The organism is Kocuria rosea subsp. polaris (assembly GCF_001483755.1).
GTDB lineage: Bacteria > Actinomycetota > Actinomycetes > Actinomycetales > Micrococcaceae > Kocuria > Kocuria cellulosilytica.
This window is the reverse complement of record NZ_LQBK01000010.1, coordinates 1-56,447: the sequence shown is the minus strand read 5'-3', so window position 1 is coordinate 56,447 and position 56,447 is coordinate 1. Positions and strand designations below refer to the sequence as shown.

Genomic DNA, 56,447 nt, shown 5'->3' with positions numbered 1-56,447 from the left:
GGCGCCCGAGCGCCCGTCGATGCCGATGAGGTACGGGCGGCGGGTGGGGGAGGGGAGCAGCCGCGCCAGGTTGGTGCCGGCGGGGTTGGCCGCGGCGAGCGACGGATTCAGCTCGAGCTCGATGTCGATCACGCGCGGCCGGCGTCCTGCGCGGAGCCCCGGCCGGCGCCGAGCTCCCGGGCGACGGCGCGGACGACGCCCGGCACGGCGGCGGCGATCATGCCGTAGGTGGTCTCGAAGTCCTCCGGGCCCCCGTACCAGGGGTCGTAGATCCCCAGCTCCTCGGGCTCGAGGGCCTCGGCGTCGGGGTCGAACTCGCGCAGCAGGCGCACCTTGGCCGCGGCGGCCTCGTCCGGTGCGAGCTCCCGCAGGCGCCGCCAGTGCACGACGTCGAGGGCGAGCACGAGGTCGCGGTCGTCGAAGCGGACGGGGTCGAAGACCCGGGCCTCGTGCCGGGAGGCGTCGAGTCCCTCGCGGCGCATGAGCTCGCCGGCGCGGGGATCCACGGGGTTGCCCAGCTCCTCGTCGCTGACGCCCGCCGAGTCGATCCGCACGCGCTCGGCCAGTCCTGCGGCCTCGAAGGCGCGGCGCAGGGCGAGCTCCGCCATGGGCGAGCGGCAGATGTTGCCCGTGCACACGGCCACGATCGAATACATAGCGGGCAGTCTAAGCCGTCCGGTCCCGGCACGAGAAGTGCGGCCGCCGCCCGGAGGCTGCGGCCGCACGTCTCGTGCCGTGAGGTCAGGTCCGGTCGCGGTCCTGCCGGAGGGGAAGATCCTCGTCCGGGTCCAGGTGCGAGCGGTCCGGGTCCTGGCGCGAACCGTCCGGGTTCAGGACCGATCCGTCGGGGGCCGAGCGCGATCCGGTCTCCGCGGCGAGGTCGATCTCCCGGCCGTGCTCGTCGACGCGCCGGTACCAGTCGGTCACGGCCGGGTCGTGCGAGTCGAACGTCTCGCCCGCGGCGCGGGCGCCCGGGGCGTGCTCCACCTGGAGGGCGAAGTCGTCGCCGTGCTCCTCGATGCCGTGGATCACGGCCTTGCGCACGGCCGTGAGGGCGAACGCGTGCCGGATCGTGGCCGGGTCGCTGCGCAGGTCCTTGTAGAAGGAGACCATCAGGAGGGCGACGATGACCGCGAACGGCAGGGCCGAGACGGTGACCAGGTTCTGCATGCCGGTCAGGGCGTCGTCGCCGCCCACGAGCATCATGACCGTCGCGATGCCGCCGAGGCACAGGCCCCAGAACACCACGATGAAGCGGCTGGGCTCGGGCCGCCCGCGCTGGGACAGGGTGCCCATGACGATGGACGCGGAGTCCGCGCTGGTCACGAAGAAGATGCCGATGATGACCATGGCGAGCACCGACGTGATTGCGCCGAAGGGCAGGGCGTCGAGCATCCCGAACAGCACGGCCTCCTGCCCGCCGGCGGCCGCGAGGTCGGTCCCTGTGCGCTGCAGGTACATGGCGGTGCCGCCGATGACCACGAACCAGAGCACGCACATCGAGGAGGGCACGATGAGCACCACGGTCACGAACTGGCGCAGCGTGCGGCCGCGGGAGATCTTGGCGATGAACATCCCGACGAACGGGGACCAGGACAGCCACCACGCCCAGTAGAAGACGGTCCAGCCGCCGGCGAAGGCGGTCGAGTCCTCGCCCCAGCCGCCGGTCTGCCCGGTCATCCACAGGTACTCCTGCAGGTACGTGCTGAACACGGCGGGAACGAGGTCCAGGATCAGGACGGTGGGCCCGGCCACGAACACGAACAGGGCCAGCAGGAAGGCCAGCAGCAGGTTCGTGTTGGAGAGGTAGCGGATGCCGCGGGCCACGCCGGAGACGGCGGAGACCACGAAGGCGGCCGTGAGCACGGCGATGACGGCGATGAGGCCCCCGTTGCCGAGCGGGCCCCAGCCGGCCACGATCTCGAGGCCCCGGGAGATCTGCAGTGCGCCGATCCCCAGGGAGGCGGCGGTGCCGAAGAGGGTCGCGAAGATGGCGAACACGTCGATGAGCCGGCCCAGGCCGCCCTCGGCGCGCTGCTGGCCGATCAGCGGCACGAAGATCCGGCTGATCAGCGGGGGGCGCCCGCGGCGGTAGGCGCCGTAGGCGACGGCGGAGCCGACCACGGCGTACATGGCCCAGGGGTTGAGGCCCCAGTGGAAGGCCGTCTGGACGAGGGCGTAGACGGTCATCTCCTCGGAACCGGGCTCCGCCCCGAAGCCGGGGACGCCCGCGCCGAAGTGGCTCATGGGCTCGGAGGCGCCGTAGAACATCAGGCCGATGCCCATGCCGGCGGCGAAGAGCATGGCGAGCCACGAGAAGAAGGAGTACTCGGGCTTCTCGTCGTCCATGCCCAGCGGGATGCGGCCGGTGCGGCTGAAGCCGACGACGAGCATGAACAGCACGGCGGCCGTGGACAGCGCGGTGAAGAACCAGCCGGCGTTGCCGGTGACCCATCCCAGGGCCGCGGTGGAGGCGGCGGTCAGGGACTCGGTGGAGAGCACGCCCCACGCGATGAACCCCACGATCAGCGCGGCGGTGACGAGGAAGACCACCTTGTCCGTGCCGTAGTGCAGCTTCTGGTCCTCCACGGCGATGCCGGGGACGAGGGCGGGGTGGATGCCGTGGGGGTAGTTGATCTCCCGCAGCACCTCGCGCGGCTTCGGCCGGTGGGAGGACCCGTTCGGGTTCGGTGGTTGCGGCGAATGGGGTGGTGTGGTGCTCACGGAGGCTCCTGCGGTGTCGGGGGCGTGCGGTGTCGTGTCGAAGTGCGTGCGTGGGCGTGCGGGGCGGACCCGGTGATCTCGATGGGCGCCCGGCGGTCCGGGCGCAACAGTCCAGTCTACCGGAGAGCTCCCACGGCAGCAGAGCGGTGAGCGCGTTCTCACACCCGGCACCGCAGATAGGTTGAGTCGATAGGACTCAACTTGGCTTGACATCGGCGGCTCACGTGGCAGACTTGAGCCAGGAAAACTCAAGACCTGAGACCTCCGGGACCCAACGGGGCCACCACGGCCCGCCCGGTTCAGCTCGACCCGAAGGAGAACACGTCCATGTCTCGTGCAGTAGGAATCGACCTCGGCACCACCAACTCCGTGGTGTCCGTGCTGGAGGGCGGCGAGCCCACCGTCATCGCCAACGCCGAGGGCAACCGGACCACGCCGTCCGTCGTCGCCTTCTCGAAGGACGGAGAGACCCTGGTCGGCGACATCGCCAAGCGCCAGGCCGTCACCAACGTGGACCGCACCATCGCCTCGGTGAAGCGCCACATGGGCACCGGGTGGTCCACGGACATCGACGACAAGAAGTACACGGCGCAGGAGATCTCTGCGCGCATCCTCATGAAGCTCAAGACCGACGCCGAGTCCTACCTGGGCGACAAGGTCACCGACGCCGTGATCACCGTCCCGGCGTACTTCAACGACGCCGAGCGCCAGGCCACCAAGGAGGCCGGTGAGATCGCCGGCATGAACGTGCTGCGCATCGTCAACGAGCCCACCGCCGCGGCGCTCGCCTACGGCCTGGAGAAGGGCAAGGAGGACGAGCTCATCCTCGTCTTCGACCTCGGCGGCGGCACCTTCGACGTCTCCCTGCTGGAGGTCGGCAAGGACGAGGACGACTTCTCCACCATCCAGGTCCGCGCGACCGCCGGCGACAACCGGCTGGGCGGCGACGACTGGGACCAGCGCGTGGTCGACTGGCTGCTGGCGCAGGTGAAGTCGAAGACCGGTGCGGACCTGTCCAAGGACAAGATCGCCCTGCAGCGCCTGAAGGAGACCGCGGAGCAGGCCAAGAAGGAGCTGTCCTCCGCGACCAGCACCAACATCTCCCTGCAGTACCTGTCCGTGACCCCCGAGGGTCCCGTGCACCTGGACGAGCGCCTCACTCGCGCCAAGTTCGAGGAGCTCACCCGGGACCTGCTCGAGCGCACCGAGAAGCCGTTCAAGGACGTCATCACCGAGGCCGGCATCTCCGTGTCCGACATCGACCACGTGGTGCTGGTGGGCGGCTCGACCCGCATGCCCGCCGTCGCGGAGACCGTCCAGCGCCTGGCCGGCAAGGAGCCCAACAAGGGCGTGAACCCGGACGAGGTCGTCGCCGTCGGCGCCGCCATCCAGGCCGGCGTGCTCAAGGGCGACCGCAAGGACGTGCTGCTGATCGACGTGACCCCGCTGTCGCTGGGCATCGAGACCAAGGGCGGCGTGATGACCAAGCTCATCGAGCGCAACACGGCCATCCCCACCAAGCGGTCCGAGACCTTCACCACCGCCGAGGACAACCAGCCGTCCGTGTCCATCCAGGTCTTCCAGGGCGAGCGCCAGTTCACCCGGGACAACAAGAACCTGGGCACCTTCGAGCTGACCGGCATCGCCCCCGCCCCGCGCGGGATGCCGCAGATCGAGGTGACCTTCGACATCGACGCCAACGGCATCGTGCACGTCTCCGCGAAGGACAAGGGCACCGGCACCGAGCAGTCGATGACCATCACGGGCGGGTCCTCCCTCTCCAAGGAGGACATCGACCGCATGGTCAAGGACGCCGAGGCCAACGCCGAGGCGGACCGGGTGCGCCGTGAGGCGGCCGACCTGCGCAATAACGCGGAGCAGCAGGCCTACTCCGTCGACAAGCTCCTGAAGGACAACGACGAGAAGCTGCCCGCGGACGTCAAGTCCGAGGTGCAGGCGGACGTCGACGCCCTGAAGCAGGCGCTCGAGGGCGAGGACGACGACGCCGTGAAGTCGGCCTACGACAAGCTGCAGCAGTCCCAGACCAAGCTCGGCGAGGCCCTCTACGCGCAGTCGCAGGCCGAGGGTGCCGAGGGCGCCCCGGGTGCGGGCGCGGCCGGTGCCACCGGTGACGAGGACATCGTCGACGCCGAGGTCGTCGACGACGAGGACGAGAAGAAGTGAGCATGCCCGACCCCACGCCAGGACCTGACGAGAACGCGGCGGAGAACGGCCCCGGGAACGTCCCCGGGGACCCCGCAGCGCAGCCCGAGGAGCACCGCGCGCAGGATCCCGGGACCCGCCCCCAGGAGGAGGCCGGGCCCGAGGGCCTGACGGTGGACGACATCCTCTCGACGCCCCAGTCGACCGACGCCGAGTCCGGGGACGCCGCGGCGCCGGGCGCCGCAGGGGAGGACTCCCCGTCGGCCGCCCTCGCCGAGGAGCGGCTCGAGGAGCTGCGCCGGCTGCAGGCCGAGTTCGTGAACTACAAGCACCGCACGGCGCGCGAGAAGGAGCAGCTGCGGACCTTCGTCACGGGCGACCTCCTGCAGACGCTGCTGCCGGTGTTCGACGACATCGACGCGGCCCGGCAGGCGGGGGACCTCACCGACGGCCCGTTCGCGGCGATCGCGAACAAGCTCGAGGAGACGCTCGTGCGGCAGGGGCTCGTGCGGATCGGGGAGGTCGGGGAGAAGTTCGACCCGAACGTCCACGAGGCGGTGCTGCAGCAGCCCACGAGCGAGGTCGAGCCCGACCAGGTCTCGATGGTGCTGCGCTCCGGCTTCCGGATCGGTGAGCGCGTGGTGCGGCCCGCCCAGGTCGCCGTCGCGGTCGCCGAGTGAGGCCGGTCCCGGCCTGATCCGAGCGACGGCAGGGGAGGCCCGCCCCGCGGGCCTCCCCTGACCCGTCCACCCGTCCCCGGCGCCGCGGCACCGGGGACCACCCCAGCACCACCACCGGGCCCTGCTCGACAGGACCCCGACCGGCCCCACAGAAAGGAGGCGTCATGGCCAGCCAGGACTGGATCGACAAGGACTTCTACAGCATTCTCGGCGTCTCCAAGGACGCGTCCGCAGCCGACGTCAAGAAGGCCTACCGCAAGCTCGCCCGCGAGTACCACCCGGACCAGAACCCGGGCGACGCGGAGGCCGAGCAGCGGTTCAAGGACATCACGGAGGCGAACTCCGTGCTCTCCGACCCCGAGGAGCGCAAGCAGTACGACGCGATCCGCGCGATGGGCTCCGGCGCGCGCTTCACCGCGGGCGGCGCCGGCGGCGCGGGCGGCTCGGCGAACTTCGAGGACCTCTTCGGTGACATCTTCGGCGGAGGCGGCGGAGGGCGCCGCCGGCGCACGACCTACTCCACCGGCGGCGCGGGGGGCCCGGGCGGGTTCGAGGACCTGTTCGCGCAGTTCGGCGGTCAGACCGGCTACGGCGCGCCCGGCGGCTACGGCGGGTACCAGGCCCCGCCGGCGCGCGGGGAGGACATCCGGACGGAGACGACCATCCCGTTCCGCTCCTCCGTGCACGGCACCACGATCAAGCTGCGCCGCGGCAACGGCCAGGAGACCACGGTGCGGATCCCCGCCGGCGTGCGGGACGGGCAGAAGCTCAAGCTCGCCGGCAAGGGCCACTCCGGGCCCGGCGGGGCCGGGGACCTCTACGTCACCGTCCACGTGACGCCGCACCCGTTCTTCCGGCGGGTCGAGGGCACGGACGACGTCGAGGTCACCGTGCCGATCTCGTTCCCCGAGGCGGCTCTGGGCGCCACGATCGAGGTGCCCGTGCTGGACGGCGGCACCGTGCGGCTGAAGGTGCCGGCGGGCACGTCCTCGGGCCGGCGCTTCCGCGTCAAGGGGCGCGGGTTCAGCACGGCCAAGGGCTCGGGCAACCTGATCGTGACGGTCGAGGTGCACGTGCCGGCCGAGCTCGACGAGCAGGCGCAGGAGGCCGTCCGGGCGTTCGCCGAGGCGACCGCGGCCCAGGACCCCCGGGCCGGCCTGGCCGTGAAGGCGCGGGTGTGAGATGGCACTGGACGCAGACCAGCCGCTGTTCGTGATCTCCGTGGCCGCGGAGATCGCGGAGATGCACCCGCAGACGCTGCGCCAGTACGACCGGCTCGGCCTCGTCAGGCCGTCCCGCGCCCCGGGCCGGGCCCGGCGCTACTCCCAGCGTGACATCGAGAAGCTGCAGCAGATCCAGGTGCTGTCCCAGGAGGGCGTGTCCCTCGAGGGCATCCGGCGCATCCTCCAGCTGGAGAACCAGGTCGCGGCCCTGCGCGCGAGGGTGGCGGAGCTGTCCCAGGAGCTCGAGGACGCCCGGGAGCGGGCCGAGGAGTCCTCGCGGATCTTCGCTGCCGGTGTCGGCGGGGACGTGGTGCGCATGGCCCGCGGCGCCCGTCCCCGCGCCCGCAAGATCTCGCAGGCCGTGGTGCTGTACCGGCCCCCGCGCCAGCAGGAGCGCTGACCGGCCGGTTACCGCGCCGGCCGGATCCCGGAACGGCCGGACCCGGACCGGTGCGCGTCAGCGCAGGTGCTTCTCGAAGCCCACGTCGTACACGCCACCCGGATAGACCTGCGCGGTCCCGGGCAGCAGGACGTAGCCGCTGCGGCGGTAGAGGGCGAACGCCTCGGGCTGGCGGCTGCCGGTGGTGAGGTAGATGCGCCGATACCCCGCCGCGGCGGCGAGCCGCTCGAGCTCGCCCAGGACCCGCCGGGAGATCCCGCGCCGGCGGTGCGCCGGAGCGGTCCACACCCGCTTGAGCTCGGCGGTGGCGTCGTCGTGCCGGCGGAACGCGCCCCCGCCCACTGTCACGCCGTCCTCGAGGAGGAGCAGGAGCGCCCCGGTGGGGGCGGTGAAGTCGTCCACCGGGTGGTGCGCCATCTCCTCCGCCCCGATCTCGGGGCCGTAGCGCACCACGTACTCGAGGTGCAGTCCCTCGAGCAGCGGCCGCGTGCGGGGATCACCCGGGCGCACCACGACGAAGCCGTCCCGCTCCGGGCCGGAGGCTGCGCTCACTCCGTCCGGCGGTAGACGAGGTCGCGCGGGACTCGGCCCGCCTCCCGCGCCTTGCGCTCGAAGCTCGTGAGGATCCGGCCTTCCCAGCGGGGGGCCCAGCCCGTGTCCGGGTGCTCGTCGTCGGCGATCGGGCCCGGGTGGACGTTCTCGAAGTGCGGGGACGCGTCGAGGACCTCGCGCATCACCAGCGCGTACTCCTGCCAGTCCGTGGCGAGCCGCCACAGCCCGCCCGGCGCGAGCACCCGGGCGGCGAGCTCGGCGAACGCGGGGGAGACCAGGCGCCGCTTGTGGTGGCGGGTCTTGTGCCAGGGGTCCGGGAAGAACACCCACAGCTCGTCGACCGAGGCCGGGGCGAGCAGGTGCTCCAGGACCTCGGGCGCGTTGGCCTGCACCACGCGAACGTTGTCCACGCCGGCCTGGCCCGCCTTGAGCAGCAGGTCCGCGATCCCGGGCTTGTACACCTCGACGGCGAGGAAGTTCCGCGCGGGATCCTGGGCGGCGGCGTGCACGACGGCCTCGCCGAGCCCCGAGCCGACCTCCACGACCAGCGGCGCCTCGCGTCCGAAGGCCGCGGTCGCGTCGAACTCGTGGTCGGGGTGCACGGAGGTGTCCGTGCGCACGCGCGGGACGTCGATCACCCGGGTGGGCGCCCAGTCGTCCCAGGCCTTCTGGCGGCGGGCGGTGAGGCGGTCGCCGCGGCGCACGAAGGAGTACGGCCGGCGGTGGAACTCCTCGGGAACGGGGCCCTGCACGGGGCCCTCAGCGGGGGAAGGGGTCTGCTCGCTCATCGCCCACCATCCTAGGCGCAGGGCGGGTGGTCGCGGACCCGTCGGTGGCTGGCCTGGTGGTCGCGGACCCGTCGGGCGTGGACCCACTGGGTGCCGGCTCGTCAGGCGTGGACCCGCCGGGCGCCGGCCGGCCGGCTGCAGTCCCGCCGGGTGCAGGCCCACCATGTGCAGTCCCGGTGGGCACCGGCCCGCCGCCCACGGCGGGCGGCTCGGACCAGCGGCGGGGCGGCGCCTCCCACGCCGCGAACCGCGCCAGCAGCTCGTCCGCGTCCTGGGCGACCACGGCCGCGTCCCGGTACTCGGGGTGCACGAGGCCGGCCGCGGACATCGAGGCCACCGCGTCCAGCAGGGGTCGCCAGTAGCCGGCCACGTCGAGGAAGCCGACCGGCTTCGCGTGCACCCCCAGCTGCAGCCACGTCCAGGCCTCGAAGATCTCCTCGAGGGTGCCCAGGCCGCCGGGCAGGGCCACGAACCCGTCCGCGAGAGCGGCCATCTCGGCCTTGCGCTCGTGCATCGTCCCGACGATGCGCAGCTCGGTCAGCCCCGGGTGGGCGGTCTCGTCGTCGACCAGGGACTGCGGCATGACCCCGACCACCTCGCCCCCGGCGGCCAGGGCGGCGTCGGCGACGACGCCCATCAGCCCCACGTGGCCGCCGCCGTAGACGACGCCCACGCCGCGGCGGGCGAGAGCGGTGGCGAAGGCCCGGGCGGCCTCGGGGAACAGGGGGTCGGAGCCGAGGGAGGCCCCGGTGTACACGGCGAGTCTCATGAGGACATTGTCGCCGCTCGTGGCCGCCGTCAGCTCCCCGCGCGGGGCGTCGATAGCATGAGTCCCGCCCAGCACCCGTGCCGAAGGACCCGCCGTGAGCTCACCGCCGCCCGACCACCCCGTGCGCTCCCGCTTGCGCCTCTCCGGCGGCAGGGACCGGGTGGTGCTGGTGGCGGCGCTGGGGATCCTCAGCGCGGTGAGCCCGATGGCCACGGACATGTACCTGGCCTCGATGCCGGCCATGGCGGAGCACTTCGGGGCGTCGGCCTCCGCGGTGCAGCTGACGCTGACCACCTACATGGTCGGCATGGCCGTGGGGCAGTTCCTGCTCGGCCCGGTGTCCGACGTGCTCGGGCGGCACCGGCTCATGGTGGCCGGCAACGCGCTGTTCCTGCTCAGCTCCGTCGCCGTGGTCCTGGCCCCGAGCATCGGGGTGGTGCTGGTCCTGCGGGCGGTCCAGGGCCTCGCCGGGGCGGCGGGCGTGGTGATCGCCCGCGCCGTGGTCTCGGACATCGCCACGGGGCGCGGGGCCGCCAAGCTGTTCTCGATCCTCGCGACCATCACCTCGCTGGCCCCGGTGGTGGCCCCGCTGCTGGGCGGGGTGATCGCCACGGTGGCCCCGTGGCAGACCGTGTTCTGGGTGCTCGCGGCGTTCGGGCTGCTGATGCTGGCGTGCTCCGTGCTCGTGGTCCCCGAGACCCTGCCCCCGCACCGGCGGCACCGCGGCGGGGTCGGCGCGGTCGTGACCGGGTCCTGGCGCGTGCTGCGCACCCCGTCCTTCATGGCCTACGCCCTGGCCTTCGGCCTCGCGTTCGCTGCCCTGTTCTCCTACATCTCCGCGTCCTCCTTCGTGGTGCAGAACGTGCTCGGCTACTCGGCCCTTGGCTACTCCGTGGTCTTCGCCGTCAACGCGGGGGGCTCGATCCTGGGCGCGGTCGTCAACACCCGCCTCGTCGACCGGGTCGAGCCCGGCACCATCCTGCGCACCGCGATCGTGGTCATGGCCACCGTCAACGTGGTGGGACTGGGGCTGATCCTCGCCGGGATCACCGGATGGACCACTCTGGCGCACCTCTTCGTGAGCCAGACCTGCATCGGCTTCGTCATGGGCAACGCCGTGGCTCTCGCCCAGAGCCGGGTGCCGGGCCGGGCCGGTGCCGGGTCGGCCGTGCTCGGGCTGGTCCAGTTCCTCCTGGGCGGGCTCGTGAGCCCGCTGACCGGTCTGGCCGGGCAGCACACCGCCGTGCCCATGGCCGTGTCCATGGCGGTGTGCTCGCTGCTCGCCACCGGGACCGTGCTGCTCGCGCGCCGGCTCTCGCGGCAGCCCCGGGAGGACCCCGGTCTTCCCGGGCCGTAACAGCGCAGAAACGGGCCGGGACGAGACTGTGGCCGGTCCACCGGTCAATGGCGGGCGGACCTCCGGACCTGTGATTAGATGCCTTCGGCCGAGACGGAGGTCACAGCCTCGTCACGGTCTCTTCCCTGACCCACCCGACACCCACGGGAGAACACATGCTCCAAACCATCGAGACCGCCCTCGGCGAGCTGGGCGGCATCATCTGGGGGCCCTACGTCCTCATCCCCCTGCTGCTGCTCACCGGCCTGTACCTGACCGTCCGGCTGGGCGGGCTGCAGTTCCGCAAGCTGGGCTCCGCGCTGCGGCTCGCACTGTTCGAGCGCAAGGACGCCGAGGCCCAGGGCGGCGACGTCTCCCAGTTCCAGGCACTGACCACGGCGCTCGCCGCGACGGTCGGCACCGGCAACATCGTGGGCGTGGCCACCGCGATCTCGATCGGTGGGCCGGGCGCCCTGTTCTGGATGTGGGTCACCGGCCTGCTCGGCATGGCCTCCAAGTACTCCGAGGCGTTCCTGGCGGTGCGGTTCCGCACCACGGACGCCAAGGGCGAGATCTCCGGCGGACCGCAGTACTACCTCGAGCGCGGCATCCGCAACGGGTTCGGGAAGTTCCTGGCGATCTTCTTCGCGATCGCCGCCGCACTGGCCGCGTTCGGCATCGGCAACATGACCCAGGGCAACGCGATCGCCTCGAACGTCGAGGGGTCCTTCGGGGTGCCGACGTGGATCACCGGCATCGTCCTCGCGGTGCTGACGCTCGCCGTGCTCGTCGGCGGCATCCGGGCGATCGGCCGGGTCACGGCGGCGCTCGTGCCGTTCATGATCCTCTTCTACGTCCTGGGCGCGCTGTTCATCCTGCTCGTCAACGTGGCGGCGCTGCCGCAGGCGATCGCCCTCATCTTCACCGACGCCTTCACGGGCACCGCGGCCGTCGGCGGGTTCGCGGGCTCGGCCATCATGCTCGCGGTGCAGATGGGCGTGGCCCGGGGACTGTTCTCCAACGAGTCGGGCATGGGCTCGGCGGCCATCGCGGCCGCGGCGGCCCAGACCACCCACCCGGTCCGGCAGGGGCTGGTCTCCATGACCCAGACCTTCATCGACACGATCATCGTGGTGAGCTTCACGGGCCTCGTCCTCATCACCACCGGCGTCTGGGAGCAGGGCGCCGACTTCGCCGCCACCATGACCGGCGACGCCTTCAGCCGGGGCCTGCCCGGTGAGTGGGGGCACGTCGTGGTGACGGTGGGGCTCGTGCTCTTCGCGTACTCGACGATCCTGGGCTGGGCGTACTACGGGGAGCGCTGCATGGAGCGCCTCTTCGGGCGCCCGGCGGTGATGCCCTACCGGGTGGTCTTCTCCCTCGTGGTGTTCGTGGGCGCCACCGTCCCGCTGGCCGTCGTGTGGAACTTCGCCGACGTGATGAACGGCCTGATGGCGTTGCCCAACCTCCTCGGGCTGCTGATCCTCTCCGGGCTGATCGTCCGGGAGACGAAGCACTACCTGGACCACGACCCCACGCTGCGGGCGGACCGCCGGACGATCGAGGGGTTCATGGAGGGCCGTCCCGGAGCCATCGACTCCTACGAGCGCACCGGCGTCTGACAGCCGAGCGCACCGGCGTCTGACAGCCGAGCGCACCGGCGTCTGACCGCCGTCGGCGCACGAGGGCCCGGCCTCCTGACGGGGGCCGGGCCCTCCGTCTAGCCTGAGGGGCATGAGCGAACTCCCAGATCCCCGCCCGTTCTCCTGCGCGGACGCCACCGGTGCCGTCTACGACCAGGGCGCGCACGTGACCGACTGGATCCCCACGGGCCACGCCCCGGTGCTGTGGCTGTCCCCCAGCACGGCGCTCGAGACGGGCAGGCCCGTGCGCGGTGGTGTCCCGATCTGCTTCCCGTGGTTCGCCGACGGGGCGGACGGCGGGCGCGAGCCCAAGCACGGTTTCGCCCGCACGCTCCCGTGGCACGTCGAGTCGCGCGAGTCCTCCGACCACGAGGCGATGGTCGTCTACCGGCTCTCGGACGCGGACGTCACCGACCCCGCGCACCGGGAGCAGTTCCCGTACCCGTTCGAGGCCTACTTCGTGGTGCGCTTCGGCACCGAGCTGTCCCTCGAGCTGAGCATCACGAACACCGGCGAGCAGCCGTTCGACTTCGAGGAGGCCCTGCACGCGTACCTGGTGGTGGGGGACGTGCGGAAGGTCCGCGTCGAGGGCCTGGACGGCGCCTCCTACCGTGACAAGGTCCTGGACCAGGAGGACTGCGTGCAGAAGGGGGACGTCCGGTTCGACGGCGAGACCGACCGGGTGTACCGCTCCAGCGACGACGTGGCCGTCGTGGACCCCGTGCTCGGACGGGTGCTCCGGATCCGCAAGAAGAACTCCGACACCACCGTGGTGTGGAACCCGGGGGCGGAGAAGGCGGCCGCGCTGCCCGACGTGGGGCCGGACGGCTGGACGGACTTCGTGTGCGTGGAGGGTGCCAACACCCACGCCGCCGCGGTGCACCTGGAACCGGAGGAGACCCACAGCATGGGCTACCGGGTCTCGGTGGAGACGACGGCTGAGGACCCGGGCCGGTCCCCCGCCTGACCGGACCGGCCGACGGTCAGAACGGGGGAGGGTCCGCGTCCTCGGGCGCGGCACGGCCCGGTGCGGCACGGTCCGGTACGACCCGGGGCGGTGCGGCACGGTCCGGTACAGCTTCATCGGGCACGGCCCCGAGCGGCACGGTCCGAGCGGGCACGGCCCAGTTCTGGACAGCGCCGTCCAGCACGTCCCAGACCGATGCCGTCCGGTCCGGTGGCATGCCGGCCGAGGGGTCCGGCTCCGTCCGGTGGGTCAGCCCTGCCGGTGACGTCCACTCGAGCGCTCCTCCGAAGGGGGCCGGGCCGAGCTGCCGCACCGACCAGCGTCCGAGAGCACCCCGGCGGTGCTTGACGAGATGGTGGTGGCGGCACAGGTGGGCCAGGTTGTCCGCGGCGGTGCGACCACCGTCCTGCCACGCCACCGTGTGGTCGAGATCGCAGCGCTCGACCCGCCGGCGACATCCGGGGAAACGGCAGGTTCCGTCCCGGAGCCGCAGCCGGCGCCGCAGATCGGCGGGCACGGCGTAGGTGCTGCGGTCGTGGTCGAGGACGGCGCCGGTGACGGGATGCGTCAGGACGCGCTGCCACGACGGGGCGCCGGCGGCCAGCTCCCGGGCGGCCTCCGCGCTGATCGGACCGTGACCGACGAGCACCGGGGCGTCCGCGGGCACCCCGCCCGCCGGGCCGCCGGGACGGCACTCCAGCAGCGTGAGCACCGGGACCGTCACGCAGACCTGCCCCCGCACCCCCTGCGGGAACGCCGGGTCGTCGGGGACCTCCCCGGCGAGCAGGAGGTCGGCGAGGACGTCGGCCCGCAGCTGCGCCTCGGTCCGGACGGCCACGGGGCGGCCGTCCGGCCCGGGATCGGGCCGCGCGCTGAGGTCCGCGGCTCCTGCCGGATCCCCGTGAACGGGCGCGTCCGTCCCATCACCGGGGCACGCGCGGGCGGCCGCCTCCGCGGGCGCGAGGAGCGCCACGAGCGCGTCGAGCCGGTCCTGCACCGCGAGCGCGGTGGGCGCGTCCAGCAGGGCGTGCACCCACGCCATGCCGTCCTCGCCGTGCTCGACCCACACGCGGCGTCCGGCGCGGGCCGCCCGGTGCCTGGCCTCCTGCGTCTCGGCCAGCAGCGCGGCGCGCCGCCGCCGGGCCCACGCGCGCAGCTGCGCCACCGTGCAGTGCGGCGCCCGCTCCGTCAGTTCCGCGGCGAGCTGCTGCGCGACGTCGTGCGGGGCCTCCTGGTCCGCCGGGGCGTCCTCGACGAGCTCGCGCCACTGATCGGCGATCACCGAGGCGTGCCGGGCGCTGAAGCGGCCCGCCTCCAGGGCCTCGAGGGTCTCCGGCAGGTGCAGGCCGAGGACCAGGGCCTCGCGGACGCGCTCCAGGGCCGTGCCGGCGGGCAGGTGCAGCGCCGGGCCGATCTCGTCGGCGAGGTCGCGCACCAGCTGCTCGTCCGTCTCCAGCAGGGAGCACACGAGCTCGTCGGCCTCGTACGGCATCAGCCCGGCGGTGGAGACCCAGTCGATCTCGCGGTCCTCCCAGGCCAGCAGCCACAGTCGGTGGATGCAGCGCAGCTGGCGTCCGGCCTCCTGCGCCTGCGCGGCCGCCGAGTCCACGAGCTCCCCGACGACCGCCCGCACCTCTGCCCGGACACCGGGGTCCAGGACCCGCTCCCCGGCGGGAGCGGCTCGGTGCGGACCCGGAGCCGGACGGGCCCGGCGGTGCGCCGTCGTCGTCATGGGTCCCATTCTCCCCGGTGGCCCGGACGTCCTAAGGGGAGCGGGCGCCCCTCAGGAGCGCCGTGCGCGGTGCCCGGCCGGGAACGGGGAACGGGGGCCGCCCGTCCGTGCGGACGGGCGGCCCCCGTGGGACCCTTCGGAGGCCGTGCCTACTTGGAGACCACCAGGGCCGCGGCGATCGCGGCCAGGAAGGCGTCCTTCGAGAGGCCCGTGCCGGCCTCGGTCGGGCGGACACCGTCCTCCTGCGTCATCTCGGGGTTGCGGAAGTACATCGAGAGCAGCCCGGCGGAGAACGCGCCGAGGGCCAGGCCGGCGAGGCGCTTGTTGACGAACGGCGTCAGCAGGGCGGCGCCGATGCCCATCTCCGAGTACGCCACGAACTTGCCGAAGGTGTCGGCGTCCCACTCCTTGAACTGGGGGACGCCGGTGGCGGCGAACTGCTGGAGACCCGCGGCGGCCTCGGTGGGGAGGTCCTTCTTGCCGTAGCCGGACTGCAGCAGGTAGGCGCCGGAGACGCCGCGCAGGATCGCGTTGGAGAGGCTCATGGTCGGTCCTTTCAGGAGGTCGAACAGGGTCATTGAATCGTCAATGACCCTATCAGGGGAGCTCCCGCCCGCATCCTGCAGGACGGGCCCGGAGCGAACACCCGTCCCGGCGGAGGCCCCTGGCGCCTAGGCTGGCCACCCGCTCGCGGGACGCCCTCCGCGTCCCGCCACCCGACGGAAGGACAGACATGGACATCGAGACCATGAAGAAGGTTCTGCTCGTTCTCACCAGCCACGACACCCTCGGCGACACCGGGGAGCCCACGGGGTACTTCGTCGGCGAGGCGGCCCACCCGTGGAAGGTGTTCCGGGACGCCGGGTACTTCGTCGACTTCGCCTCGATCGCCGGCGGGCAGCCCCCGCAGGACGGCAAGGACGAGGAGGACGAGGTGCAGCGGCAGTACCTCGAGGACGAGACCGTGCGGGCCTCCCTGTACAACACCCCGCGGATCAGCGTGGTCGACCCCGGTCAGTACGACGCCGTCTACCTCGTGGGCGGGCACGGCACCATGTGGGACTTCGCCGGCAACGCCGACCTGCAGTCGCTGGTGGCCGCCGTGCACGACGCCGGGGGAGTCGTCGGCGCCGTCTGCCACGGGCCGGCCGGGCTCGTCGACGTCGAGCTCTCCACCGGGCTGCGCATCGTCGAGGGCCGCAAGGTGGCCGCGTTCACGAACGCCGAGGAGGACGAGGTCGGCAAGTCGGGCGTCGTCCCCTTCCTTCTCGAGGACAAGCTCGTCGAGCAGGGCGCGGACGTGCGGACGGCGCCGAACTGGACCGAGAACGTCGTCGTCGACGACCGCCTCGTCACCGGCCAGAACCCGCAGTCCGCGGCCGGCGTGGCCAAGGAGATGACCAAGCTCCTGACCGAGGTGGTGCGCGGGCAGAAGGCCGCCCAGGAGGCGGACTCCGCCGCGCTGCGCCGGGCGCACGACGCCGAGAAGGCCGAGGACGACGAGGGCTGAGCCCCGGCCGGCCCGGGTGCGAGGAGCGACGCGGGCGGAAACCCCCGCGCGGTCCTCGCGGGTCCCGGCGTTTCCGGACAGACTGGGAGTGCCGGGCCACCCGGTCCGGCCCAGCGGACACACGGCAGGAGAACCACATGGCTGACCTCAAGGACAAGGTCGCGCTCGTCACCGGCGCCGCCTCCGGCATCGGCGAGGCCTGCGCCAAGGACCTCGCGGCGCAGGGCGCCAAGGTCGTCGTCACGGACATCGACACGCGGCGGATCGACGACGTCGTCCAGGCGATCATGGCCGCCGGCGGCGACGCGGCCGGCTTCCGCCAGGACGTGGCGAAGCCCGAGGACTGCGAGGCCGCGGTCGAGTTCGCCCAGCAGACCTACGGCGGGCTGCACCTCGCGGTGAACAACGCCGGGATCGGGGGCACCGCGGACGCCGTCGGCGAGTCGGACCTCGACGCGTGGGTGCGCACCGTGCAGATCGACCTGCACGCCGTCATGTTCGGCATGCGCTACCAGCTGCCCGCGATCGAGCAGGCCGGCGGCGGGGCGATCGTCAACATGTCCTCCGTCCACGGCACCGTGGCGGTGGCCGCGGGCAACAGCGCCTACACCGCCGCGAAGCACGGGGTGGTCGGCCTCACCAAGCAGGCCGGGGTGGAGTACGGGCAGCGTGGGGTGCGGATCAACGCCGTCGGCCCCGCCTACATCGACACCCCGCTGCTGCGGACCGCTCCCGCGGCCGTCCTCGAGGGACTCGCCGCCAAGCACCCGCTCGGCCGGTTGGGCCGCGCCGAGGAGGTCGCCGCCCTGACCACGTTCCTGCTCTCGGACAGGGCGTCCTTCATGACGGGCGGGTACTACCTCGTCGACGGCGGCTACACGGCGCTGTAGCCGGCCCCGGCCGCCGGGCCCCGCCGCCGGGTCCGGCGCCGGGCGGCCCCGGCCCGGCACCGGCCGCGAACTCACCGCACCGGCGCGAGACGCCCGCACAGGTGCCCGCCTCTCGCGCCGGTGCGGTGAGTTCGGCGCCCCGGGCGTGGGGGCGGGCGGAGCAGCGTGGCGGCACCGCCGTGTGCTGCACCACATCCCGGTCGTGCCGGACGCCCGGTGCTGTAGGGTGGTCGGTATTGCACATGGCACTGCTCCCCGTTCCCGGGTGAGCAGGCAGGCGTCGAGCACCCCTTTCTTCTTCCAGCGCGGCACCGTTCCAGACGGTTTCAGCCCGCTCGCAGGGGCTCCAGGAGTCATTCGGCGCAACCCGGCGCGCTACCCCCTTGCCGGGACATCCGATCGAAAGACGTATCCCAGTTTTGGCTACTTTCACCGACCTTGGCGTGCCCAAGGCCCTTTCCGCCGTCCTCGCCCAGCAGGGCATCGAGCAGGCGTTCCCCATCCAGGAGAAGACCCTCCCCGACTCGCTGGCCGGCCGCGACGTGCTCGGCCGCGGCAAGACCGGCTCGGGCAAGACCGTGGCGTTCGCGCTGCCGCTCGTGTCCCGGCTCGCCGGGCTGACGGGCAACGGCGCCCGCGCCGCCCGCCGCGCCAACCGGCCCACCGGCCTGGTGCTGGCACCCACCCGCGAGCTGGCCACCCAGATCGACCGCGCGATCGCCCCGCTGGCCGAGGCCGCCGGTCAGACCACCACCGTCATCTTCGGCGGGGTCTCCCAGCGCAACCAGGAGAAGGCGCTCGCCAAGGGCGCCGACATCGTCATCGCCTGCCCCGGCCGGCTCGAGGACCTGCTGAAGCAGAACGTCCTCACGCTCGACGACGTCCGCGTGACGGTCATCGACGAGGCCGACCACATGGCCGACATGGGCTTCCTGCCCGTGGTCACCCGCATCCTCAAGCGCACCCCCCAGGGCGGCCAGCGGCTGCTGTTCTCCGCGACGCTCGACGGCGGCGTGGACAAGCTCGTCAAGCAGTTCCTGTCCAACCCCGTCAAGCACTCCGTGGACGCCCCGCAGGCGTCCGTGTCCACCATGGACCACCACGTGCTCGTCGTGGACGCGGACGAGAAGCAGGAGCTCATCGAGGCCCTGGCCTCCGGCACGGGCCGCCGCGTGATGTTCACGCGCACCAAGCACCGCGCCAAGAAGATGGCCCGCAAGCTCAGCCAGATGGGCATCCCCGCCGTGGACCTGCACGGCAACCTGTCCCAGAACGCCCGCGACCGCAACCTGGCCCAGTTCTCCGCCGGTGACGTGCGCGTGCTCGTGGCCACCGACGTGGCCGCCCGCGGCGTGCACGTGGACGAGGTCGAGCTGGTCGTGCACATCGACCCGCCCACCGAGCACAAGTCCTACCTGCACCGCTCCGGGCGCACCGCGCGCGCCGGCGCCTCCGGCTCCGTCGTGACGGTCGCCACGAAGGAGGAGCGCCGCGAGGTCACCCAGCTCATGAAGGCCGCCGGCGTCACCGCGAACTTCGACACCGTGACCGTCGGCTCCCCGGCCGTCACGGCGCTCGTGGGCGAGACCGCCGAGAAGGTCGCCTACGTCCCGCAGCCCGTCCAGGACCAGGGGCGTCCGGCAAGCGGTCAGCGCTCCGGCGGCGGCCGCTCCGGCGGCCGTTCGGGCGCCCGCTCCGGCGGCAGCCGCGGCCGTGGCGGCCAGGCCCGTTCCGAGCAGCCGCGCAACGCCTCCCGCGACCAGCGCACCGAGACCGGCAACCGCGCCGGCTCCCGCCCCGGCAACGGCTCGGCCTCCCGCTCGGCGGCGCCGGCGCGCTCCGCGGCGCCCACCCGCTCCGCGGCACCCGCGTACTCGACCGAGTCCGCGCCGGACCGCTCCACCCAGGCCGCGGCGCGCCGCCGCACCCGGAGCCCGCGCCGCGCGTCCTCCCCCCAGGGCACCGCGACCCGCTGAGTCAGGCACCACCCACGAGGGCCCGCCCCCGGCCGCACCGCATTCCGCGGAACGGCCGGGGGCGGGCCCTCGTCGTCGTCAGCCGGAGGTCGCCGGCCGGGAGGGCGCGAGCCCGCGCAGGAACTCCAGGGTGACGTCCGTGTGGGCGGCCACGAGCACGAAGCCGGGCGCGGGCTCGACCGGCAGCTCACCGGGGACCACCACCACCGGCATCCCGGCGGCCGCCGCGCTCGCCGCCCCCGTCTGCGAGTCCTCGACCGCCACGCACCGTGCCGGGTCCACGCCCAGCCGCCGCGCCGCGAGCAGATAGGGCTCCGGGTGCGGCTTGGCCTGCTCCACGTCCTCCTGGGAGACCACGACCCGCAGCACCTCGGGCGCCCCGGATGCGGTGCCCTCCGCGACCACGGTCGGGGCGTTCGTCACGACGGCCCCGGGGATGCCGGCCCGCTCCAGCTCGGTCAGCAGGTCGCGCATGCCGGGCAGGAACGGCACCTCGCCCGTGAGTGAGGCCGCGACCTCCCGGCCGAGCTCCGCGGTGATGGCCTCGACGGTTCCCTCGGCGCCGCGCTCGACCATCAGCCGCGCCGACGTGGGCACCGTCCGCCCCAGCGTGGCGAGGTCGTCCTCGGTGCTCCAGCCGACGCCGTAGCGGCCGGCCACCGCGCGCTTGGCCACGGCCCACTGGGGCTCGGAGTTCACGAGGGTGCCGTCGTGGTCGAACAGGACGGCGGCGGGGAAGTCGGGGGAGCTCACGGGCGGGTCTCCTGCACGGTGTGGAAGGGCGACGACGGGGACTGCGGGTCCAGCGAGCGCAGCAGCTCGAGGGTCAGCTCCCGGTGGGATTCCAGGTGCAGCAGCCCGGGGCCGCGCTCCACTGCCATCTCGCCGGGGACGACCACCGTGGGGATGCCGGCCGCGACGCCCGCGGCGGCCCCGGCGGGGGAGTCCTCGACCACGACGCAGCCGGCGGGGTCCACCCCGAGGCGGCGGGCCGCCGTGAGGTAGGCGTCCGGGTCGGGCTTGGGGCGCACCCCCTGCGCGTACTCGTCCGTGCCGATGACCACCCGGAACAGGTCCTCCGGCGCCGTGGACGCGGTGTGCCGGCCCATCGCCGAGCTCGCGTTGGTGACGATCGCCGCCGGGATCCCCGCGGCCGCCAGGTCCTCGAGGAGCTCCTCGATCCCGTCGATGAACGTCAGCTCCGTGCCCTCCAGGACGCGGACACTGTGCTCGAAGACCGCCCGGAACAGCTCGTCCTCGCCGAGCGGCACGCCCACCTGCTGCATCCGGGCGATCGTCGCGGCGACCGGCCGGCCCAGCGTGGCGAGCGAGTCCTCGGGGGTCCAGAGCAGACCGTGCTCGGCGGCGAGGTTCTGCTTGGCCCGGTCCCACAGCGGCTCGGTGTCGACGAGGGTCCCGTCGTGGTCGAAGAGGACGGCGTGGGGAAATCCGGTCGATGGCATGCGCTCCAGCCTACCGGGGCGCCCGGGCGCCGGGAGCCCCGCCGATAGACTGGCGGGCGTGGAAACAGCCCTCGACCGCGTGCCGCACCACCCCACCCTCCTGCAGCGTGCCGTGCCCGTCCTCGGTCTCCCGGTGGCCCTGCTCCTCGGGACGTGGATCGCGGTGGGCCGCGGTCTCGCCGGAGCCGCCGGGGAGCTGGTGCTGCTCTACACCCTGACGCTCGCCCTGCCGCTGACCGGGCTGCTCGTGGTGGCGAGCGCGCTGCTGGTCCGGGACGCCCGGGCCCACGTCCCGCGGGGGGCGTCCCTGCGCTCCGCGCTGACGATGCCCGCGGCGTGGGCCGTCCTCCTCGGCTTCGGCGCCGTCCTCCCCGACCGCGTGGACGGCGCGGGCGCCTCCGTCCTGACGCGGGCCACCGACCCCGTCCACCTGGGCCTGTCCGCGGGGTTCGCCAACACCCTGGGCATCCTCTCGTTCGTCCTGGCGAGCACCACCGTGGTGCTCGCCGCGTCCGACCTGCGCCGGACCCGCCGGATCCAGCGCGGGGAGCCGCTCAGCGAGGACGAGATCCTGGACCTGCAGGGGCTGCGACCCGCCCGGGCCGCCACGGGTCTCGCCGCGCCCGGTGGGCCCCGGTAGATTGACCGCATGACCACCGAGCGCGCCGACCTGCCCGACACCTCGCCCGTCCCTCCGGAGACCAAGGACTGGACCGTGGTGCTCGAGCGGGGCTGCCCCGACTGCGGGTTCGATCCGCACTACGACGTCACGACCACGGGCGAGCGCGCGCGGGACACGATCGAGCGCTGGGCGACGGTCCTCGACCGGCTCGGCATGACGGACCGGCCCCGTCCGGGGACGTGGTCCCCGCTGGAGTACGCGTGCCACGTCCGGGACCTCTGCCGGGTCTTCCGCGAGCGCCTGCGGCTCATGCTCGACGAGGAGAACCCCGTCTTCCCGGACTGGGACCAGGACGCCGCCGCGGTGGGGGAGCAGTACAACCGGCAGGACCCCTACGAGGTCTCGGGGGAGCTCGCGCAGGAGGTCCGCGCCACCGCGGACGTCTTCGACGCCGTGACCGGGGAGCAGTGGGCCCGGCCCGGCCGGCGCGGGGACGGCAAGGACTTCACCGTGGCGAGCTTCGCGGCGTACTTCCTGCACGACGTCGAGCACCACCTGCGCTTCGACGTCCGCGGCTGAGCCCGCCGCTGTCGAGCCCGTCCGGCCGAGCCCGGCGCCGGCCCGAGCCGTTCAGTCCAGGTGCACGGTCCCGTCGTCGTCGACCCGCCAGCCCGGGTTGTGCGCGATCTCCCACACCACGCCGTTGGGATCCGCGACGTGGGCGTGGAAGACGCCCCCGAAGGCGCCCGGCCGCGGGCCGGTGAGGACGGTGCCGCCCGCCGCGGCCATGGCCTCGACCACCGCCGTGACGGAGGCCCCGTCCGCCACGTTGTGCGCGAGCGTCAGGCCCTGCGCCGGGGTCGCCGCCGGGAGGCCGAGGTCCTCGGCGAACTTTCCGGCGTCGAACAGGCCCAGCACCGTCCCGGGGGCGATCCGGAAGAAGAGGATCTCGCCCGGGACGTCGAGCAGCGGCTCCCAGCCGAGACCCCGCACGTAGAACTCCCGGGCGGCGTCGAGGTCCGGCGTGGACAGGGTGAAGAAGTGCACGCGAGGGTCCACGACGGCCTCCTGGAGCTCCCGGGGCGGGGGCGTTCCCGCCTCACCTGCCCAGCGTAGGCGTCCGGCGCTCCTCGACGTCAGGGCAGCGTGGCTCCGCGACCCGGGGACGTGGTCGAGGTCCCGGTGGACGACGCCCCTGCCGATCACCGACGGCCGCACGTCCGTCGTGCGGAGCGCCGACGGGCTACCCTCGGAAGCAGCAGGGGTGGTCCCGGGACCGCCCGCACCGGGCGCCAGGAGAGCGGGAAGGCCAGATGACACAGCACCAGGACGCGGTCGAGCCGGCGGAGTCGCCGTACTACCACCGCGTGCTCACGGTGCCCAACGTCGTCTCGGTGGTGCGCTTCGCGCTCATCGTCCCGGCCGTGCTGGCCGTCCTCGACATCGACGAGCGGCCGGTGCGCGCGCTGGTCCTCGTCGCCCTCTTCTCCCTGACGGACTGGGTCGACGGCACCCTGGCCCGGGCGCTGCAGCAGCGCAGCCGGATCGGCGAGGTCATGGACCCCATCGCCGACCGGCTGGGGACCGTGGCGATCGCCGTGGCCGCGAGCATCGTCGGGCTGTTCCCCTGGTGGGTCCTGATCGTCATCGCGGTCGTCGACGTCGTGGTGGGGATCGCCACCCTCGTCCGGCGCTCCCTCGGCGTGCTGCGGGTCACCGTGGTCGGCAAGGCGAAGACCGCCCTGCTCATGGTGGGGACCGTGCTCGTCCTGGCGGGACCCGCGTGGTCCAGCCCGGAGGTGACGGACGTCGGCCGGGTGATGGTCCAGGCGGCGGCCGTCCTGCACGTGGTGGCGGGCGTGCAGTACTTCCGCCAGGCCCTCCGGGGTCAGGCCTCCGCGGGGGGCACGGCGAGGTAGGCGTGCCGGGCGGCGCCGATGATGCCCGCCGCGTTGCGCAGCTCGGCGGGGACGACCCTCGTGTCCAGGCGCAGACGGGGCAGGAAGTCCTCGTGCCGGGCGGAGATCCCGCCGCCGACCACGATCAGGTCGGGGGAGAAGAGGAACTCCAGGTGCGCGAAGTACTGCTGGAGGCGCTCGGCGTACTCCGGCCAGTCCAGCCCCTCCCGCTCCCTGGCCACCGCCGAGGCCCGCACCTCGGCGTCGACCCCGCCGAGCTCCAGGTGGCCCAGCTCGAGGTTGGGCACGAGCTTCCCGTCCACGAACAGCGCCGAGCCGATGCCGGTGCCCAGGGTGATGACCAGCACGGTGCCGCTGCTCCCGCGCCCGGCGCCGTAGCGGAGCTCGGCCAGGCCCGCGGCGTCGGCGTCGTTGAGGACGTGGACGGTGCGCCCCAGCCGCTGGGTGAGGAAGCGGTGGACGTCCAGACCGATCCAGGCGTCGTCGATGTTCGCGGCGGAGCGCGCCACGCCGTGCCGGATGATCGCCGGGAGCGCGACTCCGACGCTCGCCTCCGGGTGCGGTGCCCCCGGGGCGGCGGAGAGCTCCTGCACGAGGAGCCGGAGCTGCTCCGCGAGGGCCTCCGGAGTGGCGGGCACGGGGGTGGGGCGCTGGAGGACCGGGGTGGTGAGCGTGCCGTCGGCCATGTCCACGGCCGCGTACTTGATGAGCGTCCCGCCGACGTCCACCCCGATGTGGTGGCGGTGCAGGGTCGACCACCCGGTCGGTGCGGGCGGCGGGGTGGTGCGGGGCGAGGGGTGGGCCATCCGACATCCTAGGGTCGAGGTGGGGTACGGCGACGACGACGGGCGCTGCGGCCGGCTCGGCGCGCACGACCGGGTGCGGGCCGACGTCGGGACCGGCACCCCGGCCCATTCTGCCATCGCGGGCGCCGCAGCCGCGGAGCGGACGCCGCGGCGCAGGCCTCACGGAGGAACCGGGGCGGGGAGGCGCTCCGGGCGGCGGGCCGGCTCAGGCGCGCGGCCCGGCTCAGGCGCGCGGCCCGGCTCAGGCGCGCGGCCCGGTGCCCGGCGTGCTGCCGCGGCCCTGCGGCCCGGCGTCGTTCGGGGAGCCCTCGATCTCCCAGGAGAACGGGACCCGGGCGACGGGTGCCCCCCGGACGAGCCCGTTGACCGCGCGCGCGAGCAGGTTGCGGTGCGCGGCGGGCAGCCCCATGCACCCGTACAGGTACGCGTCGACCTCCAGCACCCCGGCCTCGCCGCCGAGCTGGAAGTACTCCCACCACACCCGGGTCAGCTCCAGCTCGGCGCGCTCGACCGCGTGCCGGGCGAGGCGTGCCTGCACGGCTCCGATCCTGTCGTCGTCCACGGATCCCCCACTGTGGTGCTGCTGTCCGGGGACGGTCCCGGACCGGGCGCGACGCTGCGCAGCGGTCCGGGACCGTCCGTGGCGGTGCGATCGCACCGCCGCCCCCACCATGGTTCCGGGACGGTCCCGGGGACACCATTCGCGGCCCCGGCCGGTGCGTTTTTCGGACCGTCGGTGCTTCCCCCGGACACCCGCACCGGGGTGGCGCGGCGGCCCGGCCCCGTGGTGGTGCCCGGAATGCCCGAGGAAGGGGTGCGGGAAGAGCCGGGGCCGGACGACCAGGGGGGACGGGAGGGCCGGACCTCCCGGACACGCAGAAAAGGAGCGGGGCGGCCCCCCCAGCCGGCCCCGCTCCTTGCTGCTCCCACGCACGGACCGTGTCCGTGCGGCGCTCCGTGAATCCGGAGCCGGCGCACTGCCGGTCGACGGTGCGGGAGCCGGGGGATGGTCCTCATCCGACCACAGAATCCCCTGGTGAGAAGCAAGAATGGTCGATCCCGCGAGGATCGGCAAGACCCTCGGTGTGACCCAGTTCACATGCAGACACAAACGGTTGTGATCACAAATGCACTCCGCGCAGGGCGCTCCGGGATCAGTGCTCGCCGCTGAGCATCCCGCCCAGGCGCACCCGCATCCGGCGGCTCGCCTGGTTGAGGCCGGCGACCCGGACGTCCTTGCCGTAGTGCGCGTACTTGTCGGTGACCGAGTCGAGGGCCGCCACGGTGGAGGCGTCCCACAGGTGCGAGTCGGAGAGGTCGATGACGACCCGCTGGGGGTCCCCGGCGTAGTCGAACATCGTGTAGAGGTCGTTGGAGGAGGCGAAGAACAGCTCCCCGTGCACGGTGTAGACCACCGTCTCCTCACCGTCGCGCTGCTCGAGCGCGCGGTCGACGGTGACGAAGTGGGCCACCCGGCGGGCGAAGGCGACCATCGCCACGAGCACGCCCACGATCACGCCCAGGGCGAGGTTGTGCGTCCACACGGTCACGGCCACGGTGGAGAGCATCACCAGGGTCTCCGGGACCGGCATCCGCGACAGGGTCGAGGGGCGGACGGAGTGCCAGTCGAAGGTCGCCCAGGACACGAAGATCATGATCGCCACCAGCGCGGCCATCGGGATGACCGCCACGACCTCGCCGAGGGTGACCACGAGGATCAGCAGGAAGACCCCGGCCAGGAAGGTGGAGATGCGGGTGCGGGCTCCGGAGGCGCGCACGTTGATCATGGTCTGGCCGATCATCGCGCAGCCGCCCATCCCGCCGAAGAAGCCGGTCACGATGTTGGCCGCGCCCTGGGCCCAGGACTCGCGGGTCTTGTCGGAGCGCGTGTCGGTGATGTCGTCGACCAGCTTGGCCGTCATCAGCGACTCGAGCAGGCCCACGAGCGCCATGGTCAGCGCGTACGGGGCGATGATCCGGAAGGTCTCCAGGTCGAGCGGGACGTCGGGGAAGAAGAGCGAGGGCAGGGACTCCGGCAGCTCGCCCTTGTCGCCGACGCTGGGCACGTCCATGCCCATGGGCACCACGATCGCCGTGATCACGACGATGGCCACCAGCGGGGCCGGGACCACCCCGGTGAGCCTGGGGAACAGGAACACGATGGCCAGGCCCAGGGCCGTGAGCGGGTAGACGGCCCAGGGCACGCCGATCAGCTCGGGGATCTGGGAGCTGAAGATCAGGATGGCGAGGGCGTTGACGAAGCCCACCATGACCGACCGGGGGATGAAGCGCATCAGCCGTGCCGCCCCGATCAGGGCCAGGACCACCTGGAACACCCCGGCCAGGATCACGGCGGCGATGAAGTGGTCCAGCCCGTGGGAGGCCACCAGTGGGGCGATCACCAGGGCCACCGCACCGGTGGCCGCGGAGACCATCGCCGGCCGGCCGCCCAGGACGGAGGTGGTGACCGCCATGGTGAAGGACGCGAACAGGCCGAGCCGGGGATCCACCCCGGCGATGATCGAGAACGCGATCGCCTCGGGGATGAGCGCCAGGGCGACCACGAGCCCGGCCAGCACCTCGGTCTTGAGGTGGCGGGGGGAGCGGAGGGTCAGGCGCACCGACTGGCGCTGCTCGGGCGTCGGATCGGCTGCGGGGCCGGCTGTCGTGGTGGCCAAGGAGGCTCCGTTCGCAGGAGGGGAGGGCGGGGCGGAAAGGGCAGGGGCACGCCGGGTGGTGTGCGGGCAGGTGGGCGCGGCGTCGCGCGAGAGGTGCGGCGGGCGGGCGCGGGAGCGCGCCGGCGCGGCCGCACCGCAACTCTACCCTGGCGTCAGGGTAGAGTCTGCGGCTGCGGCGCGGACGAGACGGACATCACGCCCAGCCGAGGGTGTCTGTCATGCGCTGCTCGACGTCCGGGGCGAGGGTCTCGCCGTAGGCGGAGGTGACGTGGTCGAGGTCCATGTAGACCTGGATGTTGCCGATCACGCCGGGGCAGACGTCCTCGGTGCACAGCCGGTCGGTGAGGTCGATGCTGTGCAGCTCCTCGTGCCGGGCGGCGAGGGCCTCCAGGGGGTTGGCCGGCAGCAGGGACTCGGACCGGGGCGGGTTGCAGCGGTCGTGGTCGGGGCCGTAGGTCTCCACGCAGGCGAACATGCTGAAGGGGAAGCGCGGGTTGTCGCGGAAGCCGAGCACCGGGATCCCGGCGTCCAGGAAGGGCCGGACGCCGTCCTCGTAGCCCTCGACGAGCTGCTCGTGCGGGGCCTCGGGCAGGGACAGGGTGCCGATGGTGACCACCGCGTCCGGGTCGGCCGCCAGGGCCGCGTCCCGGGCGGCGGCGTTGAACTCGCTGCACTCCTCGTCCGGGCTCGTCGAGGCGGCGGTGTAGCGGCAGGCCATCCGCAGGTAGGAGACCACCCGCCAGCCCTGGGCGTCGGCGGCGCGGTGGATCGGGGTGAGCAGCTGCTGGGCGTGGGAGTCCCCGAGCACCACCAGGGTCCGGTCCGGGGCAGTGCCGTCCTCCGGGGCGATCACCCAGCAGTTGCCCAGCTCGCCGATCCCGGCCGGGACCTCCCCGGTGTCGCAGCGCGTCCCGGTGTCGCCCCACTGCTGCTCGCGCTCGGCGCCGGTGGGGATGATCGGCACGTCCGGGACCTCGGTCACGTCCCCGCGCAGCACGGCGGCCCCCGGATAGTTCGCCGCAGTGCGCTCGACCCCGGCGGCAGGGTCGCGCAGGGTGGTGTAGGAGTGGGCGCCGGTGAGCGGGACCGCCACGACCAGACCGGTCGCGGCCAGGCGCACCCCGTGGCCGGCCCGGATCCCGGGCAGGGCCCGCCAGCCGGCCAGCAGCAGCGCGGTGACCCGGGTCAGGGCCACCGAGGCGGCCAGGATCCCCAGGCCGTGCGTGACCGGGACGCTGTCGCGGGCCGTGACCAGCAGGTAGGTGATCAGCAGCGGCCAGTGCCACAGGTAGATCCCGTAGGCACGGTCCCCGAACCACTGCAGCGGGGCCAGGGAGAGCACCCGCCCGGCCCCCGCCCGGGCCTCGGGGGCCAGGGCTCCGCCGGCCAGCACGGCCGCGGCTCCGAGGGTGGGTGCCAGGGCCACGGTGCCGGGGAAACGGGCCTCGGGACCGATGAGGAACGGGGTGGCCAGGATCGCGGCCAGTCCGGTCCATCCCAGGACCACGCCCAGGCCCACCCGCAGGGCCTCCGGAGCCGCCCCGGGGGCCTGCGGGAGCGTCCCCAGGCCCTGCTGAGGAGTCCCCGGGGCCGTGCCTGCGGACGGGGGCGCCACCGTGCGGGCAGCGGACGACGGAGCGGCGGGCGCCGGGGCGTCCTGCCGGCGGGCCGGGCGGGTAAGGGCCAGGGCGGTGAGCGAGCCCAGGGCGAACTCCCACAGACGGGTGAGGGTGCTGAAGTAGGCGGCCTCGGGCCCGGACGCGGTGGCAGCCACCGACCAGGCCAGGGAACCGGCGCACACCGCGCCGAACACAGCCCAGGCCACCGGGCGCACGCCCGCACCGGTCCGCCGCCCCGCCCACGCGGCTCCGGCCAGCAGCAGCGGCCACACCAGGAACACCTGGCCCTGCACCGACAGCGACCACATGTGCTGCAGCGGGGTGGTGGCCGCGGTGTTGCCGGCGTAGTAGTCCACGGCCTGGGCCGCCAGCACCCAGTTCACGACGTAGAACAGCGATCCCCAGGCCTGGCTCAGCAGCTCCGCCCACCGGCTGGGCGGGAAGACGGCGAGCATTCCCGCGAGCACGGCCAGCAGCATCACCGCCACCGGCCCCAGCAGCCGGGCGAAGGTCCGGGCCCAGTAGGCCGGCAGTCCCAGCGGGCGGCCGTGCTCGATCCGGCGCAGGAAGGACCCGGTGAGCAGGAACGCCGAGAGCACGAAGAACACGTCCACCCCGCCGGAGACCTTCTCGGTCCACACGTGGAAGACCACCACCAGCAGTACCGCCACGCCCCGCAGCCCCTGCAGGTCCGCGCGGTGCTGCACCCGCGGCGCCGGCGCGGCCGGCACGGTTCCGGGGGAGGCCGGGGCGGTCGCGGTGGGGAACGTCATGGGATGCGGTGCCTGTCCGGGTCGGTGTCGGGCGGCCTGGTGGAGTCCTGCGTCCGGCGCGTCGCTGCCGCCGGGCGCGTCACCCACCGGAACGGGGCGGTCCCGGCGGGCGCGTCCCCCGGTGGGGGCCCGAGCAGTCGATCACGGCTGCCTGGAGGTCTCCTGCGTGCGCCGGCCGCGGGGTGCCGGCTCGCGCGCGGCCGGTGCCCCGTGCCGGGCGGCCGGTCAGCGGCCGAGCCGCTGCTCCAGCATCGCGATGAACTCGTCCGCCTGGGCCAGTTTCCTGGCCAGCCGGTCCCGTTCCGGGTGCGCGCGCTCGAGGTAGTCGGCCAGTCGCGCCTCGGCGGGCTCGTCGGCGCCGAGCAGGTCGAGCACCTCGGCCATCTCCTCGAGGGAGAAGCCCAGCGGCTTCATCCGCTTGATGTGCGTGAGCCGTTCGACGTCGCGCTCGGTGTACACGCGGAAGCCGCCCTCGGTGCGCGAGGCGGGCAGCAGGCCCACCTCGTCGTAGTGGCGGATGGTGCGCAGGGACAGCTCGGTCCGCTCGGCGAGCTCGCCGATCTGCATGGTGCCTCCGCGGACGCGCTGCGGCATCGAACGACCTCCAGAGATCAGGGGACCCCGAGTCTACCAATCGGCCGGTGCCGGCCTCGGGGCGCGGCACCGGCTCCGCACGTCCCGCCCGGCCCCGGGGCGGGTGCCGGGCGGGACGCGTGGGTCAGGCGTCGACGACGACGACCGTCACCAGCGGGGCCCGCCGGTAGGCGCGCTCGAGGTGGCGGGAGACCGTCTCGGCGATGATCGACTCCAGCTTGTCGAGATCGCTGACCTTGGCGGTGGCCGGACGCGCCAGGGCGTTCTTCACCTTGTCGGCGGCCCCGTCGAAGATGTGCTCGTCGTGCACGAAGCCCTTGGCGATGAACTCCAGCGGCTCGGCCAGGGCGTTGGTGTCGGCGTCGACGATCGCCACGACCGTGACCACCCCGCCCTCCTGCAGCAGCCGGCGCTCCACCAGGGTCTCCTCGGTGACCTTGCCCACGGTGTGGCCGTCCACGTAGACGAGGCCGGCCTCGACCTGCCCGGAGATCCGCGCCCGGCCGTCCACGAGGTCGATCACGGTGCCGTCCCGGCCGATCAGCACCCGCTCGGGATCGACACCGGTGCGGATGGCGAGCTCGGCGTTGGCGTGCAGGTGCTTGGACTCCCCGTGCACGGGCAGCACGTGGGTGGGCCGGACGATGTTGTAGCAGTAGACCAGCTCCCCGGCCGAGGCGTGACCGGAGACGTGAACCTTGGCGTTGCCCTTGTGCACGACCTTCACCCCGAGGTCGGTGAGCTTGTTGATGATCCCGTAGATCGCGTTCTCGTTGCCCGGGATCAGCGAGCTCGCCATGAGCACCGTGTCCCCGGGGTTGAGCTGGATCTGGTGGGTCTCGTTGGCCATCCGCGAGAGCGCGGCCAGCGGCTCGCCCTGGGAGCCGGTGCACACCAGGGTGACCTTGGCGTCGGGCATGGACGCGAGCTTCTTGAAGTCGACCACCAGCCCGCGCGGGATCTTCAGGTAGCCCAGGTCCCGGGCGATGCCCATGTTCTTGACCATGGACCGGCCCACGAAGGCGACCTTGCGCCCGTGCGCGTGGGCGGCGTCGAGGACCTGCTGGATCCGGTGGACGTGAGAAGCGAAGCTGGAGACGATGATCCGCTTCGGGGCGGTGGCGAAGACGTGGTCGATCGCCGGGGTCAGCTCCTGCTCCGAGGTGGTGAACCCGGGGACCTCGGCGTTGGTGGAGTCGGTGAGGAACAGGTCCACCCCCTCCTCGCCCAGTCGCGCGAAGTGGCGCAGATCGGTGATCCGGTCGTCCAGCGGGAACTGGTCCATCCGGAAGTCACCGGTGTGCAGCACCAGCCCGGCGTCGGTGCGGATCGCCACGGCCAGGCTGTCCGGGATGGAGTGGTTGACCGCGACGAACTCGCACTCGAACGGGCCCGCCTTGTGGGTGTCGCCGGCCTCGACATGGACCGTCTTCGGGGTGATCCGGTGCTCCTTGAGCTTGGACGTGATGAACGCCAGGGTCAGCTCCGAGCCGATCACCGGGATGTCCGGGCGCTCCTTGAGCAGGTAGGGCACGCCCCCGATGTGGTCCTCGTGGCCGTGCGTGAGCACGATCCCGACGATGTCGCCCAGCCGGTCCCGGATCGAGGTGAAGTCGGGCAGGATCACGTCGATGCCCGGCTGGTGCTCCTCCGGGAACAGCACCCCGCAGTCCACCACCAGCAGCTTGCCGGCGTGCTCGAACACGGTCATGTTGCGCCCGATCTCCCCCAGGCCGCCCAGCGGGGTGATCCGCAGGCCCCCGGAGGGCAGCGAGGGCGGGGACTTGAGCTTGCGGGAGGAATTGGTCAAAGGATTCCGCTTTCGTCGTGGGGTCGTGCGAGGTGGCGCGGCCGGCTCTCGTCGAGCTCGGGCCGCGTGCGGGGCCGGATTGCCCCGAGAAGTCTGGGACAACTCTAACGTCGTGTCAGGGTCGACGGAGACCGCCGGGCGGCACGGACGGGGCGAGGACCGCTCCCGGACGCCTCCAGCGGGGTCCCGGCGGAGTGTCCGTGGGGTGCGGCGGGTGAGCTTCCGGCACGGCGTCGGAAGGTTCCCGGCCGGGGCCGGTGGGGCGTCGGTTCGCTGCCGGTACGACGTCGGCGCGTTCCCGGACGGGCGCCGGTGACGTGCAGGCGAGCTGCCGGCGAGGACGGTGGGAAGGGGGCGGTGCGAAGGGGACGCTGGGACGGGGCGCCCCGTCACCGTCCGCGCGGGAACGGCACCCGGTCCAGGTCCTCCGCGGCCAGCACGGTGGCTCCGCCGGCGCGGTCGCGGGCCTGTGCGACCAGCGGGGAGACGTCGGTGTACCGGGACGAGAAGTGGGTGAGGACCAGGATGCCCACGCCACCACCGCCGGCCAGCGCGCCCGCCTGGCCGGCGGTGAGGTGGCGGTACCGCGCGGCGAGGCCGGCGTCGTCGTCGGCGAACGTGGACTCGGCCACGAGCAGGTCGGCCCCGTCGGCGAGCTCCTCGGCGCCCGGGCACGGCGCCGTGTCCATGACGAAGGCGAAGCGCCGGCCCGCCCGCGGCCGGCTCACGTCCTCGAGACGCACCCCGCCCAGCCGTCCCTCCCGCTGCAGCCGGCCGACGTCCGGGCCCGTGATCCCGGCCGCCGCGAGCCGGTCCGGCAGCAACGTGCGGCCGTCCGGCTCCACGAGCCGGTAGCCGTAGGTCTCCACGCGGTGGTCCAGCGGCCGCACCTCCAGGGCCGGCGCCACGGTTCCGCCGCTGCCGTGCGGATGCAGCCGGAGGTCCGTGCCGGGAGTCGCGAGGGAGACGAGGGCCCGGACCACGTCCTCGCCGGAGGCCGGATAGTGCAGGTGGACGGGGTGCGGCACGTCGTCGAGGACCATGCGCGAGAGCACGCCGGGCAGCCCGTAGCAGTGGTCGCCGTGGACGTGGGTGAGGCAGATGCGCGTGATCCGGCGGGAGGGGACGCCCGCGTGCGTCATCTGCCGCTGCGTTCCCTCGCCCGGGTCGAAGAGCAGGCCCTCGCCGTCCCACTGCAGCAGGTACCCGTTGTGGTTGCGGGTCCGTGTCGGGACCTGGGAGGCGGTGCCGAGGACGACGAGCTCACGCATGGGACCGAGTGTGCCATCCCCGGTCGGATCCGCTCGGAGCCCTGTGCGGGAGACGGCCAGGGAGCCGGCGCGCAGGAGACGGTCCCGGACGGGCGCCGGAGCCCGTGCGCCGCTCGGCGGCGGCCGCGGTGGGCGTCAGCCCAGCGGGATGTCGAGGCACTGCTCGTCGTCGCGCCAGGTGCACGGCGTGCCCAGCTCGGCGCTGAGCCGCTCCATCCGCCGGGCGATGGGCCGGGCCTCGGCCGTGGCCGTTCTCGCCCGGAGGTCCTCGATCACCGTGGGGTGCAGGCGCAGGCGGTGCGGCAGGCCGTCCCGGACGTCGAGCAGGAAGACGAACGACTGGTCGTTGCGCGCCACGGGGTGGACGGCGTAGTCGTCGACGAAGTCCCCGGCGCTGTAGACCACCGGCCTGCCGCGGTGCACCTCGACGCCCCGGAAGATGTGGGCGGAGTGGCCGAAGACCACGTCCGCCCCGGCCTCCACCAGCGCGTGCGCGAACGCGCGGTGGTCCTCCGGCACGTCCTCGCCCCAGTTGGGGCCCCAGTGGGCGGAGACGACGAGGAGGTCGGTGCGGTCCCGGGTCCGGCGGACGAGCTCGAGGAGGTCCTGCGCGCGCCCGTCCGCGAGACGGACGGGCACGTGGTGGACGCCGGGGGACGCGGGACCTGCCGCCCAGCCCGGCTCGTTGTCCGTGAAGGCCAGGAAGCCGACCGCGGTCCCCGCCCGGGTGCAGACCGCGGGACGCCGGGCCGACTCGGCGTCCGGTCCGGCGCCGGTGTGCAGGATGCCGTGCTCGTCGAGCACCGGGAGCATCTCCCGCAGCGCCTCGGCGCCGTGGTCGAGCACGTGGTTGTTGGCCAGCGAGACGACGTCGATCCGGGCCGCCCCGAGGCTCGCGACGTTCTTGCGGTCCGAGCGGAAGTGGAACCGCTTGCCGGGCCAGGGAGCGCCGTGGTCGGCGAGCACGCACTCGAGGTTCGCGAACCGCAGGTCCGCCTGCCCGAGCAGGGGGAGGACGTCGCCCCACGGGCGGTCCGGAGCCTCGCGCCGCAGCCGCTCGTTGACCAGCCGGCCGAGCATCACGTCGCCGACCAGTGCGATTCTCATGGGCCGACCCCCTGTCCCGATCCTCCCATCGTGGCCCACGGCCCGCGGCAGGAACAAGCACAGGACGGTCCGGAGCGGCCGCTCCGCCGGTGCCGCCGCCCGCGTCCTGGGCGGGCGACGGCACCGGCGGACCGGGTCACCGGCCCAGGTCGGCCCAGTCGGTCATCCGGGCGCCGCTCGCGAGGACCGGGCGCGGGAGCGCGCGCTCCGGCAGCAGCACGTCCAGGTCGGCGACGGCGCGGGCGGCCCAGGAGGATCCGGTGCGGCCGGGGACGGACGCGGGCGCGTCCCCCGTCCGGTGCAGACGGGTCGCGTAGCCCAGGATGAGCAGGCCGGCCACGGCCAGGCCCACGCCCACCCAGGCGGGGGAGCGGTAGCCCCAGCCCGCGGTGATGACGGCGCCGCCGAGGAAGGCGCCCATGGCGTTGGCCAGGTTGAACGCCGCGTGGTTCATGGCGGCGGTCAGGGAGGGGGCGTCCTTCGCCTCGCGCAGCAGGCGCATCTGCAGCGCCGTGCTGAAGAGGGCGCCCATGAGGCCGATCCACAGCACGCCGAGCACGGCCGCGACCGCGGAGTGGGCGAAGAGCCCGAAGAAGGCGAGGGCCACGCCGGACACGGCCCCCGCGCCCAGGGCCGTCCGCTCGATGGAGCGGTCCAGCAGCGGGCCCGCCAGCAGGGAGCCCGCGGTCATGCCCACGCCGTACACGGCCAGCACCCACGGCACCGCCGAGATGTCGAGGCCGCTGAGCTCGGTCAGGATCGGGGAGACGAACGTGTAGACGGCGAACATGCCGCCGAAGCCGACGGCCCCGGCCAGCAGGGTCAGGGCCACCTGGGGCCGGCCCAGGGCACGGACCTCCTGGGCCACGGAGACGCCGCCGCCGTTGCGGGTGCGGGGGATCCAGAGGGCCAGCGCGGTGACGGTGAGCAGGCCGATGACCACCACGAGCCCGTACCCGGCCCGCCAGCCCAGGGTCCCGCCGAGCACGGCGGCCAGGGGAACGCCCACGATGTTGGCGACCGTGAGCCCGAGGGCCACCCGGGCCACGGCCGTGCCGCGCCGCTCCCGCGGCACCAGCGAGGAGGCCACCACCGCGGCGACCCCGAAGTAGGCGCCGTGCGGCAGGCCGGAGAGGAAGCGCGCCACGTACAGCCACTCGAGGGTCGGGGCGGTCGCCGACAGCACGTTGCCGGCGGTGAACGCGACCATCAGGCCGAGCAGGAGCCGCTTGCGCTCCACCCGGGCGGTCAGGGACGTGATGAGGGGTGCGCCGACGACCACGCCGAGGGCGTAGAGGGAGATGGCGTGCCCGAGGGAGGGGATCGAGGCGTGGAGGTCCTCGGCGATGAACGGCAGCAGGCCCATCGAGGCGAACTCGGTGGTGCCCACGCCGAAGCCGCCGAGGGCGAGGGCGAAGAGGGCGAATCGGGTGCCGGTGCGGTCCGGTGCGTTGAGCACCTGGAGCACGGCAGTGCGGGGTGCGGACATGGCAGATCCTTCCGTGTGGAACAAGGGGGGTGTGGAAGGCGCGTCGTCGGGCCGAACTGGTGGAAACCTCGATGCTACGGGCGATGTCGAGCGCATCCAACGGTTCGGGCGTGTGATCTTGGACAGATCGGGCTCGCGTGTGATAGGGATCGCGCTCCGTTCCGGTGGCCCGGCCGGGAGGGCCAGGGCGTGCGCGGTCCTCGCACCGAGCCCCGGACGTACGGAGCGGGGCCGGTGCCCGCCGGGCCGACTGCTATGTTTCCCAGGAGTCGACAGGCCTCCACCGGGGGCCGCTCGGGACGCAGGACCGGCCGGGAGGGCAGATGGGGCGAGACCACGCGTGGGGCGACGATCTCCGGCCCGCGGAGCTCTCCCGCGCCACCCTCAAGGACTCGACCGAGGCCCTGATCCGCCGGGCCCTGCTCAGCGGGGCCATGAAGCCGGGGGAGATCTACTCCGCCAACGGCCTCGCCGCCCGCCTCGGGGTGTCCAACAGCCCCGCCCGGGAGGCCATGATGTCGCTGGCCAACCGGGGACTGCTCGAGCTCGTGCGCAACCGCGGCTTCCGCGTGGTGGAGCTCACCGACCGCGACAAGCAGGAGGTCTACGACCTCCGCCGCCTCATCGAGGTGGAGGCGGTCCGCCGCGTGGCCGCGGCCGGCGTCCCGGCCGAGCAGGCCGCGCTGCTGCGGACGCTGACCGAACGGACCGTGGAGGCCGCCGCCGCGGACGGCATGCTGGAGTACCTCGAGGCCGACCAGCGCTTCCACGCGGCCCTCGTGGACCTGCTCGGCAACAGCCGGTGGACGGCGATCGTGGAGAACCTGCGGGACCAGTCCCGCATCAACGGGTCCTACCGTCTGCAGGAACGAGGGCTGGTCCGGAGCAGCGCCGAGGAGCACAGGGGCATCACCGAGGCCGTCGTCGCCGGTGACCCGGAGCTCGCGGCGCAGCGGATGATCCGTCACCTGGACTACGCCCGTCCCTGAGCTCCCTGAGCTCCCTGATCACCCAGGGCGGGCTCCAGGAGTCAGCGAGCGTTCCGGGCGGACCCGGACGCTCGCCCCGGACCGCCTGGGGTGCGGTCCTGCGGCAGGGCGTGCGGGGGCGGGGCGCCAACTCTTGACCCGCCGGTGCCTCCCGGTCATGCTGGTTATCGATAACCGATGAGCTGAAGTGGTCGGGGCCGAAGGCGCCCTCCGCGCGGAGCAGTGCCGAGGGAGGTCCCCGTGCCGGACCAGATCGTCCCGCTGGACCCGGGCTTCGCCACGGTCCAGCCGTCGGCGGCCGACGTCGTCGTCGTCGGCGGCGGGATCATGGGCTTGAGCGCCGCCTGGCACCTCGCGTCCCGGGGCGTGCGCAACATCGTGCTGGTGGAGCGCGCCGAACTGGGCAGCGGGTCCTCCGCCAAGCCCCTGGGCGGTGTCCGGGCCAACTTCTCCGATCCCGGCAACATCGAGCTCGGCCGCCGCTCGCTGGAGGCCTTCCGCCGGTTCCCCCAGCGGTTCGGGGCGGACATCGGCTTCCAGCAGGTGGGCTACCTCTTCCTCTGCCGGTCCGGGGCGGAGGCGGCCGACCTGGAGGGGGCCACCGAGGTCCAGAACGCGCTGGGGGTCGACAGCCGCATGGTGTCGCCCGCCGAGGCCGCCGCGATCAATCCGCTGCTGGACCCCGCCGCGCTGGTGGGGGCCTCGTTCTCCCCGGGGGACGGGTTCGCCGCTCCGGGGGCCGTGGTCGCCGCCTACGCCGCCGCCGCCGTCGAGCTCGGGGTGGCGGTGCTCGACCGCACCCAGGTGCTGGGCATCCAGCGCACCGGGGACGCCGTCGAGTCGGTGACCACCCAGCGGGGCACGATCCGCACGGGTGCCGTGGTGTGCTGCGCGGGGGCGTGGAGCGCCGGGATCGGCGCCATGGCCGGGGTGGACCTGCCCGTCACCCCGGTCCGGCGGCTCATCGGCCTGACCCGCCAGCGGCCCGTCCCGTACCCGCGGGTGCCCTTCACGCTGGACCTCTCGACCACGTTCTACCACCACAACTACCGCAACGGCCTGCTGCTGGGCATCTCCCACGAGCAGGAACCCGGCTTCGCCCGGGAGTTCGACTTCGGCTGGCTGCCGGAGCTCAACGCCGCCGCCGCCGTCTGCGCCCCGCAGCTCGAGCACCCCGACCTGGAGGGCGGCTGGGCGGGTCTCTACGAGAACACCCCGGACCGCAACGCGCTCATCGGCGAGGCACGGGGGCTGCCCGGCTTCTTCTACGCCACCGGTTTCTCCGGGCACGGCTTCCTGCAGGGGCCGGCGGTGGGCGAACTGGTGGCCGACCTCTACCTGGGCCGCCCGTCCTTCCTGGACCCGCGCCGCTTCTCCGCCGACCGCTTCCGCGCCGCCGAGTCCGTGCTGCGCGAGGTGAACATCATCTGATCCGTCCCGCGCCCGACGAGAGGAACCCCCGCCATGACCTTCCAGCAGCTGTGGCAGCTGCGGGCCGAGTTCGCCCGCCGGCTGTCGACGATGTACGGCCAGGAGGTGCCGGCCTACACCACCCTGGTGGACGTCTCGGCCGCCGTGAACGAGGACTTCCTGGCCCGCCACGGCGCGGACGCGGAACGTCTGGGCAGCATCGACCGCGTCACGGCCGAGCGGCACGGCGCGATCCGGGTGGGCTCCCCGCGCGAGATGGCAGAGGTGGCCCGGGTCTTCGCCGCCTTCGGAATGCACCCGGTGGGCTTCTACGACCTGCGCGACGCCTCGGCCTCCTCCGTGCCGGTGGTCTCCACCGCCTTCCGCCCGACCGACCCCGAGGAGCTGGCGAGGAACCCGTTCCGGGTCTTCACCTCCATGCTGGCCGCCGACGACCCCCGCTTCTTCGACCGAGAGCTCCGGCAGCGGCTGCAGGAGTTCATCGACCGCCGCACCCTCTTCCCGCCCGAGCTGCTGGAGCTGGCCGACCGCGCCACGGAGCACGGCGGTCTCGGGGAGACCGACGCCGAGCGCCTGCTGGACCTGGCCACCGCCGCGTTCGAGCTCTCCGGCGACCCGGTGGACCACGCCTGGTACCGGGAGCTCGAGAAGGTCTCGGCGGTGGCCGCCGACATCGGCGGGGTGACCACCACCCACATCAACCACCTCACCCCGCGGGTGCTCGACATCGACGACCTCTACGCCCGCATGGAGGACCTCGGGATCACGATGATCGACGAGATCCAGGGCCCGCCCCGGTGGGACGGCCCGGACGTGCTGCTGCGCCAGACCTCCTTCCGGGCCCTGGCCGAGGAGCGGGTGTTCCGCTTCGCCGACGGCACCGTGGGTCCCGGTGCGCTGCGGGTGCGCTTCGGGGAGGTGGAGCAGCGCGGCATCGCCCTCACCCCCACCGGGCGCGACCTCTACGACCGGATGGTCGCCGAGACCGACCGGCGCCTGGCCGCCGGGGAGGGCAGCGGCATCCGGGTGGACGTGGCCCGCACCGTGTGGGAGGAGCACCTGCCCCGCACCGAGCAGGAGCTGGCCGTGCAGGGCCTGGCGTACTTCAGCTACACCCTCGACGAGGAGGCCCTGGCCCGGGTCGGGCACGCCGTCCCCGACCCGGACGCCGGCCTGGACAGCCTGGTCGAGGCCGGCATCGCCGTGCCGGAGCCGATCGTCTACGAGGACTTCCTCCCGCGCTCGGCCGCCGGGATCTTCCGGTCCAACCTCACCGACGAGGGCTCCCGCGACGACGACCAGACCGGCACCGCCTACGACCTCACCGTCATGTCCGAGGTCGTCGGGCGGGCGGTGGCCGACCCCCACGACCTCTACCGGCGCCAGCAGGACGCCTCGATCGTCCGGCTGCGCGAGCAGCTCTCCGCCGTCGTCGCGCGCTGACCCCGCAGCGGCGGCCCCCCGACCCCGAACCCCGAACCCCGAACCCCGGCCCCGGATCCCGTGCCCGCCACGGACGCCGGACCCCAGCCCGTTCGAGCACCCGTCAGCACCAGGAGGAGCACCATGTCCCAGACCGTCCAGGAGACCACCCTCGCCGCCGAGGTCCGCCGCGCCCTCCGGGCGTGCGGCGTCGATGCCGACGCCCTCTCCGGCCCGCTCGAGGCCCGCAGCCCGCTGACCGGCGAGGTTCTCGTGACCCTGCCGCAGGCCGGTGAGGAGGACGTCACCGCGGCCGTCGGTGCGGCTCACCAGGCCTTTCCGCACTGGCGGGACGTCCCGGCGCCGGTGCGCGGGAACGTGGTCAAGCGGTGGGGCGAGCTCCTTACCGAGCACAAGGAGGACCTCGCCGTGCTCGTGCAGGCCGAGGCCGGCAAGATCACCTCCGAGGCCCTCGGCGAGGTCCAGGAGATGATCGACATCTGCGACTTCGCCGTCGGGCAGTCCCGCATGCTCTACGGCAGGACCATGCCCTCCGAGCGCCCCGGGCACCGGCTCATGGAGACCTGGCACCCGCTGGGCGTGGTGGGCGTCATCTCCGCCTTCAACTTCCCGGTGGCCGTCCACTCCTGGAACACCGCGCTCGCCCTGGTCTGCGGGGACACCGTGGTGTGGAAGCCCTCCGAGACGGCCGTCCTCTGCGCCCTCGGCGCCGACGCGCTGCTGCGCCGTGCCGCCGAGGACTGCGGGGCGCCGGACGGGATCCACCAGCTCGTGCTCGCCGACCGCGCGGGCGGCGAGCGCCTCGTGGACGACCCCCGCGTCGCGCTGGTCTCGGCGACCGGGTCGGTCCGGATGGGGCGGGAGGTCGCCCCGCGCGTGGCCGCCCGCTTCGGCCGGGCCCTGCTCGAGCTGGGCGGGAACAACGCCGCGATCGTGGCGCCCAGCGCCGATCTCGACCTCGCCCTGCGCGGGATCGTGTTCTCGGCCGTGGGCACCGCCGGGCAGCGCTGCACCACGCTGCGGCGGCTGATCGTGCACGAGTCCGTCGTCGAGACCCTCGTCGAGAAGCTCGTGCAGGCCTACGGCACCCTGAACATCGGGGACCCGCGCGATCCGGCCACGCTGGTGGGCCCGCTGGTCGGCGAGGGCGGCTTCGACGCCATGCAGCAGGCCCTGCGCGACGCCCAGGACCAGGGCGGCACGGTGCTCACCGGCGGGACCCGGGTGCTGGCCGAGGAGCACCCCGGGGCCTTCTACGTCGAGCCGGCCATCGTGCGGATGCCCGCCCAGACCGCGATCGTTCAGGACGAGACCTTCGCCCCGATCCTCTACGTGCTCACCTACAGCGAGTTCGCCGAGGCCATCGAGCTGCAGAACGGGGTGCCGCAGGGGCTGTCCTCGGCCGTCTTCACCAACGACCAGCTCGAGGCCGAGCGGTTCCTCTCCTCGGCCGGGTCCGACTGCGGCATCGCCAACGTCAACATCGGCACCTCGGGCGCGGAGATCGGCGGGGCGTTCGGCGGGGAGAAGGAGACCGGCGGCGGCCGGGAGTCCGGCTCGGACTCGTGGAAGGCCTACATGCGCCAGGCCACCAACACCGTCAACTACTCCGGGCAGCTGCCCCTGGCCCAGGGCGTGGAGTTCCTCTGAGACGCCGTTGCACGGCCGGCGCGGGACGGCGGCCCACCGTCCCGTGCCGGGCGTCATCCGCCGGCGAGGTCTGGTCCGCGGCCGTCGCCGTGACCTAGAGTCGAAGATGATCAGCACACTGCTGAACGGCGGCACGGGGCCGTGCGGCGGTCGGGCGACGGCGCCCGCGCCGTCGGCCGCGGAACCGCGCACCACCACGTCAAGGAGGCACGTCCCATGACCGACACCCACGCTGCGGGAACGGATGTCGTCGACATCCTCACCACCGACCACCGGGAGATGCTCGAGCTGCTCGGCCAGATCGAGGGCACCGCGGACGCCGGCCGGCGCAGGGACCTGGCCGACACCGTGATCGCGGAGGTCATGCGCCACGCCGTCGCGGAGGAGATGTACGTCTACCCGGCCATGGCGAAGCACCTGCCGGACGGCGCCGAGGAGGTCGAGCACGACAAGCAGGAGCACGACGAGCTCGTGCAGGTCATGAAGCAGATCGAGGGCGTCGACGCGTCCGAGCCCGCGTTCCTGGAGCTGATCCGGGAGATGCAGTCGCAGCTGCGCCACCACATCGAGGACGAGGAGTCGGACCAGTTCCCGAAGCTGCGGGCGCACATCCCCGCCGGGGACCTGGTGGAGCTGGGCGAGAAGGTGGAGACCGCCAAGAAGGTCGCGCCGACCCGGCCGCACCCGCACGCGCCGCACTCGGAGCTGTTCCACAAGACCATCGGACCCGGCGTCGGCATGGTCGACCGGCTCCGCGACAAGCTGACGGGGCGGAGCACCGGCTAGGCCGCCGGGCCCCACCGCCCGTTCGCCGGCGGCCCCTGTCGGACGAGCTCCCCGAGCTCGTCCGACAGGGGCCGCTCGCGTGCGGCGGGTGTCGACCCCGGAGGAAGGAATACGCTCTGTTCCTCCAGGGTTGAGTGGGATAGACTCAGGTTAGCTGAACTGCTCGGCCGCACCCGCAGAGGAGCAGCGACCGGGTCGGTTCGTCCCCGACCGTCCACCCCAAGGAGCCGCAGTGGAGACCAAGTTCACCACCAAGTCCCAGGAGGCGCTCTCCGCCGCCTCCACCAACGCCTCGACCGCGGGCAACCCGCAGGTCGAGCCCGCCCACGTCCTCAAGGCCCTCATGGACCAGCGCGAGGGCGTGGCCGTCGCCGTCCTGAAGGCCACCGGGGCCGACGTCGACGCCGTCTCGGCCCAGGCCAGCGCCGCCATCAAGGCCCTGCCCTCCGCGTCCGGGGCCGCCACGGCCCAGGCCCAGTTCAACAGGGGCGCCCTGCAGGCCATCCAGGCCGCGGAGCAGTTCGCCCGGTCCCTCGGTGACGAGTACATCTCCACCGAGCACCTCCTGTACGGCCTCGCCCAGCAGGAGGGGAAGGTCGGCGACATCCTGCGGGACGCGGGTGCCGGACCCGACCAGCTCAAGACCGCCGTCCCGTCCGTGAGAGGAGACCGCCGCGTGACCACCCCCGACCCCGAGGGCACGTTCCAGGCGCTCGAGAAGTTCGGCACCGATCTGACCGCCATGGCCCGCGAGGGCAAGCTGGACCCCGTCATCGGGCGGGACTCCGAGATCCGGCGCGTGGTGCAGGTGCTCTCCCGCCGCACCAAGAACAACCCCGTCCTGATCGGCGAGCCCGGCGTCGGCAAGACCGCCGTCGTCGAGGGCCTCGCCCAGCGCATGGTCGCCGGGGACGTGCCCGAGTCGCTGCGCGGCAAGACGCTGATCTCGCTGGACCTCGGGTCCATGGTGGCCGGCGCCAAGTACCGCGGTGAGTTCGAGGAGCGGCTCAAGGCCGTGCTCGAGGAGATCAAGCAGTCCGAGGGCCGGATCGTCACCTTCATCGACGAGATCCACACCGTGGTCGGCGCCGGCGCCGCCGAGGGCTCGATGGACGCCGGGAACATGCTCAAGCCCATGCTGGCCCGCGGCGAGCTCCGCCTGATCGGGGCGACCACCCTGGACGAGTACCGCGAGAACATCGAGAAGGACGCCGCCCTGGAGCGCCGCTTCCAGCAGGTCTACGTCGGGGAGCCCTCCGTGGAGGACTCCGTGGCGATCCTGCGCGGGCTCAAGGAGCGCTACGAGGCCCACCACAAGGTGCAGATCGCGGACTCCGCGCTCGTCGCGGCGGCCGCGCTGTCCAACCGGTACATCCCCGGCCGGCAGCTGCCGGACAAGGCCATCGACCTGGTCGACGAGGCCGCCTCGCGGCTGCGCATGGAGATCGACTCCGCGCCGGAGGAGATCGACCAGCTGCGCCGCGCCGTCGACCGCCTGACCATGGAGGAGCTCGCCCTGGAGCGCGAGACCGACCCCGCGTCGGTCGAGCGCCTCGCCGCGCTGCGCCAGGAGCTGGCGGACAAGAGGGCGGACCTCGACGCCCTCAACGCCCGCTGGGAGGAGGAGAAGGCCGGCCTGAACCGAGTCGGCGACCTCAAGGAGCGGATCGACAACCTGCGCTCGCAGGCGGAGATGGCCCAGCGCCACGGCGACCTCGCGGAGGCCTCCCGGCTGCTCTACGGGGAGATCCCCGCGCTGCAGAAGGAGCTCGACGTCGCCCAGGAGCAGGAGGACACCTCCGTCCCGCACGACACCATGGTCTCCGAGGAGGTCACGGCCGACGACGTGGCCGAGGTGATCTCGGCCTGGACCGGCATCCCCGCCGGGCGCATGCTCCAGGGCGAGACCGAGAAGCTGCTGCACATGGAGGAGGTGCTCGGGAAGCGGCTCATCGGCCAGCGCCGGGCGGTGCAGGCCGTCGCGGACGCCGTGCGCCGCTCGCGCGCCGGCATCTCCGACCCGAACCGGCCGATCGGCTCCTTCCTGTTCCTGGGCCCCACCGGTGTGGGCAAGACCGAGCTCGCGAAGTCCCTGGCGGAGTTCCAGTTCGACGACGAGCGCGCCCTGGTGCGGATCGACATGTCCGAGTACGGCGAGAAGCACACGGTCTCCCGGCTGGTCGGCGCCCCTCCGGGCTACGTCGGCTACGAGGAGGGCGGCCAGCTCACCGAGTCCGTGCGGCGCCGCCCGTACTCGGTGGTCCTGCTCGACGAGATCGAGAAGGCCCACCCGGACGTCTTCGACATCCTGCTGCAGGTGCTCGACGACGGGCGGCTGACCGACGGGCAGGGGCGCACGGTGGACTTCCGCAACGTGATCCTCATCCTCACCTCCAACCTGGGCAGCCAGTTCCTGGTGGACCAGACCATCGAGCCCGAGGCGAAGAAGCAGGCGGTGATGAACGTGGTCAACGCCTCGTTCAAGCCCGAGTTCCTCAACCGGCTCGACGACGTGATCCTGTTCGACCCGCTGTCCACGTCCGACCTGTCGAAGATCGTGGACATCCAGGTCGCGGAGCTGGCCGAGCGCCTGGGGCAGCGCCGGCTGTCCCTGGAGGTCACCCCGGCGGCCACCGAGTGGCTGGGGCTCACCGGCTACGACCCGGCCTACGGCGCCCGGCCGCTGCGCCGGCTGGTGCAGCGGGAGATCGGGGACAAGCTCGCCAGGGCGATCCTCTCCGGGGCAGTCGTGGACGGCGACACGGTCCGGGTGGACGTCGACGCCGACGTCGTGGCGGACGGGCTCACCGTCACCGCCGTGGCGGAGGAGGCCCGCGCCGCGCGCTGAGCCGCGGGGCCGTGCGCGCCGTGAGCGGCGGCGCGCACGGCCCCGCAGGGCAGGGGCGAAGCTCGGTCCGGGCCCGGCGCCGGCCCGTCACCGCCGCTCCCGGACGCGGTTCCGCCCGCCTCCCGTGAGGTTGCCGACAGTCCACCGCACGGGCCGCCGGGCGGGCGCAACGGACTGACAAACCATGTACCCTGGTCTCACGAACCATTCATACGACATTTCCGGGGCCGTACTCTGTGCCTGAGTGCCGCCGTCCGGACCAAGAGACAGAGGGGGTCACGCCATGGGGCGCGGCCGTCAAAAGGCGAAGGCGACACGGCAGGCGCGGGAGATGAAGTACTTCAGCCCGCAGACCGACCTCACAGCACTCCAGCGGGAACTGCGCGGCAGTGAGCAGATGCCCCCGCTGCGGGAGCCGGTCCAGGAGACCGTCGAGGAGGACGAGGACGAGTACTCGGCCTACGTCGACAAGTACGCCGACGACTACGACGAGGACTACCGCCGGTAAGCGCCGGGAACCCCGTCTCCACCGCACGACGCAACAAGGTGCCCGTCCAGGACGAGCACCTTCTTCGCGTGTCCGCAGCACAGGAAGAGCCCCGCCGTCCGGCGGGGCTCTTCCTGTGCTGCTGGTTGCTCTCCTGTGCTGCTTGTCGCTCCGCCGCGCCGGATCAGCCCGTGTAGGCGTTGACCATGCGCACCGCGCCGCCGTCCACGCCCTTCGCGCCCTGCACCCAGTCGGGCCCGTCGTGGTCGGCGCCGGGGTCGAGCTCGCCCACGGTGCCCATGACCCACGAGGGCAGGCCGCGGGCGGTGAGGTGTGCGACGGCGTCGTCGGCCACCGCCGGGTCGACGATCGCGACCATGCCCACGCCGAGGTTGAGGGTGCGCTCGAGATCGGGCAGCGGGACGTTGCCGAGCTGGCTGATGAGCTGGAAGATCGCGGGCAGCTCCCAGGTGCTGCGGTCCACCGTGGCCTCGAGCCCGCCGGGCAGCACCCGGGCGAGGTTCGCGGCCAGGCCGCCGCCGGTCACGTGGCTGAAGCCGCGGACACCGTGGCCCGTGGTCCGCTCGGGTCCGTTGACGGGGAAGGCGGCGACGAGGTCCAGGACGTCCGCGGCGTAGACGCGCGTGGGCTCCAGGAGCTCCTCGCCCAGAGTGCGGCCGAGCTCGGAGACCTGCCGGTCCAGCGACCACCCGGCCACGTTGATGACCTTGCGCACCAGGGAGTACCCGTTGGAGTGCAGCCCGGAGGAGGCCATGCCGATGACCACGTCGCCGGCGCGCACGCGGTCGGGGCCCAGCAGCTCGTCGGCCTCGACCACGCCGGTGGCGGCTCCCGCGACGTCGTACTCGTCCGGGCGCAGCAGGCCCGGGTGCTCGGCGGTCTCCCCGCCGACCAGGGCGGTGCCGGCCTGCTCGCAGGCGGCGGCGATGCCGCGCACGATGTCCGCGACCCGCTCGGGCACCACGCGGCCGGTGGCGATGTAGTCGGTCATGAACAGGGGCTTGGCGCCCACCACGACGATGTCGTCGACGACCATGCCCACGAGGTCGAAGCCGATCGTGTCGTGCACGTCGAGCGTCTGGGCGATCGCGACCTTCGTGCCGACGCCGTCGGTCGAGGTGGCGAGGTAGGGCTTGCGGTAGGCGAGCAGCTCCGAGACGTCGTAGAGCCCGGCGAACCCGCCGACCCCGCCGATCACGTGGGGGGTGTGCGTGGCCTTGACCGCGCTCTTCATGAGCTCGACGGCGCGGTCTCCCGCCTCGACGTCCACGCCCGCGCTGGCGTAGGTGACGGTGCGGTTCGTGGAGGGGGGCTGGGCCATGTCAGGCGTCCTTCGCGGTCTCGTGCTGGGCGGCGTGCTGGGATCCGGGGGCTGCGGCGGGCCCGGTGGCGGGTCCGGCCGCGGGTCCGGCGGGGACGCGGTCCTCGGGCAGGATCAGGTCCTCGAGGTCGGAGTCGGGCCCGGGGTCGCACCCGGTGGAGGTCTCCTGCACGCCCGGGTCCTCGTCGGAGATGCTGGTGCGCTCGGCGGGCCGGGGGGAGCGGCCGTCGGTGGCCGAGGGGCGGGTGTCGATGGACACGGCGGAGGCGTGCTCCGGCCGCTGCGCCACGGACGGTCCGCCCGGTGCGCGGCGGGGCGAGGAGTCCACGGGCGTGCTGCGGGTCTCGAACACGTTCTTGCCGAGCTTGTCCGCGTCCGGCAGCCGGGTGGGATAGGTCCCCGAGAAGCACGCGGTGCACAGCTCGGTGCGCTCCTGCGCGGTGGCGGCGATCATCCCGTCCTCGGAGATGTAGCCGAGGGAGTCCGCGCCCAGGGACGCCCTGATCTCCTCGACCCCGAGGCCGTTGGCGATCAGCTCGGCGCGGGAGGCGAAGTCGATGCCGTAGAAGCACGGCCACTTGATGGGCGGGGAGGAGATCCGCACGTGGATCTCGGCGGCCCCCGCCTCCCGGAGCATCCGGATGAGGGCGCGCTGGGTGTTGCCGCGCACGATGGAGTCGTCGATGACCACGAGCCGCTTGCCCGCCACCACGGACTTCAGCGGGTTGAGCTTGAGCCGGATGCCGAGCTGGCGGATGGTGTCCGAGGGCTGGATGAACGTCCGTCCCACATAGGCGTTCTTGACCAGGCCGTTGCCGAACGGGATGCCGGACTCCTCGGCGTAGCCGATGGCGGCGGGGGTCCCGGACTCGGGGGTCGGCATGACGAGGTCCGCGTCGATCCCGTGCTCCCGGGCGAGCCGGCGGCCCATCTCCACGCGGGACTCGTACACGGAGCGGCCGTTGATGGTGGTGTCCGGGCGGGCCAGGTAGACGTACTCGAACACGCACGCGGCGCGGCGGGTCTCGGCGAAGCGCTGGGAGCGCAGGCCGTGCTCGTCGATCACCACGAACTCGCCGGGCTCGATCTCGCGGACCAGGGACGCGCCCACGATGTCCAGGGCGGCGGTCTCCGAGGCCACCACCCAGCCGCGCTCGAGCCGGCCGAGCACCAGCGGGCGGATGCCCTGCGGGTCGCGGGCGGCGTAGAGGGCGTTCTCGTCCATGAAGGCCAGGCAGAAGGAGCCCACGAGCTGGGGGAGCAGGTGCATGGCCGCGTCCTCGAGGGAGCCGTGCGGGTGCTCGGCCAGCAGCGCGGTGACCAGCGCGGTGTCCGTGGTGTTGCCCTGCGCCATCTCGCCCTGGGAGGGGAACCCGGACTTGTCGATCAGCTTCTCGTACAGCTCGGCCGAGTTGGTCAGGTTGCCGTTGTGCGCGAGCGCCACGGTGCCGTGCGGGGTGGCGCCCAGGGTGGGCTGGGCGTTGGCCCAGTGGGACCCGCCCGTGGTCGAGTACCGGCAGTGGCCCACGGCCAGGTGCCCGGTCAGGGTGGTGAGGGTCGCCTCGTCGAAGACCTGCGAGACGAGCCCCATGTCCTTGTACACCGCGATCCGGCTGCCGTCGCTCGCGGCGATGCCGGCGGACTCCTGGCCGCGGTGCTGCAGGGCGTAGAGGCCGTAGTAGGCCAGTTTCGCGACCTCCTCGCCGGGGGCCCAGACCCCGAACACGCCGCACGCGTCCTGGGGGCCCTTCTCTCCGGGGAGCAGGTCGTGGCTGAGTTGTCCATCAGGGCGAACCACGTCGATCAGCCTTCTCTCGAGCTTCGGGGGTCGGTGGGCCGGGGAGCGTCCGCCGGCGCGCCGGAGGGGGCGCCGCCGTCCCCGTCCACGACCTCGGTGGTGACGGCCCGTGCGAGGGCCACGGAGACCCGGTCCAGCACGAGGGCCAGGACGGCGCCGGCGGCCAGGCCCAGGACCGTGCAGACGGAGACCATGAACAGGGTCACGGCCCCCTGGGTGAACTCGGCGCTGCCCCCGCCGGCCAGCCCCACGAGCACGCCCACGACGGCGCCGAGGACGCCGCCGAGCAGGACGAACGCCCAGATGTTGGGGGCGCGGCGCAGGGTCATCTGCTGGTTGCCGGCGGCGGCCAGCGGCACGACGGCCCGTTCCCGGCGGCGCCGGCGCGGGAACCTCCGCGGGGACGGGCGCGCGGAGGGGGATGAGGGAGTGGAGCTCATGTCCTCAAGGCTACCGGGGAAAGAGGGGCAGGGCGTCCGCGAGATCGGTCCGTGTGCCCGAGGCCACAGCCGCGCCGGAGGCGACGGCCTCCGGCCAGGTCACGGCGCCCGTGACCAGGCCGAGCCACGTGCGGGCGTCGGTCTCGACGACGTTGGGCGGGGTCCCGCGGGTGTGCCGGGGCCCGGCCACGCACTGGGTCACGCCGAAGGGCGGGACGCGCACCTCCACGCTGTTGCCGGGCAGCCGCTCGGCGAGCTCCTCGAGCGCGTAGCGCACGGCGGTGGCCACGGTCCGGCGCGGGGCGCCGTCCGGGTCCGCACGCCAGGCGCTCAGGGCCAGGGTCCCGTCCGCGGGGTCGACGCGGCGGCGGGCCACGGCCTAGTCCTGCCCGAGGGCCCGGACCGCCTCCGGCCCGAGCAGCTCCAGCAGGGGCTCGGCGAGGCGGAGCCGCCCGACGGGGCGGGAGCCGCCCATGACCGGGCGCACCACGCGGCCGATCACCGCGGCGGCCGCCGGGGCGGGCACGGCCCCGGCGTGGGCGAGCAGGCTCAGGCCGACGAGCGCGTTGGCGCGGGAGCCGCCGTCGAGGACCTTGAGCGCCACCGACCACCCGCTGCGGGTGCCGAGCGCGAGCACGCCCTCCGCCCCGAGCTTCGCCACGACGTCCAGCTCCTCCATGACCACGGTGTTGTACTTGCCGGGACCGTGCACGAGCTCGGGGTAGTCGAGCATGCACTGGGCCACCGTGGCGGCGCGGGCGTCGGCGTCCAGGTTGCCCGCGGCCCGGCCCAGGGTCGAGTAGGCCCGGGCGAGACCGGTCAGGGAGATCGCCGCGAGGGGCGCGCCGCACCCGTCGACGCCCACGTGGGCCACGGGCTCGCCGGAGAAATCCGCGACGGTCTCCAGCACGGTCCGCTGCAGGGGGTGCTCCGGGTCCAGGTAGCTGTCCGTGGGCCACTCGTTCTCCGTGCAGGCCCACAGGAACGCGGCGTGCTTGCCGGAGCAGTTCATGCAGATCCGGGCCCGGCCGCGTCCGGCCCGGACGAGCTCGGTGCGGACCTCCTCGTCCTCGGGCCAGTCCGGCGGGCACTGGAGCGCCTCCTCCGTCAGGCCGGCGGCCGTCAGGATCGAGCTCACGGCGTCGAGCTGCTCGAAGGAGCCGATGTGGGACGCGGAGGCGATGGCCACCTGGGCTCCGCGCAGCGGGACGCCGGCCTTCATGGCGGCGATGGTCTGGAACGGCTTGAGCGTGGAGCGGGGGAAGATCGGGGTGCCGATGTCGCCCAGCTCCACCGCCACGGACCCGTCCGGGGCCAGGACCACGGCGGAGCCGCGGTGGCGGGACTCGACGAAGCCGCTGCGCTCGACGACGGCGAGGTCCACGGCACGGTCCGAGGTGAAGGTCTGCATCGCCCCAGTATGTCAGCCGGGCCGGGCCCGCCCCGGGCTCAGTTGTCGGTGCCGGCCTCGGCGTCGGTGTCCGCCCCGGTGCCCGCGCCGCCGGCGTCGCCCGCGTCGCCCTCGGGGGCAGTGCCCTCGGCGCCCGTGTCGGTCGTGGCGTCGTCGCCCATGCCGGTCTGCTCCGCGGTGGGGGCGGAGGCCGGCCCGGACTGGTCCAGGATGGTCGCGGGAGCCGTCTCGGCCGGAGCCTCGGGCGGCGCCTCCGTCCCGGAGTTGTCGGTGTTGTCGCAGCCGGCCAGGAAGAGGCCCAGGACCGCTGCGGCGGATGCTGCTGTGAGTCGTCGCTGCCTGTTCATTCCTCCACGGTAGGCCGGTGGCCGGGCTCACCAGCGAAGATGTCCGAGGACGTCGGCGGGGCACGGGAACTGTGAGCACATCGTCAGGGTGCTTACCTATAATAGAGGGTTGGCCTGCGGCGGGGGCATCGATGTGTCAGAAGCCGCTGCCGCCAACTAGCCTGAGGGCGTGAAGGTTCTGGTACTGGGCCCCGGAGGCCGCGAACACGCAATCATCCGCGCACTGCTGGCGGACCCCGAGGTCGCGCAGGTGCACTGTGCGCCGGGCAACGCCGGGATCGCCCAGCTCGTCCCCGTGCACGCCGTGGACGCCGACGACCCCGCCTCGGCCACCGCGCTCGCGCGCGAGCTCGCGGTGGACCTCGTCGTCGTCGGGCCCGAGGCCCCGCTGGTGGCCGGCGTGGCCGACGCCCTGCGCGAGGCCGGCTTCCTCGTCTTCGGTCCCTCGCGGGCCGCCGCGCGGCTCGAGGGCTCCAAGGCGTTCGCCAAGGAGGTCATGGCCGCCGCCGGGGTGCCCACCGCGATGGCGCGGGTCGCCGGCACGGAGGAGGAGGCCGCCGACGCCCTCGACACCTTCGGCGCCCCGTACGTCGTCAAGGACGACGGGCTCGCCGCCGGCAAGGGCGTGGTCGTCACCTCCGACCGCGCGGCCGCGCTCGAGCACGCCGCCGCGTGCTTCGCCGCGGGCGGGAGCGTGGTGGTCGAGGAGTTCCTCGACGGCCCCGAGGTGTCCCTGTTCGTGCTCACCGACGGCTCCCGCGTGATCCCGCTGAGCCCCGCCCAGGACTTCAAGCGGATCCACGACGACGACGAGGGCCCCAACACCGGCGGCATGGGCGCCTATACGCCGCTGCCGTGGCTGCCGCAGGGCTTCGTGGACGAGGTCGTGGAGCGGGTGGCCCGCCCCACGGTCGACGAGATGCGCCGCCGGGGCACCCCGTTCGTGGGCGTGCTGTACTGCGGGCTGGCCGTGACCACCCGCGGCCTGCGGGTCATCGAGTTCAACGCCCGTTTCGGGGATCCCGAGACCCAGGCCGTGCTGGCCCGGCTCACCACTCCGCTCGGACGGCTCCTGCGGGACGCCGCGGCCGGTCGCCTCGACGAGGCGGAGCGGCTGCGCTGGCGGCCCGAGACGGCCGTCGCCGTGGTGGTCGCCGCGCAGGACTACCCGGACAGCCCCCGGAAGGGCGATCCGATCGGCGGACTGGAGGAGGCGGAGGCCCTCGAGGGCGTGCACGTGGTCCACGCCGGCACCGCCGTGGCCCGCGAGGGCGAGCATGCCGGGCGGATCGTCTCCGCCGGCGGGCGCGTGCTCGCCGTCGTCGGCCTCGGGGCCGACCTCCACGACGCCCGCGAGCGCGCGTACCGGGGCGTGGGGCTCGTGGCGCTCGAGGGCTCCCAGCACCGCACCGACATCGCGCTGAAGGCAGCCCGGGGCCTCGTCACCGTCCCCGGCGCCTCCGATCCCCGACCCCGTCAGGAGCAGGCATGACCGAGCAGGGCACCGTCAGCACGCCTCCGGAGATCCCCGGGTGGACGCACATCTACTCCGGCAAGGTCCGGGAGCTCTACGTTCCCGACGAGTCGCGGCTGCGGGCCACGGGGGTGGCCATCTACGACGACGCCGAGTACCGGGCCGGCTCGGTCCTGGTGCTGGCCACGGACCGGATCAGCGCGTTCGACGAGATCCTCCCCACGGAGATCCCGGACAAGGGCAAGATCCTGACGCAGCTGTCCCTGTGGTGGTTCGAGCAGCTCGCGGGCGTGCCCAACCACGTCCTGTCGACCGACGTGCACGAGTCCGTGCGCGGGCGCGCCGTCGTGTGCAAGAACCTGTCCATGTTCCCCGTCGAGTGCATCGCCCGAGGCTACCTGACCGGATCCGGGCTCAAGGACTACCGGGAGACCGGCGAGGTGTGCGGGATCGCGCTGCCGCCCGGGCTCGTGGACGGCTCCCGGCTGGAGCAGCCGATCTTCACCCCGACCGGCAAGGCGGAGGTGGGGGAGCACGACCTGCCCATCACGTTCCAGGAGATGGCCGACGGGGTCGGCCACGCGGTGGCCGACCGGCTGCGCGAGCTGACCCTGGAGATCTACAGCGCCGCCGAGCGGATCGCCCGCGAGCGGGGGATCATCGTGGCCGACACCAAGGTGGAGTTCGGACTGGACTCCTACCGCGGCGCGATCACCCTCGGGGACGAGGTGCTCACCCCCGACTCCTCCCGCTTCTGGGACGCCGAGACCTACGAGCCGGGCCAGGCCCAGCCCTCCTTCGACAAGCAGTACGTGCGGGACTGGTTGCGCTCCGACGAGTCCGGCTGGAACGGGACCGGCCCCGTGCCCCCGCTGCCGGAGCAGGTGGTGGAACGGACCCGCGCGCGCTACGTCGAGGCGTTCGAGCGGCTCACCGGCAGGACCTTCGACCCGGACGGCAAGTTCTTCGAGGTGGCCGGCCCGCTGGACTTCTGAGCCGGAGCGCGCGGCCCAGCGCGCGAGCACTGGTTCCTCGGGTGCGGGTCCTGGGCTCCGATCCGGTGCGCGGAACGGCAGCTACCCGCCGGAGGGATCTGGGGTCCACAGCGCGCGACCCATGTCCACGCGCACGAGGTGCCGGTCGTCCTCGCGCAGGGGCGTGCCCTCGTCCCGGTACCGGACCCGGGCCTCGGCCTGGAGGTGGTCGGCGAGGGTGCCCTTCACGGTGACCACCCGCCACCACGGCAGCTCCTGGCCGGTCGGATTGCGCGCCATGACGGTGCCCACCACCCGCGGCGAGCGGCACTCGGCCAGCTCCGCGACGTCCCGGTAGGACAGCACCCGGCCCGGAGGGATCCCGGCGACGACGTCCGCCACGCGCCGCGCCAGGCCGGGGTCCGGCTCGGCCCGCCGGGTCACAGGGCGTCCCGGCCGTCCACGGGCAGGCACACGTCGAGGACCCACTGCCCGTCCTGCTGTCCGCTCTCGGCGCGGCCGCCGAGCAGAGACACGCGCTCCGTGATGCCCCGCAGACCGAGCCCCGAGGACAGCTCCGAGGAGTGGTTGCCCGTGCGCTGGTGGCTGCGCGGCATGGGGTTCAGCACGCGCAGGCGCAGCTCGTGCTCGTCCGCCGCCACCTCGATCCGGCAGCCGGACCCACGCGGGGCGTACTTGATGATGTTGGTGACGGACTCCTGCAGGATGCGGGCGGCCGTGCCGCGCACGGTGGTGGGCATGGCCTCGAGGTCCCCGGTGAGGACCACGCCCGGTTCGAAGCGCAGGTCCCGCAGGCTCGCCGCCAGCGACGTGACCACGTGCTCCAGGCTGCCGATGGCCAGGCCGGCGCCCGTGACGTCCCGCGGGTGCTCGCCCTCGTTCTCGTTGCGCAGCAGTCGCAGCATCACCCGCAGCTCGTGCAGGGCCGAGCGCGCGGCGTCCTCGACGGTCTCGAGGACCTGGTGCAGCTCGCCGACATTGCCTGATCGGCGCCGGCTCATGGTCTGCATCGTGATGAGGGTGAGCTCGTGGGCGACGACGTCGTGCAGGTCGCGGGCCAGCGCCTGCCGCTCGTCCTCCCGGAGCCGCTCGTTGAGGACCTCCAGGTCCCGGACTCGCTCCTCGCTCTTGCGACGCTGCCCCTGGAAGTACCTGACCGTGGAACCCACCAGGGTGGCCACGAGCAGTCCGTTGAAGGTGAACCAGAAGAGGGGGGAGTCGAACGGGCCGTGGAACGTGGCGGCGGCGACCGCCCAGGCGAAGTAGACGAACAGGTGAACGACGAGGAACTTCCTGGTCGCGGTGGCCGCCACCGCGGCCGTCACCACGAAGACGGTGACGATGGCGGAGGCCTGATAGTTCGCCAGGAGGGACGTGACCAGGCACGCCACTGAGGCGGCCGAAGCGTAGGTGGACCGCCAGGCGACCATTCCGATGGCGGCAGAGGAGAGCACCGCGTCGAGAACCAGCATCAGATCCGCGTTGGCGTCACCCGTAAAGTGCTGGAACAGGTACTGCAGCTGCGTCAGCAGAATGACGCCGGGATACAGAAGGACCACCACGGACAGCCACATGCCGATGGGTTCGGCCTGGAAGAACGATGTCTTCGAAGCTGTTCGCGGTGGTCGCTCTGAAAGTGTTGCTATGTCAGTCACACCCAATGATGTACCGCATTGGAGGAAAAATCATCGGCAGAGGAACGGGAACCACCCGCACATGACGTAACCGGGGGCCTGGGGCTTCTGGACCATCAACGCGTTGGCGGGTGCTGCCGGGCCGACGATGAAGGACGCGGCGAGGGCGGCAGAGGCGATGGCGGTGGTCAGCTTCTTCTTGGACATGGGGGGGCTCCTTGGATCACGAGAGCAGCACCGGATCGGGGGGGATTGCAGCCGGGCGGGGGAGAGATGTCCCGGCTGCGAGGGGGGTGTGCTGCCCTGGTACATTCCATTTTGCCAACGTTAACCGAACGAACCTATCGACCTTTGTCCAGACCATTTGTGACTTTTGGCGAATATGACGTGTTGCACTTTGGGGGACACGGAAAAATAGACTGTGCGCGTGACTGATTGCAGAGTGCTTGTCGTGGACGACCAGCCGTTGATGCTGGAGGCCCTGAAGTCCTTCTTCTCGGCCGAGCCCGGGTTCGAGGTCATTGCGACGGCGGCCAACGGCCGCGAGGCCGTCGACCGATGTCTGGCCGCCGACCCGGACGTGGTGCTGATGGACATGAAGATGCCCGTGATGGACGGGATCGAGGCCACCCGGGAGATCACCTCGCGGAGCCCGCGGTCCAAGGTGCTGGCGCTCACGACGTTCTCCACTCTGGAGTTCGTGGTGCCGGCACTGCGTGCCGGTGCCGCCGGCTACCTCGTCAAGGACGCCCGGCCGGACGAGATCATCGACGCCGTGAACCAGGTGCTCAAGGACGAGCTCGCCCTCTCCCCGGCGATCGCGCGGGCGCTCGCGGACAACGTCATCTCCGTTCCGGACCAGCAGCAGGCCCGCTCGGCCGACGACGGACTGCGCTCCCTGCTGACCGACCGCGAGATGGAGACCGTGACGCTCCTGGCGCAGGGGTTGAGCAACCGGGAGATCGCCGAGCAGATGCACGTCTCCGAGGGCAGCGTGAAGGCCTATCTCGGGCGGGTCTGTGAGAAGTTCGGCGTCCGCGACCGCGTCCAGGCGCTCATCAAGGCGTACCAGAGCGGGCTCGTGGACCCGCAGCTGCGCGATCTCTGAGGTCTCTCCGACCTCCGTCACCCCGGATCCGGACGGAAGTCCAGCGCACTTGTAGACGAAAGTGCATTCATCTGCATCGGCAAGCCCGGCATGATCAGTAGTGCGAGCAGAGAAGAAAAGTCGGTGGATGAGTGAGAGACATCCCCACGGAGCACGGCCCAACCCCCCCCCCATGAGGCCGAGCCCCGGACCGGATGGTCCACCGACCTGCTCACGGTAGGGGGCCGCCCCGGGACAGTCCCCCCTGGATCGGGATGCGGCCGCGCAAGGCCTGGATCACCTTGCACCCCCCCTCGGCCGATGGCCCCCTACCGTGCAACCTCTGCCCCGCGACTCCACGCACGAGAGCGGCCGCACCGGAACCGGTGCGGCCACTCTCGTGCGTTCAGCGCCCTTCTGGGCGTCCACCGGGGCGTCCCCGGCCGGGCCGGGGATATGGCGTTCCGGGGCCGTTCGTTCAGTGCTGCCGGCCGTGCTCCTCCTGGGCGGCGGGACTGTGGCCGAAGAACCAGGTGATGTGGTGCCGCAGCGCGGCGGCGGCGTCGTCCCCGCGGCGCTCCTGGGTGGCGCGCAGGATGGCCCGGTGCTGCTCCTGCAGCGTGCGGCGGACCTGCGGCCAGTCGTCGAGGCCGGCGACCGTCTCCTGGACGTACCCGATGGTGGCCTGGCGCAGCGAGGACATGATCGTCTCGACCACCACGTTGCCGGCCAGGGACGCGAGCAGGATGTGGAACTGCGCGTCGTGGGCGTGGAAGCGCTC

At 73.1% G+C, this 56,447-nt stretch carries 53 protein-coding genes (1 of these 53 running past the window's edge); 23 read left to right on the top strand and 30 right to left on the bottom strand.

The annotated features are described in order from the left end of the window. From AVL61_RS07850 to AVL61_RS07840, 3 genes are all read right to left on the bottom strand, one after another. Nucleotides 1-132 carry the 5' portion of a uridine kinase family protein gene (locus AVL61_RS07850; RefSeq protein ID WP_058873806.1) on the bottom strand. Its footprint begins 462 nt before the window's first position, so the window shows 132 of its 594 coding nt (coding positions 1-132); its start codon is at nt 130-132; the stop codon falls past the left edge of the window. Next, nucleotides 129-656: a low molecular weight protein-tyrosine-phosphatase gene (locus AVL61_RS07845; protein WP_058873805.1), complete on the bottom strand. Its 528-nt coding sequence runs from the start codon at nt 654-656 to the stop codon at nt 129-131. Before AVL61_RS07845 ends, AVL61_RS07850 begins: the two co-directional genes overlap by 4 nt. 85 nt (nt 657-741) lie before the next feature. Next, nucleotides 742-2,724 (bottom strand): BCCT family transporter, encoded by a 1,983-nt coding sequence (locus tag AVL61_RS07840; RefSeq protein WP_231738325.1) that lies wholly within the window; start codon nt 2,722-2,724, stop codon nt 742-744. Between the two features lie 327 nt (nt 2,725-3,051). Between AVL61_RS07840 and dnaK the strand changes: the two genes are divergently transcribed. From dnaK to AVL61_RS07820, 4 genes are all read left to right on the top strand, one after another. Next, nucleotides 3,052-4,908: a molecular chaperone DnaK gene (dnaK, locus tag AVL61_RS07835; protein ID WP_058873803.1), complete on the top strand. Its 1,857-nt coding sequence runs from the start codon at nt 3,052-3,054 to the stop codon at nt 4,906-4,908. A gap of 2 nt (nt 4,909-4,910) precedes the next feature. Next, nucleotides 4,911-5,567, top strand: a complete 657-nt coding sequence (locus tag AVL61_RS07830; RefSeq protein WP_058873802.1) for a nucleotide exchange factor GrpE — start codon at nt 4,911-4,913, stop codon at nt 5,565-5,567. Nucleotides 5,568-5,731: 164 nt separating this feature from the next. Then, nucleotides 5,732-6,748 carry a DnaJ C-terminal domain-containing protein gene (locus AVL61_RS07825; protein ID WP_058873801.1) on the top strand — a complete coding sequence of 339 codons (1,017 nt, stop codon included), beginning with the start codon at nt 5,732-5,734 and terminating at the stop codon, nt 6,746-6,748. A gap of 1 nt (nt 6,749) precedes the next feature. Then, nucleotides 6,750-7,190 carry a heat shock protein transcriptional repressor HspR gene (locus AVL61_RS07820; RefSeq protein WP_058873800.1) on the top strand — a complete coding sequence of 147 codons (441 nt, stop codon included), beginning with the start codon at nt 6,750-6,752 and terminating at the stop codon, nt 7,188-7,190. Between the two features lie 57 nt (nt 7,191-7,247). Here the strand turns inward: AVL61_RS07820 and AVL61_RS07815 are convergent, their stop codons facing one another. The 3 genes from AVL61_RS07815 to AVL61_RS07805 are packed head-to-tail and all read right to left on the bottom strand — an operon-like array spanning nt 7,248 to nt 9,299. After that, on the bottom strand, nt 7,248-7,742 hold the full coding sequence (locus AVL61_RS07815; RefSeq protein ID WP_058873799.1) for a GNAT family N-acetyltransferase: 495 nt from the start codon (nt 7,740-7,742) through the stop codon (nt 7,248-7,250). Next, the gene (gene trmB / locus AVL61_RS07810) at nt 7,739-8,530 is read right to left on the bottom strand and encodes a tRNA (guanosine(46)-N7)-methyltransferase TrmB (protein ID WP_058873798.1); all 792 of its coding nucleotides are present in this window, start codon (nt 8,528-8,530) and stop codon (nt 7,739-7,741) included. The genes AVL61_RS07815 and trmB overlap by 4 nt, the downstream gene beginning before the upstream one ends. Then, the gene (locus tag AVL61_RS07805) at nt 8,502-9,299 is read right to left on the bottom strand and encodes an LOG family protein (RefSeq protein ID WP_231738322.1); all 798 of its coding nucleotides are present in this window, start codon (nt 9,297-9,299) and stop codon (nt 8,502-8,504) included. Before AVL61_RS07805 ends, trmB begins: the two co-directional genes overlap by 29 nt. Nucleotides 9,300-9,393: 94 nt before the next feature. Here AVL61_RS07805 and AVL61_RS07800 point away from each other — a divergent pair, with 94 nt between their 5' ends. The 3 genes from AVL61_RS07800 to AVL61_RS07790 all read left to right on the top strand — a co-directional run bounded on the left by AVL61_RS07800 (nt 9,394) and on the right by AVL61_RS07790 (nt 13,245). Then, the gene (locus tag AVL61_RS07800; protein WP_231738320.1) at nt 9,394-10,656 is read left to right on the top strand and encodes a multidrug effflux MFS transporter; all 1,263 of its coding nucleotides are present in this window, start codon (nt 9,394-9,396) and stop codon (nt 10,654-10,656) included. A 155-nt stretch (nt 10,657-10,811) separates the two neighbouring features. Continuing rightward, a complete protein-coding gene (locus tag AVL61_RS07795) occupies nt 10,812-12,257 on the top strand; it encodes an alanine/glycine:cation symporter family protein (protein WP_058873796.1) in 1,446 nt (481 codons plus the stop codon). A 112-nt stretch (nt 12,258-12,369) separates the two neighbouring features. Further along, entirely contained in the window at nt 12,370-13,245 is an 876-nt protein-coding gene (locus AVL61_RS07790) for a D-hexose-6-phosphate mutarotase (RefSeq protein ID WP_058873795.1), read from the top strand. Between the two features lie 16 nt (nt 13,246-13,261). Here AVL61_RS07790 and AVL61_RS07785 read toward each other — a convergent pair whose 3' ends face one another. Beyond that, nucleotides 13,262-14,977, bottom strand: a complete 1,716-nt coding sequence (locus AVL61_RS07785; RefSeq protein ID WP_157571340.1) for an HNH endonuclease signature motif containing protein — start codon at nt 14,975-14,977, stop codon at nt 13,262-13,264. Between the two features lie 149 nt (nt 14,978-15,126). Then, nucleotides 15,127-15,522: a hypothetical protein gene (locus tag AVL61_RS07780; protein ID WP_058873841.1), complete on the bottom strand. Its 396-nt coding sequence runs from the start codon at nt 15,520-15,522 to the stop codon at nt 15,127-15,129. A 188-nt stretch (nt 15,523-15,710) separates the two neighbouring features. Between AVL61_RS07780 and AVL61_RS07775 the strand changes: the two genes are divergently transcribed. The 3 genes from AVL61_RS07775 (at nt 15,711) to AVL61_RS07765 (ending at nt 19,353) form a co-directional block, all read left to right on the top strand. After that, the gene (locus AVL61_RS07775; protein WP_058873793.1) at nt 15,711-16,487 is read left to right on the top strand and encodes a type 1 glutamine amidotransferase domain-containing protein; all 777 of its coding nucleotides are present in this window, start codon (nt 15,711-15,713) and stop codon (nt 16,485-16,487) included. Nucleotides 16,488-16,624: 137 nt separating this feature from the next. Further along, nucleotides 16,625-17,377 carry an SDR family NAD(P)-dependent oxidoreductase gene (locus tag AVL61_RS07770; protein ID WP_058873792.1) on the top strand — a complete coding sequence of 251 codons (753 nt, stop codon included), beginning with the start codon at nt 16,625-16,627 and terminating at the stop codon, nt 17,375-17,377. Between the two features lie 419 nt (nt 17,378-17,796). Further along, nucleotides 17,797-19,353 (top strand): DEAD/DEAH box helicase, encoded by a 1,557-nt coding sequence (locus AVL61_RS07765; protein ID WP_231738318.1) that lies wholly within the window; start codon nt 17,797-17,799, stop codon nt 19,351-19,353. A gap of 78 nt (nt 19,354-19,431) precedes the next feature. Here the strand turns inward: AVL61_RS07765 and AVL61_RS07760 are convergent, their stop codons facing one another. Both AVL61_RS07760 and AVL61_RS07755 read right to left on the bottom strand, forming a co-directional pair. Beyond that, nucleotides 19,432-20,106 carry an HAD family hydrolase gene (locus AVL61_RS07760; protein WP_058873790.1) on the bottom strand — a complete coding sequence of 225 codons (675 nt, stop codon included), beginning with the start codon at nt 20,104-20,106 and terminating at the stop codon, nt 19,432-19,434. Next, complete coding sequence (locus AVL61_RS07755) at nt 20,103-20,816, bottom strand: HAD family hydrolase (protein ID WP_058873789.1); 714 nt, start codon at nt 20,814-20,816, stop codon at nt 20,103-20,105. Before AVL61_RS07755 ends, AVL61_RS07760 begins: the two co-directional genes overlap by 4 nt. A gap of 58 nt (nt 20,817-20,874) precedes the next feature. Here AVL61_RS07755 and AVL61_RS07750 point away from each other — a divergent pair, with 58 nt between their 5' ends. Together AVL61_RS07750 and AVL61_RS07745 are read left to right on the top strand one after the other, a co-directional pair. Next, the gene (locus AVL61_RS07750; protein WP_157571339.1) at nt 20,875-21,456 is read left to right on the top strand and encodes a hypothetical protein; all 582 of its coding nucleotides are present in this window, start codon (nt 20,875-20,877) and stop codon (nt 21,454-21,456) included. A gap of 9 nt (nt 21,457-21,465) precedes the next feature. Further along, nucleotides 21,466-22,017, top strand: coding sequence for a DinB family protein (locus tag AVL61_RS07745; protein WP_058873787.1), 552 nt, complete (start codon nt 21,466-21,468; stop codon nt 22,015-22,017). A 51-nt stretch (nt 22,018-22,068) separates the two neighbouring features. Here AVL61_RS07745 and AVL61_RS07740 read toward each other — a convergent pair whose 3' ends face one another. Beyond that, entirely contained in the window at nt 22,069-22,497 is a 429-nt protein-coding gene (locus AVL61_RS07740; protein ID WP_058873786.1) for a VOC family protein, read from the bottom strand. Between the two features lie 254 nt (nt 22,498-22,751). Between AVL61_RS07740 and AVL61_RS18605 the strand changes: the two genes are divergently transcribed. Continuing rightward, on the top strand, nt 22,752-23,357 hold the full coding sequence (locus AVL61_RS18605; RefSeq protein ID WP_058873785.1) for a CDP-alcohol phosphatidyltransferase family protein: 606 nt from the start codon (nt 22,752-22,754) through the stop codon (nt 23,355-23,357). Here the strand turns inward: AVL61_RS18605 and ppgK are convergent. From ppgK to AVL61_RS07690, 9 genes are all read right to left on the bottom strand, one after another. Beyond that, a complete protein-coding gene (gene ppgK / locus AVL61_RS07730; protein WP_058873784.1) occupies nt 23,327-24,163 on the bottom strand; it encodes a polyphosphate--glucose phosphotransferase in 837 nt (278 codons plus the stop codon). The two genes, AVL61_RS18605 and ppgK, sit on opposite strands and share 31 nt — an antisense overlap. Before the next feature lie 241 nt (nt 24,164-24,404). Next, on the bottom strand, nt 24,405-24,725 hold the full coding sequence (locus tag AVL61_RS07725; protein ID WP_197412666.1) for a hypothetical protein: 321 nt from the start codon (nt 24,723-24,725) through the stop codon (nt 24,405-24,407). 592 nt (nt 24,726-25,317) lie between these two features. Then, nucleotides 25,318-26,841, bottom strand: a complete 1,524-nt coding sequence (locus AVL61_RS07720; RefSeq protein WP_058873782.1) for a SulP family inorganic anion transporter — start codon at nt 26,839-26,841, stop codon at nt 25,318-25,320. A gap of 193 nt (nt 26,842-27,034) precedes the next feature. Then, nucleotides 27,035-29,233, bottom strand: coding sequence for an acyltransferase family protein (locus AVL61_RS07715; protein WP_058873781.1), 2,199 nt, complete (start codon nt 29,231-29,233; stop codon nt 27,035-27,037). A gap of 225 nt (nt 29,234-29,458) precedes the next feature. Then, nucleotides 29,459-29,827, bottom strand: coding sequence for a MerR family transcriptional regulator (locus AVL61_RS07710; RefSeq protein WP_058873780.1), 369 nt, complete (start codon nt 29,825-29,827; stop codon nt 29,459-29,461). Nucleotides 29,828-29,951: 124 nt separating this feature from the next. Next, nucleotides 29,952-31,637 carry a ribonuclease J gene (locus AVL61_RS07705; RefSeq protein ID WP_058873779.1) on the bottom strand — a complete coding sequence of 562 codons (1,686 nt, stop codon included), beginning with the start codon at nt 31,635-31,637 and terminating at the stop codon, nt 29,952-29,954. Nucleotides 31,638-32,026: 389 nt separating this feature from the next. Further along, the gene (locus tag AVL61_RS07700) at nt 32,027-32,908 is read right to left on the bottom strand and encodes a ribonuclease Z (RefSeq protein ID WP_058873778.1); all 882 of its coding nucleotides are present in this window, start codon (nt 32,906-32,908) and stop codon (nt 32,027-32,029) included. A gap of 135 nt (nt 32,909-33,043) precedes the next feature. Beyond that, nucleotides 33,044-34,015 carry a CapA family protein gene (locus AVL61_RS07695; RefSeq protein WP_058873777.1) on the bottom strand — a complete coding sequence of 324 codons (972 nt, stop codon included), beginning with the start codon at nt 34,013-34,015 and terminating at the stop codon, nt 33,044-33,046. A gap of 136 nt (nt 34,016-34,151) precedes the next feature. Continuing rightward, on the bottom strand, nt 34,152-35,504 hold the full coding sequence (locus AVL61_RS07690; protein WP_082697025.1) for an MFS transporter: 1,353 nt from the start codon (nt 35,502-35,504) through the stop codon (nt 34,152-34,154). Between the two features lie 323 nt (nt 35,505-35,827). Between AVL61_RS07690 and AVL61_RS07685 the strand changes: the two genes are divergently transcribed. From AVL61_RS07685 to AVL61_RS07655, 7 genes are all read left to right on the top strand, one after another. Continuing rightward, a complete protein-coding gene (locus AVL61_RS07685; protein ID WP_058873776.1) occupies nt 35,828-36,493 on the top strand; it encodes a GntR family transcriptional regulator in 666 nt (221 codons plus the stop codon). Between the two features lie 240 nt (nt 36,494-36,733). Next, the gene (locus AVL61_RS07680) at nt 36,734-37,924 is read left to right on the top strand and encodes an NAD(P)/FAD-dependent oxidoreductase (protein ID WP_058873775.1); all 1,191 of its coding nucleotides are present in this window, start codon (nt 36,734-36,736) and stop codon (nt 37,922-37,924) included. A gap of 33 nt (nt 37,925-37,957) precedes the next feature. Next, nucleotides 37,958-39,367 (top strand): 2-oxoadipate dioxygenase/decarboxylase, encoded by a 1,410-nt coding sequence (gene hglS / locus AVL61_RS07675; RefSeq protein ID WP_082697024.1) that lies wholly within the window; start codon nt 37,958-37,960, stop codon nt 39,365-39,367. Nucleotides 39,368-39,490: 123 nt separating this feature from the next. After that, the gene (gene amaB / locus AVL61_RS07670; protein ID WP_058873774.1) at nt 39,491-41,017 is read left to right on the top strand and encodes an L-piperidine-6-carboxylate dehydrogenase; all 1,527 of its coding nucleotides are present in this window, start codon (nt 39,491-39,493) and stop codon (nt 41,015-41,017) included. A gap of 216 nt (nt 41,018-41,233) precedes the next feature. Continuing rightward, nucleotides 41,234-41,803, top strand: coding sequence for a hemerythrin domain-containing protein (locus AVL61_RS07665; RefSeq protein WP_058873773.1), 570 nt, complete (start codon nt 41,234-41,236; stop codon nt 41,801-41,803). Nucleotides 41,804-42,035: 232 nt separating this feature from the next. Next, on the top strand, nt 42,036-44,651 hold the full coding sequence (gene clpB, locus AVL61_RS07660; protein ID WP_058873772.1) for an ATP-dependent chaperone ClpB: 2,616 nt from the start codon (nt 42,036-42,038) through the stop codon (nt 44,649-44,651). 283 nt (nt 44,652-44,934) lie between these two features. Beyond that, entirely contained in the window at nt 44,935-45,159 is a 225-nt protein-coding gene (locus AVL61_RS07655) for a DUF3073 domain-containing protein (RefSeq protein WP_058873771.1), read from the top strand. Between the two features lie 163 nt (nt 45,160-45,322). Here the strand turns inward: AVL61_RS07655 and purM are convergent, their stop codons facing one another. From purM to AVL61_RS17830, 6 genes are read right to left on the bottom strand one after another with little or no spacing between them, the layout of a single operon-like run. Then, a complete protein-coding gene (gene purM, locus AVL61_RS07650; protein ID WP_058873770.1) occupies nt 45,323-46,480 on the bottom strand; it encodes a phosphoribosylformylglycinamidine cyclo-ligase in 1,158 nt (385 codons plus the stop codon). A 1-nt stretch (nt 46,481) separates the two neighbouring features. Continuing rightward, entirely contained in the window at nt 46,482-48,278 is a 1,797-nt protein-coding gene (gene purF / locus AVL61_RS07645) for an amidophosphoribosyltransferase (RefSeq protein WP_058873769.1), read from the bottom strand. A 5-nt stretch (nt 48,279-48,283) separates the two neighbouring features. Beyond that, nucleotides 48,284-48,718: a hypothetical protein gene (locus AVL61_RS07640; protein WP_157571338.1), complete on the bottom strand. Its 435-nt coding sequence runs from the start codon at nt 48,716-48,718 to the stop codon at nt 48,284-48,286. A gap of 10 nt (nt 48,719-48,728) precedes the next feature. Beyond that, a complete protein-coding gene (locus AVL61_RS07635; protein ID WP_058873767.1) occupies nt 48,729-49,094 on the bottom strand; it encodes a sterol carrier family protein in 366 nt (121 codons plus the stop codon). Between the two features lie 3 nt (nt 49,095-49,097). Beyond that, complete coding sequence (locus AVL61_RS07630) at nt 49,098-50,129, bottom strand: asparaginase (RefSeq protein ID WP_058873766.1); 1,032 nt, start codon at nt 50,127-50,129, stop codon at nt 49,098-49,100. A gap of 38 nt (nt 50,130-50,167) precedes the next feature. Next, complete coding sequence (locus tag AVL61_RS17830; RefSeq protein WP_058873765.1) at nt 50,168-50,476, bottom strand: hypothetical protein; 309 nt, start codon at nt 50,474-50,476, stop codon at nt 50,168-50,170. Between the two features lie 169 nt (nt 50,477-50,645). Here AVL61_RS17830 and purD point away from each other — a divergent pair, with 169 nt between their 5' ends. Then, nucleotides 50,646-51,968, top strand: coding sequence for a phosphoribosylamine--glycine ligase (gene purD, locus AVL61_RS07620; protein ID WP_058873764.1), 1,323 nt, complete (start codon nt 50,646-50,648; stop codon nt 51,966-51,968). Further along, a complete protein-coding gene (locus AVL61_RS07615) occupies nt 51,965-52,945 on the top strand; it encodes a phosphoribosylaminoimidazolesuccinocarboxamide synthase (protein WP_058873763.1) in 981 nt (326 codons plus the stop codon). The genes purD and AVL61_RS07615 overlap by 4 nt, the downstream gene beginning before the upstream one ends. An 81-nt stretch (nt 52,946-53,026) precedes the next feature. Here the strand turns inward: AVL61_RS07615 and AVL61_RS07610 are convergent, their stop codons facing one another. The 3 genes from AVL61_RS07610 to AVL61_RS17825 all read right to left on the bottom strand — a co-directional run bounded on the left by AVL61_RS07610 (nt 53,027) and on the right by AVL61_RS17825 (nt 54,786). Further along, nucleotides 53,027-53,368 (bottom strand): MGMT family protein, encoded by a 342-nt coding sequence (locus AVL61_RS07610; RefSeq protein ID WP_058873762.1) that lies wholly within the window; start codon nt 53,366-53,368, stop codon nt 53,027-53,029. Continuing rightward, nucleotides 53,365-54,507 (bottom strand): sensor histidine kinase, encoded by a 1,143-nt coding sequence (locus tag AVL61_RS07605; RefSeq protein ID WP_197412665.1) that lies wholly within the window; start codon nt 54,505-54,507, stop codon nt 53,365-53,367. The genes AVL61_RS07610 and AVL61_RS07605 overlap by 4 nt, the downstream gene beginning before the upstream one ends. Nucleotides 54,508-54,630: 123 nt before the next feature. Next, a complete protein-coding gene (locus AVL61_RS17825) occupies nt 54,631-54,786 on the bottom strand; it encodes a hypothetical protein (RefSeq protein WP_157571337.1) in 156 nt (51 codons plus the stop codon). Between the two features lie 220 nt (nt 54,787-55,006). Between AVL61_RS17825 and AVL61_RS07600 the strand changes: the two genes are divergently transcribed. Beyond that, the gene (locus AVL61_RS07600; protein WP_082697027.1) at nt 55,007-55,687 is read left to right on the top strand and encodes a response regulator transcription factor; all 681 of its coding nucleotides are present in this window, start codon (nt 55,007-55,009) and stop codon (nt 55,685-55,687) included. Nucleotides 55,688-56,144: 457 nt separating this feature from the next. Here the strand turns inward: AVL61_RS07600 and AVL61_RS07595 are convergent. Next, nucleotides 56,145-56,447, bottom strand: a 303-nt coding sequence (locus AVL61_RS07595) for a FadR/GntR family transcriptional regulator (protein WP_157571336.1), incomplete at its 5' end; no start/stop codon positions are given.

Coding starts and splice junctions, on each gene's coding strand:
- AVL61_RS07845 (WP_058873805.1), bottom strand. CDS start 656: ATGTATTCGATCGTGGCCGTGTGCACGGGCAACATCTGCCGCTCGCCC.
- dnaK (WP_058873803.1), top strand. CDS start 3,052: ATGTCTCGTGCAGTAGGAATCGACCTCGGCACCACCAACTCCGTGGTG.
- AVL61_RS07830 (WP_058873802.1), top strand. CDS start 4,911: ATGCCCGACCCCACGCCAGGACCTGACGAGAACGCGGCGGAGAACGGC.
- AVL61_RS07825 (WP_058873801.1), top strand. CDS start 5,732: ATGGCCAGCCAGGACTGGATCGACAAGGACTTCTACAGCATTCTCGGC.
- AVL61_RS07820 (WP_058873800.1), top strand. CDS start 6,750: ATGGCACTGGACGCAGACCAGCCGCTGTTCGTGATCTCCGTGGCCGCG.
- trmB (WP_058873798.1), bottom strand. CDS start 8,530: ATGAGCGAGCAGACCCCTTCCCCCGCTGAGGGCCCCGTGCAGGGCCCC.
- AVL61_RS07805 (WP_231738322.1), bottom strand. CDS start 9,299: ATGAGACTCGCCGTGTACACCGGGGCCTCCCTCGGCTCCGACCCCCTG.
- AVL61_RS07795 (WP_058873796.1), top strand. CDS start 10,812: ATGCTCCAAACCATCGAGACCGCCCTCGGCGAGCTGGGCGGCATCATC.
- AVL61_RS07790 (WP_058873795.1), top strand. CDS start 12,370: ATGAGCGAACTCCCAGATCCCCGCCCGTTCTCCTGCGCGGACGCCACC.
- AVL61_RS07785 (WP_157571340.1), bottom strand. CDS start 14,977: ATGACGACGACGGCGCACCGCCGGGCCCGTCCGGCTCCGGGTCCGCAC.
- AVL61_RS07780 (WP_058873841.1), bottom strand. CDS start 15,522: ATGAGCCTCTCCAACGCGATCCTGCGCGGCGTCTCCGGCGCCTACCTG.
- AVL61_RS07775 (WP_058873793.1), top strand. CDS start 15,711: ATGGACATCGAGACCATGAAGAAGGTTCTGCTCGTTCTCACCAGCCAC.
- AVL61_RS07770 (WP_058873792.1), top strand. CDS start 16,625: ATGGCTGACCTCAAGGACAAGGTCGCGCTCGTCACCGGCGCCGCCTCC.
- AVL61_RS07755 (WP_058873789.1), bottom strand. CDS start 20,816: ATGCCATCGACCGGATTTCCCCACGCCGTCCTCTTCGACCACGACGGG.
- AVL61_RS07745 (WP_058873787.1), top strand. CDS start 21,466: ATGACCACCGAGCGCGCCGACCTGCCCGACACCTCGCCCGTCCCTCCG.
- AVL61_RS18605 (WP_058873785.1), top strand. CDS start 22,752: ATGACACAGCACCAGGACGCGGTCGAGCCGGCGGAGTCGCCGTACTAC.
- ppgK (WP_058873784.1), bottom strand. CDS start 24,163: ATGGCCCACCCCTCGCCCCGCACCACCCCGCCGCCCGCACCGACCGGG.
- AVL61_RS07715 (WP_058873781.1), bottom strand. CDS start 29,233: ATGACGTTCCCCACCGCGACCGCCCCGGCCTCCCCCGGAACCGTGCCG.
- AVL61_RS07710 (WP_058873780.1), bottom strand. CDS start 29,827: ATGCCGCAGCGCGTCCGCGGAGGCACCATGCAGATCGGCGAGCTCGCC.
- AVL61_RS07700 (WP_058873778.1), bottom strand. CDS start 32,908: ATGCGTGAGCTCGTCGTCCTCGGCACCGCCTCCCAGGTCCCGACACGG.
- AVL61_RS07695 (WP_058873777.1), bottom strand. CDS start 34,015: ATGAGAATCGCACTGGTCGGCGACGTGATGCTCGGCCGGCTGGTCAAC.
- AVL61_RS07690 (WP_082697025.1), bottom strand. CDS start 35,504: ATGTCCGCACCCCGCACTGCCGTGCTCCAGGTGCTCAACGCACCGGAC.
- AVL61_RS07685 (WP_058873776.1), top strand. CDS start 35,828: ATGGGGCGAGACCACGCGTGGGGCGACGATCTCCGGCCCGCGGAGCTC.
- hglS (WP_082697024.1), top strand. CDS start 37,958: ATGACCTTCCAGCAGCTGTGGCAGCTGCGGGCCGAGTTCGCCCGCCGG.
- amaB (WP_058873774.1), top strand. CDS start 39,491: ATGTCCCAGACCGTCCAGGAGACCACCCTCGCCGCCGAGGTCCGCCGC.
- AVL61_RS07665 (WP_058873773.1), top strand. CDS start 41,234: ATGACCGACACCCACGCTGCGGGAACGGATGTCGTCGACATCCTCACC.
- AVL61_RS07655 (WP_058873771.1), top strand. CDS start 44,935: ATGGGGCGCGGCCGTCAAAAGGCGAAGGCGACACGGCAGGCGCGGGAG.
- purM (WP_058873770.1), bottom strand. CDS start 46,480: ATGGCCCAGCCCCCCTCCACGAACCGCACCGTCACCTACGCCAGCGCG.
- AVL61_RS07640 (WP_157571338.1), bottom strand. CDS start 48,718: ATGAGCTCCACTCCCTCATCCCCCTCCGCGCGCCCGTCCCCGCGGAGG.
- AVL61_RS07630 (WP_058873766.1), bottom strand. CDS start 50,129: ATGCAGACCTTCACCTCGGACCGTGCCGTGGACCTCGCCGTCGTCGAG.
- AVL61_RS17830 (WP_058873765.1), bottom strand. CDS start 50,476: ATGAACAGGCAGCGACGACTCACAGCAGCATCCGCCGCAGCGGTCCTG.
- AVL61_RS07615 (WP_058873763.1), top strand. CDS start 51,965: ATGACCGAGCAGGGCACCGTCAGCACGCCTCCGGAGATCCCCGGGTGG.
- AVL61_RS17825 (WP_157571337.1), bottom strand. CDS start 54,786: ATGTCCAAGAAGAAGCTGACCACCGCCATCGCCTCTGCCGCCCTCGCC.